Annotated in this window: 49 protein-coding genes, 1 tRNA gene and 2 pseudogenes (2 of these 52 cut by a window edge); 25 read left to right on the top strand and 27 right to left on the bottom strand. The window is 71.3% G+C overall.

All coding sequences use genetic code 11. The features are described from left to right. Together ACWGJM_RS18575 and nth are read right to left on the bottom strand one after the other, a co-directional pair. Window positions 1–105 carry the 5' portion of an NUDIX hydrolase gene (locus ACWGJM_RS18575; RefSeq protein WP_453412740.1) on the bottom strand. The gene continues 627 nt to the left of window position 1, outside the view, so 105 of the gene's 732 nt are visible here — the first part of the coding sequence; its start codon is at window positions 103–105; the stop codon falls past the left edge of the window. A gap of 52 nt (window positions 106–157) precedes the next feature. Beyond that, the gene (nth, locus tag ACWGJM_RS18570; protein ID WP_453412739.1) at window positions 158–994 is read right to left on the bottom strand and encodes an endonuclease III; all 837 of its coding nucleotides are present in this window, start codon (window positions 992–994) and stop codon (window positions 158–160) included. A gap of 276 nt (window positions 995–1,270) precedes the next feature. Between nth and ACWGJM_RS18565 the strand changes: the two genes are divergently transcribed. Together ACWGJM_RS18565 and ACWGJM_RS18560 are read left to right on the top strand one after the other, a co-directional pair. After that, on the top strand, window positions 1,271–1,945 hold the full coding sequence (locus tag ACWGJM_RS18565) for a Crp/Fnr family transcriptional regulator (RefSeq protein WP_030734182.1): 675 nt from the start codon (window positions 1,271–1,273) through the stop codon (window positions 1,943–1,945). Window positions 1,946–2,114: 169 nt separating this feature from the next. Then, a complete protein-coding gene (locus ACWGJM_RS18560) occupies window positions 2,115–2,942 on the top strand; it encodes a nucleotidyltransferase (protein WP_453412738.1) in 828 nt (275 codons plus the stop codon). A gap of 6 nt (window positions 2,943–2,948) precedes the next feature. On the opposite strand, the gene ACWGJM_RS18555 is transcribed toward ACWGJM_RS18560, so the two are convergent. From ACWGJM_RS18555 to ACWGJM_RS18540, 4 genes are all read right to left on the bottom strand, one after another. Continuing rightward, complete coding sequence (locus ACWGJM_RS18555) at window positions 2,949–3,779, bottom strand: MBL fold metallo-hydrolase (protein ID WP_453412737.1); 831 nt, start codon at window positions 3,777–3,779, stop codon at window positions 2,949–2,951. Next, entirely contained in the window at window positions 3,776–4,657 is an 882-nt protein-coding gene (locus tag ACWGJM_RS18550; protein WP_453412736.1) for an NUDIX hydrolase, read from the bottom strand. The genes ACWGJM_RS18555 and ACWGJM_RS18550 overlap by 4 nt, the downstream gene beginning before the upstream one ends. 68 nt (window positions 4,658–4,725) lie before the next feature. Further along, the gene (locus ACWGJM_RS18545) at window positions 4,726–5,190 is read right to left on the bottom strand and encodes a RidA family protein (RefSeq protein WP_453412735.1); all 465 of its coding nucleotides are present in this window, start codon (window positions 5,188–5,190) and stop codon (window positions 4,726–4,728) included. Beyond that, a complete protein-coding gene (locus ACWGJM_RS18540) occupies window positions 5,190–5,348 on the bottom strand; it encodes a DUF4177 domain-containing protein (protein ID WP_003991873.1) in 159 nt (52 codons plus the stop codon). The genes ACWGJM_RS18545 and ACWGJM_RS18540 overlap by 1 nt, the downstream gene beginning before the upstream one ends. 72 nt (window positions 5,349–5,420) lie before the next feature. Here ACWGJM_RS18540 and ACWGJM_RS18535 point away from each other — a divergent pair, with 72 nt between their 5' ends. Together ACWGJM_RS18535 and ACWGJM_RS18530 are read left to right on the top strand one after the other, a co-directional pair. Beyond that, the gene (locus ACWGJM_RS18535) at window positions 5,421–6,398 is read left to right on the top strand and encodes an ArsA family ATPase (RefSeq protein ID WP_453412734.1); all 978 of its coding nucleotides are present in this window, start codon (window positions 5,421–5,423) and stop codon (window positions 6,396–6,398) included. Continuing rightward, a complete protein-coding gene (locus ACWGJM_RS18530) occupies window positions 6,395–7,744 on the top strand; it encodes an ArsA family ATPase (RefSeq protein WP_453412733.1) in 1,350 nt (449 codons plus the stop codon). The genes ACWGJM_RS18535 and ACWGJM_RS18530 overlap by 4 nt, the downstream gene beginning before the upstream one ends. Window positions 7,745–7,787: 43 nt before the next feature. Here the strand turns inward: ACWGJM_RS18530 and wblA are convergent, their stop codons facing one another. Then, on the bottom strand, window positions 7,788–8,126 hold the full coding sequence (gene wblA / locus ACWGJM_RS18525) for a transcriptional regulator WblA (RefSeq protein ID WP_389143597.1): 339 nt from the start codon (window positions 8,124–8,126) through the stop codon (window positions 7,788–7,790). A gap of 407 nt (window positions 8,127–8,533) precedes the next feature. On the opposite strand from wblA, the gene ACWGJM_RS18520 reads away from it, so the two are divergent. After that, window positions 8,534–10,834 carry a transglycosylase domain-containing protein gene (locus ACWGJM_RS18520; protein WP_453412732.1) on the top strand — a complete coding sequence of 767 codons (2,301 nt, stop codon included), beginning with the start codon at window positions 8,534–8,536 and terminating at the stop codon, window positions 10,832–10,834. Between the two features lie 72 nt (window positions 10,835–10,906). Here the strand turns inward: ACWGJM_RS18520 and ACWGJM_RS18515 are convergent, their stop codons facing one another. Continuing rightward, a complete protein-coding gene (locus ACWGJM_RS18515) occupies window positions 10,907–11,374 on the bottom strand; it encodes a GatB/YqeY domain-containing protein (protein ID WP_453412731.1) in 468 nt (155 codons plus the stop codon). A 138-nt stretch (window positions 11,375–11,512) separates the two neighbouring features. Between ACWGJM_RS18515 and ACWGJM_RS18510 the strand changes: the two genes are divergently transcribed. From ACWGJM_RS18510 to ACWGJM_RS18500, 3 genes are all read left to right on the top strand, one after another. After that, the gene (locus ACWGJM_RS18510) at window positions 11,513–12,439 is read left to right on the top strand and encodes a metallophosphoesterase (RefSeq protein ID WP_453412730.1); all 927 of its coding nucleotides are present in this window, start codon (window positions 11,513–11,515) and stop codon (window positions 12,437–12,439) included. A 92-nt stretch (window positions 12,440–12,531) separates the two neighbouring features. Next, the gene (locus ACWGJM_RS18505; RefSeq protein ID WP_453412729.1) at window positions 12,532–13,368 is read left to right on the top strand and encodes a Pr6Pr family membrane protein; all 837 of its coding nucleotides are present in this window, start codon (window positions 12,532–12,534) and stop codon (window positions 13,366–13,368) included. 33 nt (window positions 13,369–13,401) lie between these two features. Then, window positions 13,402–13,475: transfer RNA gene (locus tag ACWGJM_RS18500), tRNA-Pro, on the top strand. Between the two features lie 77 nt (window positions 13,476–13,552). Here ACWGJM_RS18500 and ACWGJM_RS18495 read toward each other — a convergent pair. Continuing rightward, window positions 13,553–13,699: pseudogene (locus ACWGJM_RS18495) on the bottom strand (site-specific integrase); the annotation flags it as partial. A gap of 142 nt (window positions 13,700–13,841) precedes the next feature. On the opposite strand from ACWGJM_RS18495, the gene ACWGJM_RS18490 reads away from it, so the two are divergent. Further along, complete coding sequence (locus ACWGJM_RS18490; protein ID WP_453412728.1) at window positions 13,842–14,324, top strand: hypothetical protein; 483 nt, start codon at window positions 13,842–13,844, stop codon at window positions 14,322–14,324. A gap of 155 nt (window positions 14,325–14,479) precedes the next feature. On the opposite strand, the gene ACWGJM_RS18485 is transcribed toward ACWGJM_RS18490, so the two are convergent. Beyond that, window positions 14,480–14,608 (bottom strand): hypothetical protein, encoded by a 129-nt coding sequence (locus ACWGJM_RS18485; RefSeq protein WP_453412833.1) that lies wholly within the window; start codon window positions 14,606–14,608, stop codon window positions 14,480–14,482. Between the two features lie 559 nt (window positions 14,609–15,167). Here ACWGJM_RS18485 and ACWGJM_RS18480 point away from each other — a divergent pair. The 7 genes and pseudogenes from ACWGJM_RS18480 to ACWGJM_RS18450 all read left to right on the top strand — a co-directional run bounded on the left by ACWGJM_RS18480 (window position 15,168) and on the right by ACWGJM_RS18450 (window position 22,948). After that, window positions 15,168–16,061, top strand: coding sequence for a phosphorothioated DNA-binding restriction endonuclease (locus tag ACWGJM_RS18480; RefSeq protein ID WP_453412727.1), 894 nt, complete (start codon window positions 15,168–15,170; stop codon window positions 16,059–16,061). Between the two features lie 220 nt (window positions 16,062–16,281). Further along, entirely contained in the window at window positions 16,282–17,550 is a 1,269-nt protein-coding gene (locus tag ACWGJM_RS18475; protein ID WP_453412828.1) for a phosphatase PAP2 family protein, read from the top strand. Between the two features lie 171 nt (window positions 17,551–17,721). Further along, window positions 17,722–19,086: an alkaline phosphatase gene (locus ACWGJM_RS18470; protein ID WP_453412726.1), complete on the top strand. Its 1,365-nt coding sequence runs from the start codon at window positions 17,722–17,724 to the stop codon at window positions 19,084–19,086. A 67-nt stretch (window positions 19,087–19,153) separates the two neighbouring features. Then, a pseudogene (locus ACWGJM_RS18465) lies at window positions 19,154–19,438 on the top strand (PIN-like domain-containing protein); the annotation flags it as partial. A 324-nt stretch (window positions 19,439–19,762) separates the two neighbouring features. Next, on the top strand, window positions 19,763–20,866 hold the full coding sequence (locus tag ACWGJM_RS18460; protein ID WP_453412827.1) for a sugar ABC transporter substrate-binding protein: 1,104 nt from the start codon (window positions 19,763–19,765) through the stop codon (window positions 20,864–20,866). A gap of 34 nt (window positions 20,867–20,900) precedes the next feature. Then, entirely contained in the window at window positions 20,901–21,680 is a 780-nt protein-coding gene (locus tag ACWGJM_RS18455; protein ID WP_453412725.1) for an ATP-binding cassette domain-containing protein, read from the top strand. Beyond that, complete coding sequence (locus ACWGJM_RS18450) at window positions 21,671–22,948, top strand: sugar ABC transporter permease (RefSeq protein ID WP_453412724.1); 1,278 nt, start codon at window positions 21,671–21,673, stop codon at window positions 22,946–22,948. Before ACWGJM_RS18455 ends, ACWGJM_RS18450 begins: the two co-directional genes overlap by 10 nt. A 157-nt stretch (window positions 22,949–23,105) precedes the next feature. Here the strand turns inward: ACWGJM_RS18450 and ACWGJM_RS18445 are convergent, their stop codons facing one another. The 5 genes from ACWGJM_RS18445 to ACWGJM_RS18425 form a co-directional block, all read right to left on the bottom strand. Further along, complete coding sequence (locus ACWGJM_RS18445; protein WP_453412723.1) at window positions 23,106–23,459, bottom strand: hypothetical protein; 354 nt, start codon at window positions 23,457–23,459, stop codon at window positions 23,106–23,108. 70 nt (window positions 23,460–23,529) lie between these two features. Next, a complete protein-coding gene (locus tag ACWGJM_RS18440) occupies window positions 23,530–24,552 on the bottom strand; it encodes an alcohol dehydrogenase catalytic domain-containing protein (RefSeq protein WP_453412722.1) in 1,023 nt (340 codons plus the stop codon). Between the two features lie 374 nt (window positions 24,553–24,926). Then, window positions 24,927–29,756 (bottom strand): DNA repair ATPase, encoded by a 4,830-nt coding sequence (locus ACWGJM_RS18435; RefSeq protein ID WP_453412721.1) that lies wholly within the window; start codon window positions 29,754–29,756, stop codon window positions 24,927–24,929. A 78-nt stretch (window positions 29,757–29,834) separates the two neighbouring features. Then, complete coding sequence (locus ACWGJM_RS18430; protein WP_453412720.1) at window positions 29,835–31,913, bottom strand: flotillin family protein; 2,079 nt, start codon at window positions 31,911–31,913, stop codon at window positions 29,835–29,837. 231 nt (window positions 31,914–32,144) lie between these two features. Further along, window positions 32,145–32,969, bottom strand: a complete 825-nt coding sequence (locus tag ACWGJM_RS18425) for a hypothetical protein (protein ID WP_453412719.1) — start codon at window positions 32,967–32,969, stop codon at window positions 32,145–32,147. A 262-nt stretch (window positions 32,970–33,231) separates the two neighbouring features. Between ACWGJM_RS18425 and ACWGJM_RS18420 the strand changes: the two genes are divergently transcribed. After that, complete coding sequence (locus ACWGJM_RS18420) at window positions 33,232–34,290, top strand: PucR family transcriptional regulator (protein WP_453412718.1); 1,059 nt, start codon at window positions 33,232–33,234, stop codon at window positions 34,288–34,290. 39 nt (window positions 34,291–34,329) lie between these two features. Further along, the gene (locus tag ACWGJM_RS18415; RefSeq protein ID WP_453412717.1) at window positions 34,330–34,599 is read left to right on the top strand and encodes a hypothetical protein; all 270 of its coding nucleotides are present in this window, start codon (window positions 34,330–34,332) and stop codon (window positions 34,597–34,599) included. Window positions 34,600–34,642: 43 nt separating this feature from the next. Here the strand turns inward: ACWGJM_RS18415 and ACWGJM_RS18410 are convergent, their stop codons facing one another. Together ACWGJM_RS18410 and ACWGJM_RS18405 are read right to left on the bottom strand one after the other, a co-directional pair. Next, window positions 34,643–35,407 (bottom strand): TIGR03943 family putative permease subunit, encoded by a 765-nt coding sequence (locus ACWGJM_RS18410; protein WP_453412716.1) that lies wholly within the window; start codon window positions 35,405–35,407, stop codon window positions 34,643–34,645. Continuing rightward, the gene (locus ACWGJM_RS18405; protein WP_453412715.1) at window positions 35,404–36,441 is read right to left on the bottom strand and encodes a permease; all 1,038 of its coding nucleotides are present in this window, start codon (window positions 36,439–36,441) and stop codon (window positions 35,404–35,406) included. The genes ACWGJM_RS18410 and ACWGJM_RS18405 overlap by 4 nt, the downstream gene beginning before the upstream one ends. A gap of 186 nt (window positions 36,442–36,627) precedes the next feature. Between ACWGJM_RS18405 and ACWGJM_RS18400 the strand changes: the two genes are divergently transcribed. Continuing rightward, window positions 36,628–38,490: an NAD-binding protein gene (locus tag ACWGJM_RS18400; protein WP_453412714.1), complete on the top strand. Its 1,863-nt coding sequence runs from the start codon at window positions 36,628–36,630 to the stop codon at window positions 38,488–38,490. 222 nt (window positions 38,491–38,712) lie between these two features. On the opposite strand, the gene ACWGJM_RS18395 is transcribed toward ACWGJM_RS18400, so the two are convergent. Together ACWGJM_RS18395 and ACWGJM_RS18390 are read right to left on the bottom strand one after the other, a co-directional pair. Further along, window positions 38,713–39,480, bottom strand: a complete 768-nt coding sequence (locus tag ACWGJM_RS18395) for a hypothetical protein (protein WP_453412713.1) — start codon at window positions 39,478–39,480, stop codon at window positions 38,713–38,715. 428 nt (window positions 39,481–39,908) lie between these two features. Continuing rightward, complete coding sequence (locus ACWGJM_RS18390) at window positions 39,909–41,702, bottom strand: prolyl oligopeptidase family serine peptidase (protein WP_453412712.1); 1,794 nt, start codon at window positions 41,700–41,702, stop codon at window positions 39,909–39,911. A 145-nt stretch (window positions 41,703–41,847) separates the two neighbouring features. Between ACWGJM_RS18390 and ACWGJM_RS18385 the strand changes: the two genes are divergently transcribed. Next, on the top strand, window positions 41,848–42,627 hold the full coding sequence (locus ACWGJM_RS18385) for an SURF1 family protein (RefSeq protein ID WP_453412711.1): 780 nt from the start codon (window positions 41,848–41,850) through the stop codon (window positions 42,625–42,627). 61 nt (window positions 42,628–42,688) lie between these two features. Here the strand turns inward: ACWGJM_RS18385 and ACWGJM_RS18380 are convergent, their stop codons facing one another. The 7 genes from ACWGJM_RS18380 to ACWGJM_RS18350 all read right to left on the bottom strand — a co-directional run bounded on the left by ACWGJM_RS18380 (window position 42,689) and on the right by ACWGJM_RS18350 (window position 49,157). Continuing rightward, window positions 42,689–43,861, bottom strand: coding sequence for a hypothetical protein (locus ACWGJM_RS18380; RefSeq protein WP_453412710.1), 1,173 nt, complete (start codon window positions 43,859–43,861; stop codon window positions 42,689–42,691). Next, window positions 43,858–44,487: a SigE family RNA polymerase sigma factor gene (locus ACWGJM_RS18375; RefSeq protein WP_453412709.1), complete on the bottom strand. Its 630-nt coding sequence runs from the start codon at window positions 44,485–44,487 to the stop codon at window positions 43,858–43,860. Before ACWGJM_RS18375 ends, ACWGJM_RS18380 begins: the two co-directional genes overlap by 4 nt. A gap of 496 nt (window positions 44,488–44,983) precedes the next feature. After that, window positions 44,984–46,036: an aspartate-semialdehyde dehydrogenase gene (locus ACWGJM_RS18370; protein WP_453412708.1), complete on the bottom strand. Its 1,053-nt coding sequence runs from the start codon at window positions 46,034–46,036 to the stop codon at window positions 44,984–44,986. Beyond that, entirely contained in the window at window positions 46,033–47,310 is a 1,278-nt protein-coding gene (locus ACWGJM_RS18365; protein ID WP_453412707.1) for an aspartate kinase, read from the bottom strand. The genes ACWGJM_RS18370 and ACWGJM_RS18365 overlap by 4 nt, the downstream gene beginning before the upstream one ends. A 192-nt stretch (window positions 47,311–47,502) precedes the next feature. Beyond that, window positions 47,503–48,165, bottom strand: a complete 663-nt coding sequence (locus ACWGJM_RS18360; RefSeq protein WP_453412706.1) for a DUF5063 domain-containing protein — start codon at window positions 48,163–48,165, stop codon at window positions 47,503–47,505. Continuing rightward, complete coding sequence (recR, locus tag ACWGJM_RS18355; RefSeq protein ID WP_132856910.1) at window positions 48,158–48,757, bottom strand: recombination mediator RecR; 600 nt, start codon at window positions 48,755–48,757, stop codon at window positions 48,158–48,160. Before recR ends, ACWGJM_RS18360 begins: the two co-directional genes overlap by 8 nt. A gap of 55 nt (window positions 48,758–48,812) precedes the next feature. Continuing rightward, window positions 48,813–49,157 carry a YbaB/EbfC family nucleoid-associated protein gene (locus tag ACWGJM_RS18350; protein ID WP_453412705.1) on the bottom strand — a complete coding sequence of 115 codons (345 nt, stop codon included), beginning with the start codon at window positions 49,155–49,157 and terminating at the stop codon, window positions 48,813–48,815. A 256-nt stretch (window positions 49,158–49,413) separates the two neighbouring features. On the opposite strand from ACWGJM_RS18350, the gene ACWGJM_RS18345 reads away from it, so the two are divergent. Continuing rightward, window positions 49,414–50,163 carry an SLATT domain-containing protein gene (locus ACWGJM_RS18345; RefSeq protein WP_453412704.1) on the top strand — a complete coding sequence of 250 codons (750 nt, stop codon included), beginning with the start codon at window positions 49,414–49,416 and terminating at the stop codon, window positions 50,161–50,163. A gap of 33 nt (window positions 50,164–50,196) precedes the next feature. On the opposite strand, the gene ACWGJM_RS18340 is transcribed toward ACWGJM_RS18345, so the two are convergent. Then, a complete protein-coding gene (locus ACWGJM_RS18340) occupies window positions 50,197–52,269 on the bottom strand; it encodes a protein kinase domain-containing protein (RefSeq protein WP_453412826.1) in 2,073 nt (690 codons plus the stop codon). A gap of 196 nt (window positions 52,270–52,465) precedes the next feature. Here ACWGJM_RS18340 and ACWGJM_RS18335 point away from each other — a divergent pair, with 196 nt between their 5' ends. From ACWGJM_RS18335 to ACWGJM_RS18320, 4 genes are all read left to right on the top strand, one after another. Continuing rightward, window positions 52,466–53,821, top strand: a complete 1,356-nt coding sequence (locus tag ACWGJM_RS18335; protein ID WP_453412703.1) for an aminotransferase class III-fold pyridoxal phosphate-dependent enzyme — start codon at window positions 52,466–52,468, stop codon at window positions 53,819–53,821. 112 nt (window positions 53,822–53,933) lie between these two features. Next, on the top strand, window positions 53,934–54,638 hold the full coding sequence (locus tag ACWGJM_RS18330; protein ID WP_453412702.1) for a GntR family transcriptional regulator: 705 nt from the start codon (window positions 53,934–53,936) through the stop codon (window positions 54,636–54,638). A gap of 114 nt (window positions 54,639–54,752) precedes the next feature. Further along, window positions 54,753–55,403, top strand: a complete 651-nt coding sequence (locus ACWGJM_RS18325; protein WP_453412701.1) for a hypothetical protein — start codon at window positions 54,753–54,755, stop codon at window positions 55,401–55,403. A gap of 255 nt (window positions 55,404–55,658) precedes the next feature. After that, window positions 55,659–56,522: the 5' portion of a sugar ABC transporter substrate-binding protein gene (locus tag ACWGJM_RS18320; RefSeq protein WP_453412700.1), read on the top strand. The gene runs 267 nt beyond the window's last position; 864 of the gene's 1,131 nt are visible here — the first part of the coding sequence; the start codon lies at window positions 55,659–55,661; its stop codon lies beyond the right edge, outside the window.

Below are 56,522 nucleotides of genomic sequence, written 5' to 3'. Positions count from 1 at the left end.
CGGCTTGACCGTCTCCGCGGCCCGCACCACCGGGTCGAGCCAGGCCGGCAGGTCCACCTTGCTGAGCGTCACCGCACCGCCCTGGGTATTGCTCGCCTGCGTCATCGCCACCCCCGTTCTGCCGTCTTCAACGCCCGGGTGCCTCGAGATCGTTCCGTCATACGGCCCCCAGCGGCGGCGCCGGGCGGCCGCCCGCGTCGAGGTAGGCCTGCGGGGGCTTCAGGCGCTGGCCGGGGAAGCCGCCCTTCTCGTACTTCAGGAGCTTCTTGGCCTTCTCCGGGTCGGTCTCCCCCTCGCCGTACGCCGGGCAGAGCGGGGCGATGGGGCAGGCGCCGCAGGCGGGCTTGCGGGCGTGGCAGATGCGGCGGCCGTGCCAGATCACGTGGTGCGAGAGGTCCGTCCAGTCGCTCTTGGGGAAGAGCGCGCCGACCTCGGCCTCGATCTTGTCCGGGTCGCTCGCCTCGGTCCACTTCCAGCGCCGCACCAGCCGCTGGAAGTGCGTGTCCACGGTGATGCCGGGCCGCCCGAAGGCGTTGCCGAGGACGACGAAGGCGGTCTTGCGGCCGACGCCGGGCAGCTTGACCAGATCCTCCAGCTTCCCGGGGACCTCGCCGCCGAACTGCTCGGTCAGGGCCTTGGACAGCCCTATGACCGACTTGGTCTTGGCCCGGAAGAAACCGCACGGGCGGAGGATCTCCTCGACCACCTCCGGGTTCGCGCCGGCCAGGTCCTCGGGAGTGGGGTACTTGGCGAACAGCGCGGGCGTGGTCTGGTTGACCCGCAGGTCGGTGGTCTGGGCGGACAGGACCGTGGCGACCAGGAGCTGGAAGGGGTTCTCGAAGTCGAGCTCCGGATGGGCGTACGGGTAGACCTCGGCAAGTTCGCGATTGATGCGCCGGGCCCTGCGGACGAGAGCGGTGCGCGTCTCGGTCGCGGGTACCTTTTTAGCTGTTTTGACTGTTTTATTACCGCGGCTGGGATTCTGTTCGCCCACAGCGGAATCACGACGTACAACCACCCGCCCAGCCCCCTTGGCCTGTGCTCTCACCGGCGATTTGGACACCCGGCCAGCCTAAAGCCCGGCACCGACATCCGCCCCGGACCCGGAAGATCGGCCCCCGATTGGACCCCGCCCGCTTACCTCGGGACACCTGTGCGGCATCCTTGTGACAGATCACACTGTTTGGATCGTCCGGCAAAATGGGGAACACGGTCCCCTGGCACATGGGGGAGCAAGATCCCCTGAGCAGGTCGACAAGGGAGATAACTCGTGGACGACGTTCTGCGGCGCAACCCGCTCTTCGCGGCGCTCGACGACGAGCAGGCCGCGGAGCTCCGCGCCTCCATGAGTGAGGTGACCCTCGCGCGCGGTGACTCACTGTTCCACGAGGGCGACCCCGGTGACCGGCTGTACGTCGTCACCGAGGGCAAGGTCAAGCTCCACCGGACCTCCCCCGACGGCCGCGAGAACATGCTGGCGGTCGTCGGTCCCGGCGAGCTCATCGGCGAGCTGTCGCTGTTCGACCCGGGCCCGCGCACGGCGACCGCGACCGCGCTGACCGAGGTCAAGCTGCTGGGTCTCGGCCACGGCGACCTCCAGCCCTGGCTGAACGTGCGTCCCGAGGTGGCCGGCGCCCTGCTGCGCGCCGTCGCGCGCCGCCTGCGCAAGACCAACGACGCTATGTCCGACCTGGTCTTCTCCGACGTCCCCGGGCGCGTCGCCCGCGCCCTGCTGGACCTCTCCCGCCGCTTCGGCGTGCAGTCGGAGGAAGGCATCCACGTCGTCCACGACCTCACGCAGGAGGAGCTGGCCCAGCTCGTCGGCGCCTCGCGCGAGACCGTGAACAAGGCGCTGGCGGACTTCGCCCAGCGGGGATGGCTGCGCCTGGAGGCGCGTGCGGTGATCCTTCTCGACGTGGAGCGGCTCGCGAAGCGCTCGCGTTAGCCGCAGGGCGCTTGCGTTAGCCGCAGGGCTCTCGCCGTAGCCGCAGGGCTCTCGCCGTAGCCGCAGGGCTCTCGCCGTAGCCGCAGGGCTCTCGCCGTAGCCGCAGGGCGCTTCCGGCCCGCGCGGAAAATGGGCTGCCCGGCGCGCGTTCGCCGGGCACAGTGAGCGCATGGCCGAAACGGTTCCCCCGAAGGGTCTCGACGACCGGGGCCACATCGCGCGCGAGGGCTCCCTCGCCCGAGTCCCGCACGCCTTCCGCCCCGTCGTGGCAGCCGCCCGCGAGCGGCTCCCGGACGCCTTCGGTGCCCGCCTGCACAGCGCGTACCTCTACGGGTCGATTCCGCGCGGCACCGCGCGCGTGGGGCGCAGCGATCTCGATCTGCTGCTCGCCCTGCGTGAGGAGCCGACCGACGCGGACCGGCAGGCGGCACGCGCACTCGGTGAGGCGCTCGACAAGGAGTTCCCGCAGATCGACGGCGCGGGGACGCTGCTGTACGGCCGGGCCCGGCTGCTCAGCGGCCTGGAGAGGTACGACCTGGGGTGGTTCGTCGCCTGCCTGTGCACCCCGCTGCTCGGTGACGACCTCGCCGAGCACCTGCCCCGCTACCGGCCCGACGCGCTGCTGGCCCGCGAGACCAACGGCGACCTGGCCCGGTTGCTGCCGCGCTGGCGCGAGCGGATCGCGGGCGCGGCCGACAGCGAGGCCCGGCGGCCCCTGGTCCGCTTCATGTCCCGGCATCTCGTGCGCACCGGCTTCACCCTGGTGATGCCCCGCTGGAACGGCTGGACCAGCGATCTGCGCGAGATGGCCGAGGTGTTCGGCGCCTACTACCCGCCGCGCGCCGGACAGCTGCGCACGGCCGCGGAGTACGGCTACGAGCCGGTCGGCGGTCCGGACGTCCTGCGGTCGTACGTCGACGACCTGGGGCCCTGGCTGGCCGAGGAGTACGCGCGCGTGCACGGGGTGAAGGCCCCGCGCCCCGAGGACGGGCCCTAACGGGCCCTAGATGAGGCCGTGCTCGCTCAGGTAGTCCAGCTGGGCCCGCACCGACAGCTCCGCCGCCGGCCACAGGGTGCGGTCCACGTCGGCGTAGACGTGGGCGACGACCTGGCCGGGGGTGCGGTAGCCGTCCTCGACGGCCGTCTCCACCTGGGCGAGGCGGTGGGCGCGGTGGGCGAGGTAGAACTCCACGGCGCCCTGGGCGTCCTCCAGCACCGGGCCGTGACCGGGGAGGACCGTGTGGACGCCGTCGTCGACCGTCAGGGACCTCAGGCGCCGCAGCGAGTCCAGATAGTCGCCCAGACGGCCGTCGGGATGCGCCACGACGGTCGTGCCGCGTCCGAGGATCGTGTCGCCGGTGAGGACGGCACGGTCGGCCGGGAGGTGGAAGCACAGGGAGTCCGCGGTGTGCCCCGGGGTCGGTACGACCCTCAGCTCCAGGTCGCCGACCGTGATCACGTCACCGGCGGCCAGGCCCTCGTCGCCGAGCCGCAGCGCCGGGTCCAGGGCACGCACGCGCGTGCCGGTGAGTTCGGCGAAGCGCCCCGCGCCCTCGGCGTGGTCGGGGTGGCCGTGGGTGAGCAGGGTGAGGGCGACGCGTTTGCCGGCCTTCTCGGCCGCGTCGACGACCGCGCGCAGATGGCCGTCGTCCAGGGGGCCCGGGTCGACGACCGCGGCGAGCTCGGAGCCGGGCTCGGAGACGATCCAGGTGTTCGTGCCGTCCAGGGTCATAGCGGAGGCGTTGGGCGCGAGGACGTTGACGGCCCGCTCCGTGGCGGGCCCGGCCAGAGCTCCGCCGCGGGGCTGGCCGGGCAGGGCTGCTGCGTCCGTCATGCGGGGCCTCCACCGGGCGTCGGGAGTGTCGGGATGTGCTTGGTGAACTCGTCGTGGCCGGGCCAGGACAGGACGATCTCGCCGTCCACCAGGCGGGCCCGGGCCAGAACCGGGGTCAGGTCGCGCGCGGGCGCGGCGGCGAGGGCCGCGGCGGCGGTGCCGTACGGGGACAGCTCGCGCAGGGTGGCGATGGTGGGCGGCATCATCAGCAGCTCACCCTTGTCATACCGGGCCGCCGCGTCCCGCGGCCGGATCCACACCGTGCGGTCGGCCTCCGTGGAGGCGTTGCGGGTGCGCTGGCCCTCGGGCAGGGCGGCCACGAAGAACCAGGTGTCGTAGCGGCGGCTCTCGAACTCGGGGGTGATCCACCGGGCCCAGGCGCCCAGCAGGTCGGAGCGCAGCACCAGGCCGCGGCGGTCCAGGAACTCCGCGAAGGACAGCTCCCGGGCGACCAGGGCGGCGCGGTCCGTCTCCCAGTCGGCGCCGGTGGTGTCGCCGACGACCGACCCGGGCGTGGGACCGGCGAGCAGAACGCCCGCCTCCTCGTACGTCTCCCGCACGGCCGCGCAGACGATCGCCTGGGCACCGGCCCCGTCGACGCCGAGCCGGTCGGCCCACCACGCGCGCGTGGGACCCGCCCAGCGGATGTCGCGGTCGTCGTCGCGCGGGTCGACCCCGCCGCCGGGATACGCGTACGCGCCTCCGGCGAAGGCCATGGAGGCGCGTCTGCGCAGCATGTGGACGATAGGGCCGGTGCCGGCGTCCTTGAGGAGCATCACCGTGGCCGCTCGCCGGGGAAGCACCGGCGTGAGCGTGCCCTCCGCATGCGCACGGATGCGTTCGGGCCACTCCGGGGGATACCACTGCCCATTCGCCATGGCCGGAGGCTATCCCGTGGTGCGCGAATGTTCGAGAGGCGCCCGGGACCAGGGCATATCCCGGAGTGTTACGGGACGAGCTCCACCTGGACCTCGACCTCCACCGGCGCGTCCAGCGGCAGCACGGCGACGCCGACCGCGCTGCGCGCGTGCACGCCCCTGTCGCCGAGGACCTCGCCGAGCAGCTCGCTGGCGCCGTTGACGACACCCGGCTGGCCGGTGAAGTCGGCTGCCGAGGCGACGAAGCCCACGACCTTCACCACGCGCGCGATGCGGTCCAGGTCGCCGGCGACGGACTTCACGGCGGCCAGCGCGTTCAGCGCGCAGGTGCGGGCCAGCTCCTTGGCCTCCTCCGCGGTGACCTCAAGGCCCACCTTGCCGGTGACCGGAAGCTTGCCCTCCACCATCGGCAGCTGGCCGGAGGTGTAGACGTAGGGGCCGGACTGCACGGCGGGCTGGTAGGCGGCCAGCGGCGGCACGACCTCCGGCAGGGTCAGACCGAGTTCGGCCAGCCGCTCCTCGACGGCGCCCATTACTGCTTCTCCCGCTTCAGGTAGGCCACGAGCTGTTCGGGGTTGTTCGGCCCGGGCACGACCTGGACGAGCTCCCAGCCGTCCTCGCCCCAGGTGTCCAGAATCTGCTTCGTGGCATGGACGAGCAGAGGCACGGTTGCGTATTCCCACTTGGTCATGTGGCCGACTGTAGCCCCTGTTATCCACAGCCTCCCGCGTAGCCCGCGGGCGGACTGGTTAGGCTCGAAGACGTGAGCAGGCTCCAGGTCGTCAGCGGCAAGGGCGGGACCGGAAAGACGACGGTCGCCGCCGCACTCGCGCTGGCCCTGGCCACGGAGGGGAAGCGGACGCTTCTCGTCGAGGTCGAGGGTCGGCAGGGCATCGCACAGCTCTTCGAGACGGAGGCGCTGCCCTACGAGGAACGGAAGATCGCGGTCGCGCCCGGGGGCGGGGAGGTGTTCGCCCTCGCCATAGACCCCGAACTGGCCCTTCTGGAGTACCTCCAGATGTTCTACAAGCTCGGCAGCGCGGGCAGGGCCCTCAAGAAACTCGGCGCCATCGACTTCGCCACCACCGTCGCGCCGGGCGTGCGGGACGTCCTGCTCACCGGCAAGGCGTGCGAGGCGGTCCGGCGCAAGGACAGAAGCGGACGGTTCGCGTACGACTACGTGGTCATGGACGCGCCGCCGACCGGGCGCATCACCCGCTTCCTCAACGTCAACGACGAGGTCGCCGGGCTCGCCAAGATCGGCCCGATACACAATCAGGCCCAGGCCGTGATGCGTGTGCTGAAGTCGCCCGAGACGGCCGTTCACCTGGTGACGCTCCTCGAGGAGATGCCCGTGCAGGAGACCGCGGACGGGATCGCGGAACTGCGCGCGGCCCGGCTGCCGGTGGGCCGGGTCGTGGTGAACATGGTCCGGCCCGAGGTGCTGGACGCGGACGACGTGGAACTCGTACGGACCGTGGAGCACACCGCCGTCGCCCGGTCGCTGTCCGCCGCCGGGCTGGGCGGGGCGCGCCGGGGCGGGAACGCCGAGCGGCTGGTGGATCCGCTGCTGGAGCAGGCCGAGGAGTACGCCGAGCGGTACGCGCTGGAGCAGGAGCAGCGCGCGGTCCTCGGCGAGCTGGGCCTGCCGCTGCACGAGCTGCCGCTGCTCGCCGAGGGCATGGACCTGGCGGGCCTGTACCAACTCGCCCACGAGCTGCGGAATCAGGGGATGTCATGACTCCGGACCCGACCCAGGCGCAGGACACCGCACGCCACCGGCTCTCTCCCACGCGCGTGCTCGACGTCGATCCGCTGCTCGACGACCCCGAGACCCGGATCGTGGTGTGCTGCGGCTCGGGCGGGGTGGGCAAGACCACGACCGCGGCGGCGCTCGGGCTCAGGGCCGCCGAGCGGGGCCGCAAGGTGGTCGTCCTCACCATCGACCCGGCGCGCAGGCTGGCCCAGTCCATGGGCATCGACTCGCTGGACAACGTGCCGCGCCGGGTGAAGGGCACCGAGAACGACGGCGAACTGCACGCCATGATGCTCGACATGAAGCGCACTTTCGACGAGGTCGTCGAGGCGCACGCCGACCCCCAGCGGGCGGCCGCGATCCTGTCCAACCCCTTCTACCAGTCGCTCTCGGCGGGCTTCGCGGGCACGCAGGAGTACATGGCGATGGAGAAGCTGGGGCAACTGCGGGCGAAGGACGAGTGGGACCTCATCATCGTCGACACGCCGCCGTCGCGCTCCGCCCTGGACTTCCTGGACGCCCCGAAGCGGCTGGGCTCCTTCCTGGACGGCCGGCTGATCCGGCTGCTGACGGCCCCCGCGAAGCTGGGCGGGCGCGCGGGGATGGCCTTCCTCAACGTCGGCATGTCGATGATGACCGGCACGCTGGGCAAGCTGCTGGGCGGTCAGCTGCTGAAGGACGTCCAGACGTTCGTGGCGGCGATGGACACCACCTTCGGTGGCTTCCGTACGCGCGCGGACGCCACGTACAAGCTGCTTCAGGCGCCCGGCACGGCGTTCCTGGTGGTGGCGGCCCCGGAGCGGGACGCGCTGCGCGAGGCCGCGTACTTCGTCGAGCGGCTGGCCGCGGAGGACATGCCGCTGGTCGGGCTGGTGCTCAACCGGGTCCACGGCAGCGGCGCCGACCGGTTGTCGGCCGAGCGTGCGCTCGCCGCCGCGGAAAATCTTGAAGAGCCCCGCATTGTGGATCAGGGGGACGGGAAAGCTGGACTTCGTAACTCTCCCGACATGTACGGCAGTTCAGAATCTTCCGCGTCGGAGCCGACCGCGCCCGAATCTCCCACGGCAGACACCTCCACGGCGGGCACCTCCACGGCGGAATCCCCCACGGCGGAGCCCTCCGTCGACCGGCTCGCCGCGGGCCTGCTGAGGCTGCACGCCGAGCGCATGCGGCTGCTCTCCCGCGAGCAGCGCACACGTGACCGCTTCACCGCGCTCCACCCCGAGGTGGCGGTGGTGGAAGTGGCCGCGCTGCCCGGCGATGTGCACGACCTCACGGGTCTGCGGAACATCGGCGACCGGCTCGCTGCCGGCCGGCCCGAGCTTTCCTAGGCCCTGCGGTCAGCTCGCCTCGGCGGTCAGCTCACCTCCGCGGTCAGCTGACGGCCGCGTAGTTCTCGTACACCTCGTCGTCGTCAAGGGGCACGATTCCGGTTCCCCGCTCGTACTCCGAGCGCGCGGTCTCCAGGAGCCTGCGCCAGGAGGTCACGGTGGGTCGCCTGCGCAGCAGTGCGCGGCGCTCGCGCTCCGTCATGCCTCCCCACACGCCGAACTCGACGCGGTTGTCCAGCGCGTCGGCCAGGCATTCGGTGCGTACCGGGCATCCGGTGCACACCGCCTTGGCCCTGTTCTGCGCTGCTCCCTGAACGAACAGTTCATCCGGATCGGTAGTGCGGCAGGCAGCCTGCGCACTCCAGTCGATTACCCAGCCCATACCGGCGCCGTCCTCTCCCGAATCGAGGCTCCCCCACGGCGGCAGCGGCATATTCACCGCCGCCAGTTGAGGACGTTACGGAAGGTGGGCACAGCGCAACACCCCCTTCGGGCCCAATCTTGAATGGCCCGAACGGACTATGGGTAAGCGGCAGATCACCCGCGGGAGTGAGCTGGCGACATGCGTGACCATCCCGGCAAACCGGTACAGCTGTGGTGTGTCACAACGGGCGCCAGGTGACACACGAGGCGGATTCGGACACGCCGCCCACAAAAAAGTCGGCTACATCCGGAACGATTCGGGGTCGCAGGACGTATTGATACGTGGCCGCACTGCTGTGACAGTTGATAGCAGCTTAGGCCAAGGCCTTAACGCGTGTCCGGCGAATGAGAACGTAGGCTGCCCTCATGCCAAAGAAGCGCTCGGGCGGTGGTCTGTCGGCCACACAGCAGGCCGCCAAGTTCCTCGGTGTCAGTGTGCTCGCGGGAGCGGTGATGGCCGGCATCGCGCTGCCCGCGGCCGGCGCGCTCGGTCTCGCGGCCAAGGGTACGGTGCAGGGCTTCGACGAGATCCCCACCAACCTCAAGAGCCCACAGCTCAGTCAGCGCACCGCGATCCTGGACAGCGCGGGCCACAAGATCGCCTCCGTGTACTCGCGGGACCGTACGGTGGTGGACCTCAAGGACATCTCGCCGTACATGCAGAAGGCGATCGTCGCGATCGAGGACTCCCGCTTCTACCAGCACGGCGCGATCGACCTGAAGGGCGTCCTGCGCGCCCTGAACAAGAACGCGCAGAGCGGCGGGGTCGCCCAGGGCGCCTCCACGCTCACTCAGCAGCTGGTGAAGAACTACTTCATCGAGGAGGCCGGCGACGACCCGACGAAGGTCGCGCAGGCCACCCAGCAGACGCTGGGCCGCAAGATCCGCGAGCTGAAGTACGCGATCCAGCTCGAGGACAAGCTGGGCAAGAAGAAGATCCTCGAGAACTACCTGAACATCACCTTCTTCGGCGAGCAGGCCTACGGCATCGAGGCGGCCGCGCAGCGTTACTTCTCCAAGCACGCCAAGGACCTGAATCTCCAGGAGTCGGCGCTGCTGGCCGGCATCGTGCAGTCCCCGAGCCGGTACGACCCGGTCAACGACGAGGCCGAGGCCACCAAGCGGCGCAACACCGTACTCACCCGTATGGCTCAGGTCGGCGACATCTCCGGCGCGGAGGCGGACAAGGCCAAGAAGGCCCCGCTCGGACTGCACGTCAGGCGGCCGAAGAACGGCTGCATCACCGCCTCCAAGGGGGCGGCGTTCTTCTGCAAGTACGTCGAGAACGTCTTCCTCACCGACCCGGCCTTCGGCAAGACCCGCGAGGCGCGCGCCAAGCTGTGGAACAAGGGCGGCCTGACGATCCGTACGACGCTCGAGCCGCAGGCCCAGGAGTCGGTGCAGGCCTCCCTCAAGGAGCACGTCTACAAGTCCGACCGGGTCGCCGCGGCCTCCACCCTGGTGGAGCCCGGCACCGGCAAGATCCTGGCGATGGGCCAGTCGAAGCCGTACGGCTACGGCAAGAACGAGACCGAGTACAACTACTCCGTCAACCATGACATGGGCGGCTCGAACTTCGGCTTCCCGACCGGTTCGACCTTCAAGCCGTTCGTGGCCGCGGCCGCCGTCGAGGGCGGCAAGCCCGCGACGCAGGCGTACTCGTCGCCGTACAAGATGAACTACCCGAGCCCGGTGCAGACCTGTAGCAGCAAGCCGTGGGTCAACGACCGCTCGTACACGGTGGAGAACGAGAGCGAGTCCGAGAAGGGCCCGTACCGCATGAAGGAGGCGATGGCCAAGTCCGTCAACACCTACTTCGTGCAGCTCATCTCCGACATCGGCCTGTGCCCGGTGGTGAAGATGACCGACGCCCTGCACGTGGTGCAGGGCAACGGCGACAAGCTCCCCGAGAACCCCTCCATCGCACTCGGCGCGATCGGTCTCTCCCCGCTGACGATGGCCGACGCGTACGCCACCTTCGCCGCCCGGGGCATGTACTGCACGCCGGTCGCCATCGAGTCGATCACCCAGAAGATCGGTGACGAGCAGAAGTCGCTCGAGGTGCCGAAGTCGACGTGCTCGCGCGCGATGAGCGAGAAGACCGCCGACACGGTCAACACCCTGCTGCGCGGCGTGATCGACTCCGGTACGGGTCAGCAGGCCGGACTCAGCGACCGCGAGAGCGCGGGCAAGACGGGTACGACGGACGAGCGGAAGAACGCCTGGTTCGTCGGCTACACGCCCAACCTGTCCGGTGCGGTCTGGGTCGGCAGCGCCAAGCAGAACGTGAAGATGGTCAACATCACCATCGGCGGCCACTACAACGACCTCGTCTACGGTGGCCAGGTCCCCGGCCCGATCTGGCGCGACGCCATGGCCGGTGCTCTGGTCGGCAAGGAAGCCCCCGACTTCAACCTCGTCGACATCCCGGACGACAACAAGGACAAGGGCGACGGCAAGGGCAAGGGGCACGGGAACGGGAACGGCGACGGTAACGGCGACAACACCGGTGGTGTCATCGGCGGGCTCATCGGCGGCCTGACGGACGGCGGTACGACCGGCGACAACAACGGCTCCCCGACACCCACCTTCTCCTTCCCGGAGGGCTTCATCCAGGGGCAGGGCAACGGGGGGAGCAGGGGGAACGGGAGCGGCGGGCAGCGCTGATCCCACCGGGCGACGCGGCGGGGCCGCACCCTCCGACCGAGGGTGCGGCCCCGCCGTCGTACGCGGTGGCGGTCAGCCCGCCAGCAGCTTCTTGACCGCGGCGGCGACCCGGCCGCCCTCGGCCTGGCCGGCCACCTTCGGGTTCACGATCTTCATCACGGCGCCCATGGCCCGCGGCCCCTCGGCACCGGCGGCCCTGGCCTCCCCGACGGCCTGCGCCACGATCGCGTCCAGCTCCTCGTCGGACAGCTGCTTGGGCAGGTACGCGGCGAGCACCTCGCCCTCCGCCTTCTCCCGCTCGGCCTGCTCGGCGCGACCACCCTGCGCGAAGGCCTCGGCCGCCTCGCGGCGCTTCTTGGCCTCCTTGGTGATCACCTTCTGGACCTCGTCGTCGGAGAGCTCGCGCTTCGTCTTGCCCGCGACCTCCTCCTTGGTGATCGCGGCGAGCGTCAGCCGGAGCGTCGAGGAGCGGAGCTCGTCACGCTCCTTGATCGCGGCGTTGAGGTCGTCGTGAAGCTTCGACTTGAGCGTGGTGGTCATGGCTCGATTGTCGCAGGTGCGGTGACGCGAACGCCCGCTGATTTACGGGACTCCGCCGGGGGCCGTGGGGCGGCCCCACGGGGCGGCCCGTCTCGACGCCTGTCTCGACGCCCCGTCAGGGTCTGAGACGATGGAGGCATGCGCGCGCGATACGGAGTACCCCTGGGAGTCGTGGCGGCCGGCGCCGCCGGTCTGGTGTATGCGGCGGGCTTCGAGGCCCGTTCCTTCCGCCTCCGCCGGGTGACGGTGCCCGTCCTGCCCCCGGGCATGCGCCCGCTGCGGGTGCTCCAGGTCTCCGACATCCACATGGTCCGCGACCAGCGCAAGAAGCAGCGCTGGCTGCGCTCGCTGGCGGGCCTGCGCCCCGACTTCGTGATCAACACGGGCGACAACCTCTCCGACCCGGAGGGCGTGCCGGAGGTGCTGGACGCGCTCGGCCCGCTGATGGAGTTCCCGGGCGCGTACGTCTTCGGCTCCAACGACTACTACGGCCCCAAGCTCCGCAACCCCGCCCGCTACCTGCTGGAGAAGGCCAGCGGTCGGCACGGCCTGAACGGCAACCCGCCGGCCGTGGGCGCCATCCACAACCCGTGGGAGGACCTCCGGGACGGCTTCGACGGGGCGGGCTGGCTGAATCTGACCAACACCCGGGGCGAGCTCAAGATCGAGGGCATCTCGGTGGAGCTCACCGGCCTGGACGACCCGCACATCAAGCGCGACCGCTACGCCCGGGTCGCCGGCGGCCCCTCCGCCTCGGCCGACTTCTCGATGGGCGTGGTGCACGCCCCGTACCTGCGCGTACTGGACGCGTACACGGCCGACGGCTACCCCCTGCTCCTGGCCGGCCACACCCACGGCGGCCAGCTCTGCATCCCCTTCTACGGCGCCCTGGTCACCAACTGCGACATCGACACGGACCGCGTGAAGGGCCTGTCCACGCACACGGCGGAGGGCCGTACGGCCTACCTCCACGTCTCGGCGGGCTGCGGCACGAACCGCTACACGCCGGTACGGTTCGCGTGCCCGCCGGAGGCGTCGCTGCTGACGCTGGTGGCGAAGGAGTAGGAGACAGACGCGACCCGGATGCAAAAGGGTGGGGGTAACCCACCCGGGTCCACCGGATCGCCCCTTTTGCCCGCTCTGCCTAGCGTGAGGGGATGACCGCCCCGACGCCCCCGACACCGCCGTCACCTCGGGTACCCCGGACACCTCCCATACCCAGGGACATCCCCGACCTCCCCCCGGTGCCCGGCTCCCCCGCCCTGCCGCTCTCCCCGGTCCCGGCCGCGGCGGTGGTGCCGCCCGTACAGCGCCCCCTGACCGCGGTCTTCCGCCTGCTGATCGCCGTACTCGCGACGGCAGGCGTCGCGCTCGAGCTACTGCTGGGCAGCCCGGCCCGGACCCTGAGCTACTTCAGCGTCCAGAGCAACGCCCTGCTGGCCCTGACCTTCGCCGCCTCGGCCCACCGCGCCGGAACGGCCCGCCGCCCCCTGCCGTCGGCCCTGACCGGCGCGGTGCTGCTGTACGCCCTGATCGCGGCGGCGGTGTACCACCTGCTCCTCCCCCACACGACGCCCCCGTTCTCGATGACGGACGCGACCACACCCCCAGCACGCTGGCACGGCCAGTGGACCGCCCTTCAGCTCCTCCACACGGCCATCCCCCTAGGAGCCCTCCTGGACTGGCTCCTGCTCACCGCCCCCGGCCGCCTGAACCTGCGCCAGGCCACCACCTGGATGCTCTACCCCCTGGCCTACCTGGCCTTCTCCCTCACCCGAGCCGAACTGCTCCTCCCCGGCACCCCGGCCCGCTACCTCTACCCCTTCCTCGACGCCGACCAGGACGGCTACAAGCACACCCTCGCCAACGCCCTCCTCCTCGGCCTCTCCTCCTACACCCTCGCCGTCCTCCTGGTCGCCCTCGACCACACCCGCCCGAACCCCGTCCGCCGCCCCCGCAAAACCGGATTTCGTCTCCGGCCACCAGTGGGCTAAAGTAAACGACGTCGCCGCGACAAGCAGCGACACCGGGGTGTAGCGCAGCTTGGCAGCGCGCTTCGTTCGGGACGAAGAGGCCGTGGGTTCAAATCCCGCCACCCCGACAGTGCAGTAGCAGGTGAGGCACCTACCAGTCGTGGTAGGTGCCTCACCTGTTTCGTCTGCGTGTCTATCTGCGTGGCTACGGCTCCGGAATCCGGCTGAAGATGCCGTCCATGACCACGGCTCCAGTTTGGATCACGGGGCGGATCTGCTTCCGGTAGACATCCTCGGTCACGGCCGTACCGGAGTGGCCGACAAGGCGGGAGATCTCCTCCAGTGGGACGCCGAAACCAGCGGGTTCGCAGGATCTGAAGGTCGCCTGGTCGGGAACGCGCTGGCGGGCGTGGGTCATGGCGTGATGAGGCACGCGGGTTCGTCCGGGGTGGCTGGGGCATGATGAGGTCTCCAATCGGTGGGGGAGGGCCTCGGTGGGTTACGAGTTGCAGGCGGTGATCGCGGGTGACGAGTTGCTGCGTGCCGCGTCACGTGGCGTTGCTGGCGCCCGGGTGGCGCCGCTACGTCAGGGCCTGTCGCTGATGCCGATGACGGATGAGGTCTTCGACGCCGTCACGGGCGGCAGCACCGCGGGGGCTCTGGGGTTTTGGCGGTTGCCAGGAGGCTTCGAGAGGTTGCTTGCCCAGTGGTCCGCCGCAGGGCCCGTCGCCTATGTCGAGGCCGAGTACTTCGGTGGCGCCGGTGAGCAACGGGCCGCCGTCTGGGCTGATGGGGCGCTGGCAGTGGGGCCACTGGATACGCCGGCGAAGAAGTGGTTCTCGCGAGCAGTCAGCCCGATCTCGCAGGCTCTTCGGCCGCTCGGCGTGCGGAGCAGCCTGGGCGAGGACGAATTCGAGGCCGTGGGACTGGACCGCCATCGAAACAACGACGACTGGATCTCTTCCAGTACCTCTTGAGTCTCGGCGGCGACTTCCGGAATCCCGCACAGCCTGGCAAGTTGCTGGCCGAACTCGCAGAATCTGCCAGCAACTCGGAGAATTGACACGCACGAGCGGCAGGCAGAACGAGGGCCCTTACCTGCTCACTTGCACTCGCTACTGCCCTAAAGCCCTCATGGAACCCGCGTGAACTCCAATTGCTTGCCGCTTGGATCGAAGCCGAGATTCGCCGTGGCGATCCAGCGCTGTCTCTCCTCGTCCCAGTGCAGGCCGCCGTCACCACGGCTACGACGCTTGGTCATCAGGCGGCCTCCGCCAGCTGGCTTTCGACGAAGTCGTTTACGGCTTGGGCGGGTATGCGCGACCGACTTCGGCGGCGGCATGATGCGCAACGAGCAGGTGCGCGCGTACCTCACCTCGCAGGTCGCGCTGGCCGTGTGGGCGAGCCCGACGACATCGGCGCCGCCCTCGCTGCACTGCTCTCGGACGCCAACCGATGGGTCACGGCGCAGCGCGTCGAGATCTCCGGCGGGACAGAGCCTCTGAGGCCGGCATCGGCATCCGGGCACTTCGATTCTTGTGGACGGCTCGCCGCCTGACCGGCGACGCGTCGCCGAGAACCTGGAAGACCTCGGCCTGGCCGTCAGAACGGTGGCCTCCGTCATCACCATCCGGCAAGGGCTCACAACCACGGTCGCCGCACTGCGCGGTTGAAGGTCGGCAACGGGCAGCAATGCTGGGAGCCGTCTGGGAGCCGGCCCACTCCCCAGGCCCCTTCGAGACCCCGAGACGGTATTTCTTGCGCCGGACAAGATCTGATCGACCATGACGTGCGGCACAGTGTCGCTACGATCACCGGTCATGGATTGGCTGGACCGCGCCGCGAAGCTGAGGCAGTGGAGTCGGGACGGGGTGCGGGCGCCGCACAAGCCACTGCTGCTGCTCTACGCACTGGGCCGCTTTCAGGCGGATGCCGATGGCGCAATGCGGTACAGCGCCGTGGAGGCCGATCTGAAGCAGCTGCTGGCGGAGTACGGTCCGGCTCGCGAGACCACGCCCGCCTACCCCTTCCACCATCTGGTCAGCGACGGGGTGTGGGAGGTACGAACCGATCACGGCGCCGGTAGCCCCGGCACCGGGGTACGGGAACTGCGGGCCAGTGGCGCCACCGGGCGGCTGACCCCGGAGCTGCGGACGGCGCTCCGGCGCGAACCGTCGCTGCTGGGCCGCATGGCAAGGGTGCTCCTGGACCTGCACTTCCCTCCCTCGCTGCATCAGGACCTGTGCGACGCGGTGGGCCTGGAACCGGAGTTGGCGGAGACAGGCGCTGTGGCGGCGCCCGGGAGGCGGCAGCGGGACCGGCGCATGCGGGAGATGGTGCTGACCGCCTACGAGTACCAGTGCGCCTTCTGCGGCTACGACGGCATGATCGGCACGGCTCCCGTCGGACTGGAGGCGGCCCATGTGCGCTGGTGGGCGTTCGACGGCCCGGACGACGTCGACAACGGGCTGTGCCTGTGCTCGCTGCATCACAAGCTGTTCGACAAAGGCGTCCTCGGCATAGGCGACGGCCACCGTGTTCTGGTCTCGCAGGGCTTCGTCGGCCGCAGCACCAGCGCCCGCGAACACGTCACAGCACTCGCGGGCCGTCCGCTCATCGGACCGCAACCCGGCGTCCGGCCCATCGCGGAGGCCCACCGCTCCTGGCACACCAGCCAGGTCTTCCGAGGCTCTCCGCGCCCCAGCGCCGTTTAGAAGACCGGTCTTCGCATCCCTTGGCACCACCCGTAAAGAGCGAAGCCTGCTCACAGCTATCCGATAGCATCTTCAAATTCATGTTGATCACCCTCCAAAATCTACCAAATCGGCCAAACAATTGAGATTTATAACATCTGGGGCGCTTTCGCGAATAAAGCGCAGAAATGAGTTCGCCGCGTGGCGTCAGCCACGGGCGTTGCTGTGGGCCACGGCGGGTGTGGTGACCCTCGGATTCCTCATTGCGCTGGAGATCGCCGCACGTCACTACGGGCTGCCGGGGCCGATCACCAATCAGGTGGAAGAGGTCGTACTGCCGCCCAAATCGGGGCCGCTGCTGTACGCCAGCCTGGCGTTGATGATGGTGGTGCTCACCTGGCGGGAGCGGTTCATCGCGGCCGGTGTCGCGGTCGGCATCGACGTCGTCTTTTTCGCGGTGCGGTGGCCGGCCGGGTTCAAGATGGCCGAGGGACACGGGCACCCGTTCGGAAACGGCGCGTTGTGGGTGATTCTGGGCTATGCGGTCATCGCCGTCACGCGCCGCACCGGCCCGGAGAGGGTCCTGCTGCTGAAGGGTGTCGGGCTGGCCCTGCTGCTGGTGGCCGGCCGCAAGACCGGTGACACCTGGCTGCTCATCACGTCGAAGACCCGCCCGGCGGTGCTCGACCAGTACGTGGCGACCGCCGATCACGCGCTGGGCAACCCGTCGTGGGTGGTGGGCCGGATCGTCAGGACCACCGGTCCGGTCGGCGCCCATGTTCTCGACTACGTCTACATCCAGCTCGCGGTGATGGCGGTGGTCGTCACGCTGTACCAGTTGCGGGACGTGGCGGTCGAGCGCCGGTTCCCGCGCCATCATCTGGTGCGCACCTTTTTGGTGATCGGCCTCCTCGGGCCGGGCATCTACATGATTTTCCCGGTGGTCGGGCCGATTTTCGCCTACGGCTCCGACGGCGGGCACTTCGCGATGGCCGACCTGTGGCCGAACACGCCGCCGCCGTTCAACGCGCCGCACCCGATGTCATTCAACGCGATCACCCCGCGCAACTGCATGCCCAGCCTGCACACGGCGTGGGCCACCGCGATTTTCATCCACTCCCGCAAGGGCCCGAGGGTTCTGCGCTTCGCGGGCGCGTTCTGGCTTGTCGCCACGCTCGGCGCGACGCTGGGCTTCGGCTACCACTACGGCGCGGATCTCGTCGCCGGTGTGGTGTTCACGCTCACGATCGAGGCGGCTCTGCGCACGCAGGCACGTGGCTGGGACCGGTCGGGAATCCAGCTGGTCGCTTACGGCGCCACGGTGTTCGTCACGCTCTTGGTGTCCTACCGCTGTCTGCCGGTGGAGATGGCCGGACATCCGTGGGTGTTCGGACCGCTTCTCATTCTGGCGATGGCCTCGGTGATCCAGGGGTATGTGCGGACCACCAGACTGTGGGAGCCGAAGGCCGCGCCGGCGCCGCGACCGGAGCCGCAACCCGAACCGGTTTGAGCGTGTCGCACCAGGATGTGGGCCGATCACGGCGAGCACGCGTGTCATGATCCGGAAACGCGTGCATGACCAGTCGTTTACCTCGCCTTTGTCAATGCCTGGTGGTCTGTCCCTCGTCACCGCATGCCCGCGCGGGACGCCGGACGCCGGACGCATCGAGGAGTCGTATCCATGCCCAGACCCACCCGCCGTCACCTCACGGTCGCCACCGCACTGGTCGCCGCGGCCACGGCCGCCGTGGCCGTCACCAACGCCGCCGGTGCTTTCGACAGCGCGCAGCAGGCGAAGGACGCGATCAAGGGCGGGAAGGCGAAGAACGTCATCCTGCTCATCGGTGACGGCATGGGCGACTCGGAGATCACCCTCGCCCGCGACTACACCGTCGGCGCCAGCGGCCGCCTGAACATGGACAAGCTGCCGCTGACCGGCGCCTACACCACCTACGCGGTGCACGCCGACGGCACCCCGGACTACGTCACCGACTCCGCCGCCAGCGGCACCGGCTGGGCGACCGGCGTGAAGACGGTCAACGGCCGTATCTCCAAGACGCCCGGCACCGACAAGGCCGTCAAGACCGTCCTGGAGCTGGCCCAGAAGAACGGCTACGCCACCGGCAGCGTGACGACGGCCGAGCTCACCGACGCCACCCCGGCCGTCCTCGCCTCCCACGTCACCGACCGCTCCTGCCAGGGCCCGGCCGACATGGCCAAGTGCCCGACGGACACGATCGCCGCCGGCGGGCCCGGTTCCATCGCCGAGCAGTCCGTCAACCACAAGGTCGACGTCCTCATCGGCGGCGGCAAGCAGCGCTTCGACCAGCAGGTCACCGACGGCAGGTACAAGGGCCTCACCGTCACCCAGCAGGCACAGAAGCTCGGCTACCAGGTGGTCACCGACAAGGCGGGCCTGAAGACCGCGAAGCCCGGCAAGCCGGTGCTGGGGCTGTTCGCCTCCGGCAACGTGCCGGTCGAGTGGACCGGCAAGGCGGCCGCGGTCGGCGGCACCGACCCGCAGCGGTGCGTGACCTCCAACCCGAACCGCCCGGCCACGACTCCGAGCCTCGCCGACTCCGCCACCAAGGCGATCCAGCTGCTGGAGGCCAAGCAGCAGGCCAAGCACTCCAAGCAGGGCTTCTTCCTTCAGATCGAGGGCGCCTCGATCGACAAGCAGGACCACGCGGCCGACCCCTGCGGCCAGATCGGCGAGACCGCGGCCTTCGACCGTGCGGTGAAGGTCGCCCGCGCGTACGCGGCCAAGCACCCGGACACCCTGGTCGTCACCACCGCCGACCACGGCCACACCAGCCAGATCGTCCCGCTGGAGGCCACCCCGCCCGGCCTGTCCTCCACCCTGGTCACCAACGAGGGCCAGCAGCTGAAGGTCAACTACTCCACCAACACCCCGGGCCAGTCCCAGGAGCACACCGGCACCCAGGTCCGTATCGCCGCCCAGGGCCCGCAGGCGTACCGCGTCCTCGGCGTCACCAACCAGACCGACCTGTTCACCACGATCCGCGAGGCGCTCCGCCTGCGCTGAACACCGTGAACACGGGGTTCTGGTTCTGATCAGGGGCCCGGTCCGCACGTGCGGGCCGGGCCCCTGAGTGGTTCCCGGGGAGAACTCAGGACGCGCTCGGGTCGGCGGCGGTCGGGCCCATGCGGAACTGCGACGGCTGCGACCGCGCATTCCGCGCACCGGACCCCGGCCGCTGCCGGGACTGCCGGGCCGGAGGCCTTCTCCGTGCGGTCGGCTGAGCCGGTGGCACTGCGGTTGGATCGTTCACCGCATCGGCGACCTGTTCCCGGACGACGGGCAGGACGTTCCCGACGAGGAGTGGATCGCTTACGGCCTCGACCGGTCCTGGGTCCCGCTCTCGAAGGACGGACGGATCAAGACCCGGGACGTGGAGATCCGGCCCGTCCTGGAGCGCGAGGCGGTGCTGTTCCATCCGGACAACCAGCAGCTTCGCGGCGTCGAGATGGTCGAACGGCTCGTCGCATGCTCTGACGCGATCCACCGGGCTGTCGAGAAGGGCGGTCCCGCGGCCCTACGCCGTGCGGCTGGACCGCGTCGAGCGCACCTGGCCCTGAGCGACGTGCGGTCCCGGTGCCGGCCTGCCTCGGGACGTCGACGGCTGGGCTGTGCTTTGCTTGAAGTGCTCATTTCTGGGCATTACGAGACAGATAGTCACGGAATCTTTGGGGAATCGAAGATGGGTCTCGGTGCCAGCCTTCCGGCCGTGAGGCGTAGGGCGGTCTCGCGTGCGTCCATGGCCATGGCGGTTGCCGCCGGTCTGGTGCTGGCCGGGGCCTGTAGTGGCGAGGGCGAGAGCGGCAGCCTCACTGTCGGTGTGCTGCTGCCGGGCGGGGGAGCCTCCCGGTTCGGGAAGTTCGACGCGCCGCTGATCGAGAAGAGGCTGAAGGAGCTGTGCCCGCACTGCCCGGCCACGGCCTTCGGTGCCACGCCCGACGCCGCGGTCCAGCAGGAGCAGCTACAGGCCATGATCACCAGGGGTGTGGACGTGCTGATCGTCTCCGCCATCGACCCCCAGCTGCTCCGCCCGTCGATCGAGGCCGCGCACCGGGCCGGTATCCGGGTCATCGCCTACGACCGGCTCGCGCAGGGCCCGATCGCCGGCTACGTCACCTTCGACGGGGCGGAGGTCGGCAGGCAGCAGGGGCAGGCGCTGCTGAAGGCCATGGGCGCGAAGGCGCACGGCGGCCGGATCGTCATGATGAACGGCGCCACGAGCGATCCCAATGCCGGCTGGTTCGAACGGGGAGCGCTCTCCGTCCTCAAGGGCAAGGTGAAGATCGCCAGGTCGTACGACACCGTCGGATGGCAGCCGGAGAACGCCTTCGACAACATGACCGGCGCCATCGCCGCCCTGGGCGGCGGCAACATCGACGGCGTGCTGGCCGCCAACGACACCCTCGCCGGCGCCGTGATCTCCGCCCTCAACACCCGCGAGGTCAGGCCGCTGCCCCCGGTCACCGGCCAGGACGCCGACCTCGCGGGCGTGCGGCGCATCGTCAGGGGCGACCAGTCCATGACCGTCTACAAGCCCTACAAGGACTCGGCCGACGCCGCCGCCGAGATGGCCGTCGCCCTGGGGCGCGGCAGGAAGATCGGGTCCATCGCCACCGACACCGTCGACAGCGAGACCACCAAGGAGATCCCAGCGGTCCTGCTCCCGTCGGTCTCGGTGACCGTCGGCAACATCAAGACAACCCTGGTGAAGGACGGTACGTACACCATCGGCCAGATATGCACTCCGGAGCTCCGGTCCGCCTGCGCCAAGGCCGGACTCACCTGACGGGCGCTCCGCGAAGGCGGAAGGAGGTGGCTCCGTGCCGGTTCAGCCCCTGCTGGCGATGCGCGGCGTCTCCAAGAGATTCGCCGCCGTCCAGGCTCTGGTCGACGTCGAGCTGGAGATCAGGGCCGGGGAGGTGGTCGCCCTGGTGGGCGACAACGCCGCCGGCAAGTCCACCCTGGTCAAGGTGATCTCGGGAGTCGGTCCCGCAGACAAGGGGGTCATCGAGTGGCAGGGCAGCGCGATCCAGATCAAGCGTCCCCAGGACGCCCAGGTCCTGGGGATCGCGACCGTCTACCAGGACCTCGCGATGTGCGACAACCTCGATGTCGTCGGCAACCTCTTCCTCGGCCGGGAGATCCACCGGCGCGGCGTCCTCGACGAGGTGGAGATGGAGCGCCGCACCCGCGAGCTGGTGCACACCCTGTCCATCCGCATCCCCGACGTGCGCGCGCCGCTCGCCTCGCTGTCCGGCGGCCAGCGGCAGGCCGTCGCGATCACCCGCTCGCTCCTCGGCACGCCCAGGCTGCTCCTGCTCGACGAGCCCACCGCCTCCCTTGGCATCGAGCAGACCAATCAGCTCCTCGACCTCATCGAGACGCTGCGCGACCGGGGCCTCGGGGTACTCCTCATCAGCCACAACATGGGCGACATCAAGGCCGTCGCCGACCGGATCGCCGTGCTGCGCCTCGGCCGCAACAACGGTGTCTTCGACGTGAACACCACCTCCCAGGAACAGATCATCTCCTCCATCACCGGCGCGGCGGACAATGCCGTCGCCCACCGCCGGACCCTCCCGGAGGAGACATGGCCGTGAGGGGCAGGGGGACCCGCGCGGGCGACGCCACCGACGCCGCGACGGACACCGGGCGGCGACGCGCCGGGCACCGGTGGTACGCCGGACGTCTCGGAACGTACGCCGGCGAGGTGCGCCGCAGGCTGCACGACCGGGACCTCGGGCCCGCCCCGGTCCTGCTCACTCTCGCCGTGATCTGGACGGTCTTCCAGGGCCTCAACGACAACTTCCTCTCCCCGCGCAACCTGTCCGTCCTCAGCGTGGACATGGTCGGGACCGGCATGATCGCCGTCGGCGTCGTCTTCGTGCTGCTGATCGGCGAGATCGACCTGTCGGTGGGCTCGCTCGCCGGCCTGGCGGGCGCCGTGTTCGCGACGCTGAACGTGAACCTCGGAATGCCGGAATGGATCGCCGTGATCATCGCGGTGAGCAGCGGTGCGGCCGCCGGGGCCGTCCAGGGGTTCTCCTTCGCCAGGATCGGCGTACCCGCGTTCGTCGTCACCCTCGCCGGCCTGCTGGCCTGGAACGGTCTGATGATCTACCTGCTGGGGCCGGACGTCAGCATCAATTTCAGCGAGGACGGGCTGGTCGCCCAGCTGACCAGTCGCTACTTCGACGCCGCCGTGGTCGCCTACGGACTGGCGGCGCTCGGCACCGCCACGTACCTCCTCGCCGCCTACCGCGACCGCAGCCGCCGCAGCGCCGCCGGGATGCCGCATCGGCCGCTCGGGGAGATCTGGGCGCGTACGGCGCTCCTCGCGGTGGTCGCGTTCGCCACCGTCTATGTGCTGGGCCGGTTCGCGGGCCTGCCGCTGGCTCTCCTGCTCTTCCTCGGCGCCATCATCGCCTCGGACCTCTTCCTGCGCCGCACGCCCTACGGCCGGAAAATCCTCGCACTGGGCGGCGGTGTGGAGGCGGCCCGGCGGGCGGGCGTCGATGTGGCGCGCGTGCGGATCTCGGTGTTCATGGTGTCGGGCGCCCTCGCCGCGGTCGGCGGGCTGTTCATCGCCTCCCGGCTGACCTCGGCCAGCCAGGTCCAGGGCTCGGGCATGCTGCTGGTCAACGCCATCGCCGCCGCCACCATCGGCGGCACCAGCCTGTTCGGCGGGCGCGGCTCGACCTGGTCCGCGCTGCTGGGGGTGCTCATCATCCAGTCGATCGCGTCGGGCATGGCACTGCTGGGGGTCGAGTCCTCGGTCCAGTTCATGATCACCGGCGGGGTGCTGTTCGCCGCGGTGGTCTTCGACTCGCTGGCGAGGCGTGCCGCGGAGTCGCAGGGGCGGGCCTGAGGCCGGAAGAGTGCGTATGCCCACGGTGGCGGCGGGGTTCGGCCATGCCCCTGTGCGGCGACACCGCGGCGGCGATACGGCGCCCGGCGACGTTGCCGCCGCCGGGCGCCGCTCCGTGTCGCTCCGTGCCGGTCCTTCCGCGCCTCGGTGTCGCGCCTCAGTGCTGTTCTTCCTTGCGCCTGCCGCGCAGCAGCCAGGTGGCTCCGCCGATGGCCAGGGCGACCGGCCATTCAAGGGCCCCGGCCACGGTGAGTACTCCGAGGCCGCCGTAGAAGGCCAGGTCCCGGACGGGCAGTTCCTCCCTGCTGAGGTACGGGATCGGAACCGGAGGGCGGAACGTGCGGGTACGCAGGTGGAGACCCGCGCCGTCAGGATGCGTCCCTTCGGTGCGCTCCTGCCAGGCCTGCGGACGCCCTGTGGTCATGCGCGGAGTGTTCCCGGCCTGCTGCTGCCCTTTCTGGGCCCGTACCCGCGCGGCGGGCTCGAGCACGGTCTGAGCTGCGGTGGTCATCCCGTCTCCTCCTCTCCTTCGAGTCGGTATGGATGTGCCTCTTCCATCTTCCCGCGTCTCGGTCACGCCCTCACGGCATGGTGAGCACCATCCGGAAACGGGCCGCGCCGGACATCATCCGCCGGTAGGCCGCGTCGGCCTGGTCCAGGGGGACGGGCTCGATCATCGGGCAGATGCCGTGCAGAGCGCTGAAGGCCATCGTGTCCTGGATGTCCTGGGCGGTGCCGGACGCATGGCCGCGGACGACTCTGCCGCCCGTGATGAGCTGGGTGGGGCCGATCCGCAGGGGCTCGGCGTCCACGCCGAGCACCGCCAGTTCGCCCCGGTGGCCGAGCCCCTCCAGGGTCGCCGTGATCGCCTCGGAGTTGGCGGCGGTGGCCAGGACCACCCGGGCGCCGCCGAGGGACCGCAGGGCGTCCGCGACGGGGGTGTCCGCGGTGCTGTCGATGTAGTGGTGGGCGCCGAGCCGCTTGGCGAAGTCGGCCTTGTCGGCGCCGCGGGCGATGGCCACGGTTTCGAAGCCCATGGCCGCCGCGTACCGCACTCCGAGGTGGCCCAGGCCGCCGATGCCCAGTACGGCGACCAGGTCGCCGGGGAGTGCCGTGCTGCGCCGCAGCCCGTTGAACACGGTGACGCCGGCGCAGGCCAGGGGGGCCGCGTCGGGCGCCGCCAGGGCGTCGGGGATGCGGGCCAGGGCGTCCTGCGGGGCGATGACGTTCTCCGCGTAGCCCCCGTCGTACGCCCAGCCGGGGACCTTCAGGTTCTCGCACATGATGAAGTCGCCCTGCCGGCAGGGGGTGCAGTGGCCGCAGCTGCCGCCGAACCAGCCCACCGCCACCCGGTCGCCCACCTGCCAGATGTCGTCCGTTCCCTCGCCGATCTTGTCGATGCGCCCGGCGATCTCGTGGCCGGCGACCACCGGGAAGCTGATCCCCGGCACGACCGCGTTCACGAACAAGGCATCGCTGTGGCAGACCCCGCAGGCCTCCACGGTGATCCGTACATGGCGCGGGCCGGGCTCCGGCACCTCACGCTCGACGATCTCGAAACGGCCACCGGCCTCGGTCACCTGCGCGAGTCGATGCGTACTCATCGGGGTCTCCCGGGGTGCGGGTGCGAAAGGACACCCCCTGAACCATCAGACCAGCTACGACCGGTTCACGCGCGCCGGACCATCGGGGGTGATCGCCGGCGGCGAGGTCGATCCCGGACGGCACGCCGGTTGCGCATGCCGTACGCCGTCGCCGTGAGCGGCCGGGCGGTGGCTGACGGTCGCGGAAGGACGTGCAGTCGCCGACCCACGAGCCTGCGTACTCGCAGACCTTGAGGGAGATGTGGCTGTAGCCGCTGAGGTTCTTGGCGGCGTGTGCGCAGACGTCGCCCGACTCAGGGTCACCGGCCTTGAGGAGGACGGTGCCCTGGGTCTCGTCGCTCACGGAGGGGATGTACACCTACGCGCGGACGCCGTCACGCGAACATGTCCCTGATCGCCGACTCCACGGCCGCCACCCGGTCCGCGAGCAGACCGAGCGTCCCGACGGCTCGGGTGAGCGGGTCGCCGTCCGGGGCGCCGACGGCCTCCGCCCGGGCGTACGCCGCCTTCAACTCCGCCCAGCGCGCCGCCTGTTCCGCACTCATCCGCCCCCGGATCTCCGCCAGCCGGAGCAGACTGGCCTCGGCCCCGGACGCGAGCGCCTGCGCCTCCGCCCGGTAGTGGTCGTCGACCACGGCGGCCAGTTCCGCCTCGTTCATCACCGGCCGAACCCGCTGCGCGATCTTGTTCATGTTGCGGTACGACCCCTGGAGCCGGAACGGCGGTTCACCGCGGCCCGTGTCGGTCCGGGTGGCGGACGCGATGTACGCCGCGTTCACGGCCAGCACCGTCTCGCGGGCCGTCAGCAAGTGGCGCAGCACCGCCAGGATCTGCTCCAGCTCGGCGGGGAGGTACGGATGGGCCAGCCGGTCGGCGCGGGCCGTGGCGTCGCCCTCCGCGAGGCGGATGAGGAGATCGAGGTCGGCCCGGTCACGGCCCGCGAGGGGGGTCAGGACCGGGTTGGCCGTCAGGGCGTTCTCGACGAAGCTCAGCGCGAAGTGGTCCTCCTTGCCGGTGAGGACGTCGCCCAGGTTCCACACGTCGGCTCGGTTGGCCAGCATGTCGGGGACGTGGAAGCGGGTCCCGGACTCGGTGTACGGGTTGCCGGCCATGCAGACGGCGAAGCGTTTGCCGCGCAGGTCGTAGGTGTGCGGCAGGCCGTCCCGTACGCCTTCCACGCGGCGGGTGGAGTCGCACAGCGGGACGAACCTCTGGAGGAGTTCAGGGGACGTGTGCTGGATGTCGTCGAGGTACAGCAGCGTGTTGCCGCCCGCCGCGAGCGCGAAGTTGATCTTCTCCACTTCCTGGCGGGCCGTGGCGTCGGGGGCCTCGGCCGGGTCCAGGGACGTGACGGCGTGGCCGAGGGCCGGGCCGTCGACCTTGACCAGGACCAGCCCCAGACGGTCGGCGACGTACTCCATGAGGGTCGTCTTGCCGTAGCCGGGCGGCGAGAGGAGCAGCAGCAGACCGCCGGTGCCCGGCTGCCCGCCCTCCCCCGTGGTGCCGAGCTGCTTGGCGAGGCTGTCGCCGATGAGCGGCAGGTAGACCTCGTCGATGAGGCGGTTGCGGACGAACGCCGGCATCACGCGCGGGCGGTGGTCGTCCAGGCGGAGCCGGGACCGCCGCGCCTCCACCAGAGCTGTCCGCCGCCGCTGGTAGGCGCGGTGGCCGGGCACGGAGCGGGCGCGGAACTCGCCTGTGCGGGCCAGGAATTCGTCGATGCGCAGGGTGAGCCGGCCGCCGGTGACCCGTGGGTGGCTGCCCAGCAGCCCTTCGGCCGTCGCCGTCAGCGGTGCGTCCGACTCGTACCGCGTGAGGCCGGGGCAGAGTTCGGCGGCCACCGCCTCGGCCAGGTCGTCCGGGGTGAGCTCGGAACCCGTGGTGGAGGCGTAGGCCGACAGCCAGGTCTCGACCAGCTGGCGGCGGGCGGGCAGGTCCTCGGGGGTTGCGAGGGCGGCGAGGTCGTCCTCGTACGCGGATGTGCCCACCGCGCGGCGGAACTTGTCCAGGAAGGTGCGGGTGGCCGCGGCGACGACGAAGCCCTCCGGGCCGGTCGTCAGCTCGTCGAAGAGGTACGCCGCCGCGGGCGCGCCCACCTCGGCGGCGAGCTCGGAGCACAGGTCGGCGATGGCGGGGGCGAGCCCGAAGGTCTCCCGGGCCCGGGCCAGCGACACCGCTCGCCGTGTCCAGTTCCGCCGGGCCTCGTCGGTGGTGCCGTGCGCCCAGAACAGCTGGGCGGCGGCGCGGGCGGCGGGCCGGTGACGGAGCGGGCCGGCGGCCTCGTGCAGCGGGAGCAGCACGGTGAGCAGGGCGGTGGCGTCGTGGTCGTGGACGCCGCGTTCGTAGCCCTCGTCGTACGACTCCTGCGCCGCCCGGCGGACCAGCGCGGCCAGGTCGTCCGTCGAGGTGAGGGCGGCGGGGCCGGGTTCGTCGAGCAGACGGGACGCGAGGTGCTCGGCGCGGTAGACCTCGGGGGACTCCGAGGGGAGGGGGCGGTTCCAGTAGGGGCGGGTGTCCGCGAAGTCCGGGTCGGTCACCGGGGAGCGGTAGTCGGTGCCGGTGAGGGCGAAGACCAGGCCGTCCTCGCCGTGCGGGACCAGGGTGAGTTCGAAGGGCTCGGTGTTGACGGCGAAGCGGTGGCGGCCCAGGCGCAGGGTGCGGCCGGCGTCGGCGTACAGGTCGGTGCGGTCGCGCAGGGCGCGGGCGGCCTCCTGGCGGGCGGCCGTGAGCAGGCCGGTCAGCTCCTCGGCCCGTACCGGGTCACCGAGGTCCCTGAGCTCGTCGGCCGTGCGGCGGATCCTCGCGACCATCGGGTCGGAGGCGAAGTACGCGCTGACCGCGTCGGCGTCGGCGAGCGCGGTGGCCCGGCGGGTCACGGTGTCGAGGACGCGGTGGGCGGAGGCGGCGAGCCGTTCGGTACGGCGGGCACGCTCGTCGGCGAGGCTCTGTTTGCGGGCGGCGAAGGTGTCGTGGATCTCGGCACGCCTGTCCGCGAGTTCGGTGAGGAAGTCGTCGAAGTCGGCGAAGCGGGCCTCCAGCCGCTCCAACCCCACCAGCAGCAGGGTGAGTTGGTCGTCGCAGGCCCCCGGATCCACCGCGGCCGCGAGCGCGCCCGTGACCGACTGGGCGAGCAGGGCGAGTTCGGCGGCGAACTCGGCGCGGCCCTCGTGGTCGAGGAGGGCGCGGCGGCGGGCGTCGAGTCCGGCGCGGGTGCGGTTGACGCCGCCCAGTACCTCGGCGACGCGTTCCAGGACGGACGTGCGGACCGTGGCGTCGCCGATGTCGAGTCCGGCGACGACCTCGGTGACCGTGCGCAGCTGCTCGGTCAGGCCGTCGAGGCGGGCGGCGAGGGGCGCGGTACCGGCGGCAGCGGTCAGCGCGCCGGCCTCGGCGGCGAGGGCCTCGACGTCCCGGTGGTAGCCGGTGAAGGCGTCCTCGCGGGCCAGCGCGGCGACGGCCCGCTGCCCGAAGGAGGCGAGGCCCGCGTCGGTGTCGGCGGCCAGCGCGTCGATGCGGGCGGTGTCCGCGTACCGCAGGTCCTTCAGAGTGAGCAGGTGGCCCTGTGCGCGGCGCAGTTCGGTCAGTCCGCCGACCCAGGCGGCGGCGTCGCGGGGTGCCTCGCCGCGCAGTCGCCGGACGAGCGCCGCGATGTGCTCGGCGGTCTCGTCGAGGGCGTCGGCGGCCTGCCGGGTGAGTGCCTGGACCGTCTCGAACTCGGTCAGCACCTGCTCGGCGGTGGCCCGGACCGCGTCCAGCGGGGTGCACAGATCCCCGAGTGCGGGGTCGCCGAGCCAGTGGTGGGTGTCGGCGGCGCGGACGCAGGCGGCGACGAGAGCCTCGTACACCTCGGCGGTCGGCGTCGTCCCGGCGACCGCGTCCCGCAGGGACAGGCAGTCGGAGATGCCCCGCACGAGGTCGGCGTTGCCGACGCGGGCCAGCGGGCCGCTGCCGGCGGGCCGGCCGGCGGCGTGGGTGTCGGAGACGTACGGGGAGCTCCACAGCTGCACCGGGTGCACGCGGGCCGGCTCGGCACCGGCTCCGGCGGGATCCGCGCGCAGCACGATCAGCGCGCCGTCGTCGAACAGCGCCCAGCCCTGGCAGGTCAGCGGGGCCGCGACCTCCTTGCGGACCAGGTTGTACGGCAGCAGGAGGCTGTGCCCCGCCACCCGCGCCCGGTACGCGAACAGCACGTCCTCGCCGTTGGGCGAGCGCACCACCCGCTCGAACTCCAGCCCGTCGGTGTCCGTGTCGAAGATCTTGTACGCGCCCGTGGCGAGGCAGTAACCGCCGGGGAAGACGATCCCCTGCTCCTCGGGCAGCCGGCGGCACGACTGCCCGATGCCGTCCAGGCGTACGACGGTCCGGGTGAGGGTGTTGAAGACCAGATGGCGGTCGGTCCCCTCCTTGTACGGCCGGATCCGCAACAGGATGAGGGCGCCCACGCGCGCGTACGCGATGTCCGCGTCGGCCAGGGACTGGAGCGGCTCGTCGACCGGCTCGGAGTGGATGCCCTCCCCCGACTCGGTGTCGTCCTCGGTCTTGACGGTGAGGCGGCCGCCGACCGTGGAGACGAACACCTCGCCCTGGACGCGGACATGCGGGTGACGGCCGAGGACATGGTCGTCGCGGGTCGCCTCGGTCCACGCGAAGTCGTGCGCCGGCGGGAAGACGTCGTCGCGCTCGCCGTGCGCGTCGAGGAACGCCGCGTGTCCGCCGTCGGACAGGGACCAGCGCAGGACCCGGATGTCGCCGGCCTGCTCACCGATCCGGAAGACGGCGAGCAGATGGCCGTCCACGTGGCGCAGGCGCAGCAGCCGGGCGTCGCGGTAGTAGCGGTGCAGGGCGGCCAGTTCCCGTACGAAGTCCGGGTCGTCGAGCAGGCCCGGCACCGCGTCCTCGGGCAACCGGTTCAGGTCGCGGTCGTACAGGGCGAGGACGTCGGCCTCCGGGCGGGAGCCCGGCGGGACGTCGCAGCCGAGGAGCAGGACGTCGCCGACGGAGACGAGGTCGCGGGCCGTGCGGCCGCGCTCGGTGCGCAGGTACCCGGTGCGGGTGAGCTCCAGCCGCAGCGAGCCGAACTCCTCGACGCGGCGGGTGTTGAGCGCCTCGGCGCGGTGGGCGAGTTCGGCGGCCTGTGCGGCGAGCCGGTCGCGCAGCACCTCGTACGTACCGGCGTCCAGGCCGGTGGTCGGGCCCGTGGTCATGGTTCCTCGCAGGAAGTCGTCAGAGGTGGGGTCCGGAGCCGCCGTCCCCTGTGCGGCGGCTCCGGACCCGTCGGCAGGTCAGTGCCGGGCGCTGCCGTTCAGCGCGGCGAGCGGCGTGTCGGCGAGGCCCAGCTCGCCTGCCTTGTCGAGGAGTTGGCGCATCGCGTCGGAGTCGCCACCACCCGTGTTCATGAGCTTCAGCAGCAGCGCGGAGACGGTCAGGTTCTGCACGTCGGCCGTGGAGACCGAGCCGAGGACGCGGCTCAGGTCGTCGGTGAAGCTGGAGGTGCCGTCCAGCCAGGGCCTGGCGAGCGCCTGCGCCGTCTCGGAGTGCCGGACGAAGCCGTCGACGCCCTTGCCGAGGGTGACCGAGGAGACGAGGCGGTCGAAGAAGACGGAGTCGCCGCCGACGATGTCGATGTCGGCGTTCTCCAGGCCGGTCGCGAGGACCGTGGCCTGTGCCTCGGCGACGTGCCGCTGCACGTCGAGGCCCGCCAGCCGGATCTCCTTCTCCGCCTGGAGCCGCAGCCGGTACTCCTCGTGCCCGCGGGAGGCGTCGTCCAGGGCCGCCATCGCGACCGCCTTCTGGCTCAGGCCCTCCGCCTCCGCCTTCAGCTTCTCGCCGATACCGGTGGCCTCCGCGAGCACCTTGGCCCGCGCGCCCTCCGCCTCCGCGCGCATCCGCGCCTCGGTGCCCTCCGCCTCGGCCCGCATCCGGGCCTCGGTGGCCACCGCCTCCGCGCGGCCGGCCTTCTCGGTGACCTCGGCCTCCTTGTCGCGGACCCGCACCGCCGCGAGGCCTTCGGCGGCGGCCTCGGCCTGCACGCCCTCGGCGAGCCGCAGCTTGGCCCGGGCGTCGAGGTCGGCTGACTTCAACCGGGCCTCCGCCAGGGTCAGTTGCTCGGCCGCGCGGTGCTTGGCCGCGGCCTCCGCGGCTTCGGCCGCCTTGATGTCCTTGACCAGCTTCTCCTGCGCCTCGGCCTCGGCGGCGATGACCACGGACTGCCGGCCGCGCTCGGCCTCCTCCACCACCCGCAGCTTCTTGATGGCCTCCTCCTGCTCGGCGACCGTACGGTCCACGGCGATCCGCTCCCGGACGACGTCCGCGACCTCGCGGCGCTCGGCCTCGACCTCCTTGTCCCGGGCGATCCCCGAGAGGGCGGTCTCCCGCTCCCGGGCGATGACTTCGAGCAGACGGTCCTTCTCGATCCGCTCGTTCTCCACCGCGATGACCCGCTCGCGGTTCTTCTGCGCGACGGCGATCTCGCGGGCCTGGTTCTCGCGCTGGACGCCGAGCTGTTCCTCGGTACGGATGAACGCGGTCTGCGCGCCGAGGCGTTCCTCCTCCTGCACCCGGGCGGTGACCGCCTCCTCGCGGGCCCGCAGCGTCTCCACCTCGCGGCGCTGCTTGATCTCCGCCTCGGCCTGGCGGCGTTCGAGCTCCAGGATGGTCTCCCTGGCCTCCACGTTCTGGCGGGTGATCTCCTTCTGCTCGGTGCGCTGGTACTCGTTCGTGCGGACGTGCTCGACCGTCGTCAGCTCGGTGATCTTGCGGATGCCCTGGGCGTCGAGGATGTTCGCCGCGTCCAGCTGGGACATCGGGGTCTGCTCGAGGAAGTCGATGGCCGCGTCGTCGAGGTGGTAGCCGTTGAGGTCGGTGCCGATGACCTGGATGATCCGGTCCCGGAACTCCTCGCGCTTGGTGTAGAGGTCGACGAAGTCCAGCTGCTTGCCGACGGTCTTGAGGGCCTCGGAGAACTTCGCCGCGAAGAAGTCCTGGATCGCGGCCGGGTCGCTCGCGGTGTGGGTGCCGATCGCCTGGGCGACCTTGATGACGTCCTCGACGGTCTTGTTGACCCGTACGAAGAAGCTGATGTGGATGTCGGCGCGGATGTTGTCCCGGCAGATCAGGCCCTCGCGGCCGGTGCGGCGGATCTCGATGGTCTTCACCGAGATGTCCATGTACTCGGCCTTGTGCAGCACCGGCAGGACGACCGCGCCGGTGAAGGTGACGTCGACCTTCTTCGTCTTGGAGATGATCAGCGCCCGGCCCTGCTCCACCTTGCGGAACAGCCGGCTGACCACCAGCAGCAGGGTGAGCGCGATGAGCAGTACGACGGCGACGAGCACGCCGATGCCCATGGTGATGGCGTTCATGACATACGTCCTCGAAGGATGAGAGGGGTGGGCGTTGAGGAAGGGGGGAGGGCAGGGGCGGGCATGCCTGCCGGGCGGCCGGGCGGCATTCCGCTACACGCCCCGGTGGGGAGTCGCCGGCAGCCTGGCGGGACAGCCTGAGCCGGACCCTGCGGGGCTCAGCCGGGCGGGGTCTGCGGGCTCTACCCGGGCGGGGCCTGCGGGGTTCAGCCGGGCGGGGGCCTGAGAGCTCTACCCGGGCGGAGCCTGAGAACCCGAGCCGGGCGGAGCCTGCGAGGCCGAGCCGGGCGGGGCCAGAGCCTGCGAGGCCGAGCCGGGCGGGGCCAGAGCCTGCGAGGCCGAGCCAGGTAGCGCCGGCGTGGCCGAGCCGGGCATCACCGGCGTCGCCGAGCCGAGCGGAGCCTGCGGAGCGGGTGGGGCCGGGGTTGCCGGGTCCGGCACGAGGAGCGTGTCCAGGGATGGGGAGGCCGCGACCCAGAAGAACTCGCCGGGCTCGTCGTAGGCGTAGAGCAGACCGGTGCTGCCCTTGGAGAGGGATTCCTCGCCGGTCTGGCGGACCTGGACCAGCGCGCTCGAGCCGTCCGCCGCCCTGACCTCGGCCTGCCCGAAACGGCCGTCCACCCAGCCGGTGCGGATGGTGCAGGTCAGGCCGATGAAGTCCTGCCGGGACGGCCCGCGCTCCTCGGGGAAGAGCCGGTGGAGGGGCCGTACGAGCAGCCGGGTCAGCCGCCAGGCGACCAGCACGGACCCGGCCAGCACCGCCACGCTCACCGGCGCCTTGACGAGCGCCGAGCGGGTGAGCGGGGCCAGCAGCACGGTCGTACTGAGGCTCAGGAACCAGCCGATGGCGGTCAGCAGCGAGAAGGACACCGTGACCGGCACCCCGCCCATCCCCCAGGCGTCCCCGTGCCCGTGCCCGTGGAAGCCGTGCGCGTGGAAGCCGTGCGCGTCGGCCGCGCCGACGGCGGCCAACAGCCAGAAGACGACGACCACGACGAGGGCGGAGGTGAACAGGATGGTCGGAAAACCCGCGGCGGCAGCGAGAAACGCCCCCATGATCCCCGACCCCCGCTCTCTCCCGTCGTACGCCCTGTACGACGGCCCCGCACGTTCGGGGGCGGCGGACCGAGGTCCCGGTGCCGGGCGCCCGCCATCTGCCGGGCTCCGGCATCGGGACCATCCGCAGTGCTCCCCGCGGGTCATGGTGCACGCCCCGCGCACACCGGCGCATTGCCGGTTTCCGGCAGTGTTCATTAGGGTCAGCGTGCCGGGACCGCTAAGAAAGCGTCACCGGCGCGTCAAGATCCGGGGGGACGACGTGACGGAGTACGAGATACCCGACCAGTATCTGCGGGGGTATGCCGAGCTCCTGGCGGACGTCTCCGCCACCGGCCGGCGCCTGACCCGGGACGAGATCGAGGCACGGCGCGTCCTGGGCGAACAGGCCGCCGAAGCCGGCCACGGACTGCGCGCCCTGGTCCGGGCCCATCTGGCCGCCACCCGCGCCGCCTGGCCCGGCGGCCCCGACTCGACCGACAGCGCCCTGGCAGCCGTGCAGCAGGCCGTCGACGCCTTCGCCGAGGGATACGAACGCGCCCAGCGGCACGCTGTACGCCAGGAGGAGGCCGCCCGCCGGGAGTTCATCGACGACCTCCTCTACGGCCGCAGCGACCTGGGCCGCCTCGCCGAACGCGCCGGACGCTTCGGGCTGCGCCTGTCCCAGACCCACGCGGTCGCCGTCGCGCAGGGGCCGACGGCGTACGACGAGAGCGGCCCGCTCCCCCGGCAGGTGGAACGCTCGCTCATCGCCCGGTTCGGCGACCGGAGCATCCTGCTCACCACCAAGGGCGGCCGGATGCTGTGCGTCGCACCCGGCGACCAGGACGAGATCCTCACCCACTTCGCCAAGCAGGTGTACGCGGCCACGGACGGCGGCCGGGTCGCCATCGGCCGCCCGCAGCCCGGCGCCGGCGGGGTCGTCCAGTCGTACGAGGAGGCCCTCAACACGCTGGAGCTGGCCGAGCGGCTCCAGCTGGAGGACCCGGTCCTGCGCGCCGCCGACTTACTCGTCTACCCCGTCCTCACCCGCGACCGGCAGGCCATGGCCGACCTCGTGCGCACCGCCCTGGGCCCGCTCACCACCGCCCGGGGCGGCGCCCAGCCGCTCCTGGACACCCTGACGGCCTATTTCGACTGCGGTTGTGTGGCCGCGGAGGCCGCCCGCCGGCTCTCACTGAGCGTGCGCGCCCTGACCTACCGGCTGGAACGCATCCACCGCCTCACCGGCGCCGATCCGTCCGACCCCGCCCACCGCTACATGCTTCAGACGGCGGTGATCGGCGCCCGGCTGCTGGACTGGCCGGCCAGGCAACTGTGACGTGCTGCGTTTTGCGCGCGCCGGGCGCATGGTGGTGGCATGAGTACGGGTCCTCCAGTGGTGGTGCTGCCGCCGGCCGCGGACGGTGGCCGGCAGGTGACGGTGCGCGGTGAGCGCGTGGGGACGGCGTACGACCTGTTCGACGTGCTGGACCTCGTACACCGTGCGGGGCTCCCCGCCGAGGACCAGGCCGTCGACGATCCCGAACTGATCGAGTGGCGCGGTGGCGGGCCGTACGACTTCAACGGCGGCGCCGAGGGCGGTGGCGCCGAGGGCGGTGCCGGCCGAGGCGGAACAACGGACCGGTGAGCGTCGGGCCCGGCCCAGCCGGTGATCTCTCGCCCCACCGGTATCAGGTGTTCCACGTCTCGTCGTACGGATCGCGCGGGGTGGGCGCCGGGCGGGCGGCGGTGACCTTCAGGAACGGGATGGGCCCGTTGTTGACCGGGTCCTTGACCTGCTTCGCCGTGTAGGTGCCGGTCACCTCCAGCCAGCTGTCCGGTTGCAGGACCGGCGGGATCTTCCCGGTCAGGCCGATCTTCACCGGCTGGGCGTCGGCGGCGCAGCAGTTCAGGGCCATCCGGACCAGGTACGGGGTGCCGGTGCGGTCCAGGGCGACGAATCCGGTGATGCGGACCTGGCGGCCGCCGAGGGAGCGGCCGTGGTCGTAGACCGCGCGGCCCGCGTAGTCGACCAGGCCGATCGGCACCGGGTTCTTCGCGGGCAGGGACGTGTAGCCGTACGGCTGTTGCAGGGCGGTACCGGTGCGCATCGCGCTGTAGGAGCCCAGGGCGGGTGGGGCGACCAGGATGAGGGCCAGGAGGGGCAGGATCAGCAGCCAGGAGATGCGGGGCTCGGGGTGCGCGTGGCCATGGTCGTCCGCGTGGCCGTGGTCGTCCGCCTCGGGTGCGGCCTCGCCCGTGGGCGGCTTGCCGCGGGTGCGTTTCCACTCGTACCAGGCCGTCGCCAGCGCCGTCACCACGAGCAGCGCGCCGGCCAGCAGCAGCAGCGGTTGCAGGCCCGCCTTCACATAGCGCAGGTAGAGGCCGGTGAGGCCCGCGTGCAGCAGGGCCGCGCCGGTCAGGAACAGGACCGCCGCCTGGGCCTGCCGGTTCACAGCAGCACCGCCCCGGTCAGCACCGCGCCCACGATGGCCAGGGCGAAGGTGGCGGGGGCGAAGCGCAGGGCGAAGCCCCGGCCGAAGGTGCCCGCCTGCATCGCGAACAGCTTCAGGTCGATCATCGGGCCGACGACCAGGAACGCCAGCTTGGCCGTGAGCGAGAACTGGGTGAGCGAGGCCGCCACGAACGCGTCCGCCTCCGAGCAGATCGACAGCAGCACGGCGAGGACCGCGAGGGCCAGGACCGAGACCGCCGGGTTGCCGGCCGCGGTACGCAGCCAGCTCGCCGGGGCCACCGCCTTCAGCGTCGCCGCGGCCATCGCGCCGAGCACCAGGAAGCCGCCGGCGTGCATCAGGTCGTGCCGGACCGAGCCCCAGAACGCCTCGCCCTTGCTCTGTCCCTCGTGCGCGGCGTGCGCGGGCGGCCGGATCCAGTCGGTACGGCCGACGCGCTGCCACAGCCAGCCCATCGCGCACGCCACCAGCAGGCTCGCGGCGAACCTGCCCAGCACCATCTCGGGATTCCGCGGGAAGGCGACGGCGGTGGCGGTCAGGACGATCGGGTTGATCGCCGGGGCGGAGAGCAGGAACGCGATCGCCGCGGCGGGGGTGACCCCGCGCCGGACCAGCGCCCCGGCCACGGGCACCGACGCGCACTCGCAGCCCGGCAGCACCGCGCCCGCGAGCCCGGCGACCGGCACGGCGAGAGCGGGCCGGCTGGGCAGCGCGCGGGCGAAGAACGACGGCGGCACGAACACCGCGATCCCCGCCGACAGCAGGACACCGAGGGCGAGGAACGGCAGGGCCTGCACGACCACCGCCACGAACACCGTCATCCAGCTCTGCATCACCGGGGCCGACAGCGCCCCGCGGATCGGGCCCTGGAGGACCACCACCAGGACCAGCAGAAGGGTCAGGGCCAGCGGGGAGTTGAGGTGCCAGCCGTCCTGCTCCGGCCGCTTCCCGGCGCCGGGCGGCGCGCCGGGGTCGTGGGGGGCCCGCCCGGGCGGGGCTTCTTCGGTGATGGCCACGGGTGGGGTACCTCCGCGTGCGGGCGCTGGTCCGCGATCTGGGTGCGTCTTCTCCCTCCCCTTCAGTACGGCACGCGGGCGCCCGGCGTTCACATGATTGCTGGAACCACCCGTCCCGTTGGGGCAGTCTTTTCCCTCGTGGCGAGCGTTCCGTATCAAGGTGGGCACAGTGGTGCGCCCGCGCACATGGTGGTGTGCGGGGACGATGGACTCGCGCACCGGCTGGCCGCCGAGTTGCGCGGGGTGTACGGGGAGCAGGTGACGCTCGTCGTACCGCCGAACGAACGCACGGCGCACCCACCGGTCGTCGGGCGGGCACGGGCCGCGTCGGCGGCCCTGCTGGACCGGGTGGTGAACGCCGCGGTGGGCCGCGGCCCCACGGCTCCGGGCGGCAACGGCGGCAGTACCGGCGCGGGTGAACCACCCCGGGGCGAGCGGCTGTTGGAGGCCGCCGAACCCAGCGAGGCGGTGCTCGCCGAGGCGGGCGTCGAGCAGGCGGTCGCGCTGGCGCTCGTGTACGAGGACGACGAGACCAACATCCGTGCCGCGCTCACCGCCCGGCGCCTCAATCCCCGGCTGCGGCTCGTCCTGCGGCTCTACAACCGGCGGTTGGGCCAGCACATCGAGGAACTCCTCGACCAGGCCGCCACGTTGGCCGGGAACGACGCCGCCGCCGGGGAGGCGTCCACGGTCGTGCTGTCCGACGCCGACACCGCCGCGCCCGCGCTGGCCGCCACCGCGGTCGCCGGCACCAGCAAGGTCGTACAGACCGACGGGCTGCTGCTGCGCGCGGTGGAGCGTCCGCCGCCGCGACCGGGGCAGGTCGCCGACCCCGGGCTGTGCACACTCGCGCTGCTGTCCAGCAGCGATCCGGCCGGGGCGGACGGGTCCGAGGGCAGCGGGGAGCACGGACCCCGGCTGCTGCCCGACGCGGCTCAGGTGCGGGACGCCGGCGGGCGCGGGACGGTGGTGCTGGAGCAGGTGTCGTACTCCGCCGGGGCGCCGCTGGCGGCAGGGCGCGGCGTCGGCGTCGTACCGCCGTTCGCCTCGCTGTTCTCACGGCGGCTGCGGTGGTCGCTGGCCGGGATGGTGGGGTGTGTGGTGGCGCTGGCGGTCGCCCTGTCGGTGGTGACCGGGATCCATCCGCTCGGCGCCTTCTACCTGACGCTGCTGGACATGTTCGCGATCGACGATCCGGCGATCGGCGAGTCCCTCGGGCGGCAGATCCTCCAGCTGCTGTCCGGGCTGGTGGGGCTGCTGCTGCTGCCCGTGCTGCTGGCCGCGGTCCTCGAGGCGCTGGGCACCTTCCGGACCGCGTCCGCGCTGCGCAAACCGCCGCGCGGGCTGGGCGGGCACGTGGTGCTGCTGGGCCTGGGCAAGATCGGCACACGGGTGCTGACCCGGCTGCGGGAGCTGCACATCCCGGTGGTGTGCGTGGAGTCCGATCCCGAGGCGCGCGGGCTGGCCACGGCCCGGCGGCTGCGGGTGCCGGTGGTGCTGGGCGACGTGACGCAGGAAGGGGTCCTGGAGGCCGCCAAGATCCACCGCGCGCACGCCCTGCTGGCGGTGACCAGCGCGGACACGACCAACCTGGAGGCGGTGCTGTACGCGCGGTCCGTGCGACCGGATCTGCGGGTGGTGCTGCGGCTGTACGACGACGACTTCGCGACCGCCGTGTACCGCACCCTGCGGGCCGCGCACCCCCAGGCGCAGACGCGGAGCCGGAGCGTGACCCATCTGGCCGCGCCCGCCTTCGCCGGGGCGATGCTCGGGCGTCAGATCCTCGGGGCGATTCCCGTGGAGCGGCGGGTGCTGCTGTTCGCGGTGGTGGACGTGGGCGGCCATCCGCAGCTGGAGGGCCGGACGGTCCGGGCGGCGTTCCGGGCCGGGGCCTGGCGGGTCCTGGCGCTGGAGGGACGACCGGAAGCGGACGAGGGGTACGTGCTGCGGGCGGAGGACCGGGTGCTGCTCGCGGCCACCCGCCGGGGACTGGCGGAGCTGCTGGGACGACGCGGAGCACCCGCCCAGCCACCGGGACCGGTGAGCTGAACGGGCGCCCGTCAGAGCCTGCCGGACGGATCCTCGCTCACGACGATTCCCGGCCCCCCGGAGCGAACGGCGACGCGAAGTGCAGCGGGCAGACCGGGGGCTGCTCACGGCCCCCGCGCCCGGCACTGCCAGAACTGCTGGGACGACGCGGAGCGCCCGCCCAGCCACCGGGACCGGTGAGCTGAACGGGCGCCGGTCAGAGCCTGCCGGACGGATCCTCGGTCACGACGATTCCCCGCCCCCGGGAGCGGGCGGCGACGCGAAGTGCTCCTGGGAGGCTCGCGACCGGTGCCGCGGGGTGGCCCGCCGGGGCGGCCGGGTCAGGGTGATCTGCCGGACGAGCTGCTGGAAGCAGGCCAGTGCCGCGACTCCCGGTAAGGCCGCCGACGCCGTGTCCTCGATGGTCCGGGGTGCCTGGACCACGCAGAGCAGTACCGCGACGGAGGAGAAGAGCAGCACGACGAACCACGAGTGCACCGCGCGCCGCTGGTGCAGCGCCGCCCGCAGGATGGACAGCGATCCCGCCATCCAGGGCCCGTAGACCAGCATGGGCCACCAGGCGTCGCTGCCACCCTGTTCGTGCGAGGTGACGACGAGCAACGGCTCATAGGTGGCCAGGCCGCTGAAGACGCTCACCATCGACACGATGATCGCGGCCAGCGCGGCGATGAGGCAGCTGGCGATGCGCACACCGCCGACGCGCCGGTGCGCCGGAAGTCTGCGATGCCCCCGGCGGGGCCCACGCACCGGCTGTAGCTCGGCCGTGATGTCCTGGAGGTGCCTCATGGGACTGCCGGCCGGAGGAGCGGTGACCGACGCCTCGTCACGAGGGTTCGGCACGGACCTCGCGGCTTCCTCCTGGCTGGCCTTCTGAAGCAGGTAGGCGAGTTCCTCGGCCGGGTCCCAGGCCGGATCCGGCGACGATTCGTCGAAATCGTCCAGGTAGTCGGTGGTGCCGTGCCACATACGGCCGTAGCGCTCGTCACTCATGAGAATGACAGTGCGCAGGCCCAACGACCGGCGAGGTCGGATTCCAGCTTCCGGACAGCGGTGAGGAAATTCTGCAGCAACGGGTCGGTGACCTGGAGTACGACAGGCACACCATCCTTACTGAGGATTCCCGGAGTATAGACGTACGGTCCCACCGTCACCCCGTACAGGCCGACCGACTCGCCAGGATCGCTTGCATTAGCCATGCCCGACTAACGTCGGCACTTTTCACTTGGATGCGCGGCGATCGGGTGAACAACCATACGGAAAAGCGCTTTAACCAACCCTCCTTTATTCCGGATCGAAAGTAGCGCGGATAACCCGACTGGAAAAGAAACGTAAGTCGCATTGCACACAGTCCACCGGACCGGTTGCACACAGTCCACCGGGCTGGGGCCGTGCCGCGCGGACACGCACGGCCCCGCACCTCACGCCGTCGGCTTCAGGTGCCTCGCCGCGAAGTCCAGCTCCAGCCGCACCTGCTTGATCCGCTCGTCCACCACCAGCGATCCGTGCCCCGCGTCGTAGCGGTACACCTCGTGGACGGCCCCACGGGACTCCAGACGCTTGACGTAGTTGTCGATCTGGCGGATCGGGCAGCGGGGGTCGTTGACGCCGGCGGAGATGTAGACGGGCGCCTTGACCTGGTCGACGTAGGTGAGGGGGGAGGAGGCCTCGAAGCGGCCGGGGACCTCCTCCGGGGTGCCGCCCAGGAGGGTGCGGTCCATGGCCTTCAGGGCTTCCATCTCGTCGTGGTACGCGGTGACGTAGTCGGCGACCGGGACGACGGCGATGCCCAGGGCCCAGACGTCCGGCTGGGTGCCGATGCCGAGCAGGGTGAGGTAGCCGCCCCAGGAGGCGCCGGTCAGGATCAGACGCTCGGGGTCGGCGAGCCCGGAGGAGACCGCCCACTCGCGGACCGCGGCCACGTCCTCCAGCTCGATCAGACCGACCCGGTGCTTCAACGCGTCCGTCCAGGCCCGGCCGTAGCCCGTGGAACCCCGGTAGTTGATCCTGACCACCGCGTAGCCGTGGTCCACCCAGGCCGCCGGGCCCGCGGCGAAGGCGTCGCTGTCGTGCCAGGTCGGACCGCCGTGCAGATCGAAGACGGTGGGCAGGGGGCCCGTCGCGCCGGCCGGCTTCTGGATCAGGGCGTGGATGCGGCCACCGGGGCCCTCGACCCACACGTCCTCCACCGGGACCGAGCCCGGGCACTTCAGGCCGGGCGGGTCCAGGACCACCCGGCCCGTCGTCGAGCGGACCGACGACGGCTCGGCGGCCGAGGACCAGAGGTACTCCACGCTGCCGTCCGGGCGGGCCGTCGCACCGGAGACCGTGCCCGGCGGGGTGGGGATCCTCGTCAGCTCGCGGCTGCCCAGGTCGTACCGGAACACCTCGCTGCGGGCCTTGAAACTGTGGGCGACGAGCAGCGCCGTCCCGTCCGGACACCACTCCGCGCTCACGTCGCCCGGCAGGTCCAGCACCAGGTCCGTCTCCTCACCCGAGGCGACGTCCCAGACCAGCGGCTCCCACCGGCCGCGCCGCTGGTGACCGATGAGCAGACGCGTGTCGCCGTCGAGCGGGGCGAAGCCCAGCACCTCCAGGCCCAGCTCCTCGGTGCCGCCCTTGGTGTCGTCCAGCTCGGCGACCGCCGTGCCGTCCGGGCGCAGCACGCGCAGCGCCGAGTGCATCGCGTCGCCGTGCTCCGTGTGCTCGATGGCGATCAGGGAGCCGTCGTGGGAGAGGTCCCCGACGCCCGCCGACTCCCGGTGGCGGTACAGCTCGAAGGGCGCCTCGCCCTCCCTCGCCACGTGGATGGTCGAACCCTCGTCGTCCGTCGAGCGCCCGACGACCGCCGTACGCCCGTCCCGGGACAGGGCCAGGCCCGCCGGGTAGGAGGGCTCCAGGCCCGGGGTGGCCAGTTCGTCCTCGCCGCCCGTGAACCGCTGGCGGCGCCACACCCCGAACTCGTCGCCGTCCTTGTCGTCGAACCACCAGATCCAGGCGCCGTCCGGGGAGAGCACGCCGTCCGTCGTGCCGTTCGGCCGGGACGTCACCTGGCGCTGCTCTCCACTCGTACGGTCCCAGGCGTACAGCTCGTACGTCCCCGTCGCGTTCGACACGAACAGGGAGCGGTGCGGCGCGTCCTCCGCCCAGTCGGGCAGCGACACCCGCGGCGCCCGAAAGCGCTTCTCCCAGTCCGGCATGTTGCTCTCACTCATGGCCCCAGTCATGCGCCCATACTGCCCGTCCGCGACGACAAATAGCTGGTGGGTGTGCGCAGCCTGTGGATAACTTTTGCGATCATGCGCCTCCGAAGGCCTCCCGGGTCCGGGGACTCCGGCGGGCCCCCGTACCGTTGACGGCGTGTACCGCTTTCTGCTGACACCCCGCTGGTGGGGCATCAACGTCTTCGTGCTGCTCGCCATCCCGTTCTGCGTCTTCATGGGGTCCTGGCAGCTGAGCCGGTTCGAGGCGCGGGTGCAGGACCACCACGACGCGAGCGAGCGGGCCGTGTCCGACCGGCACGAGGCGGCCCGGCCGCTGGCCGAGCTGCTGCCCGTGGACCAGAGCACCTCGGGCAGGCAGGTCACCGCGACCGGGCGGTACGGCAAGCAGCTCCTCGTGCCCGACCGGGAGCTGGACGGAAAGAACGGCTTCTACGTGCTGGCGCTGCTGCGGACCGACTCCGGGCAGGCCCTGCCGGTCGTGCGCGGCTGGCTGCCCGGCACCGCGAATCCGGCCGAGGCGCCCGCCCCTCCGGCCGGTCAGGTCACCGTCACCGGGGCGCTCCAGGCCTCCGAGACGCCCGGGGACAACGGCGTCAGCTCGGCGGGCGGGCTGCCGGCCGGGCAGACGGCGGCGATCAGCTCCGCGTCGCTGGTGAACCTGGTGCCGTACCGGGTGTACGACGCCTGGGTCACCCTCGACAAGGGGGACTCGGGAATGAAGGCCGTCCCGGCGAGCGCGCCCGCCGGCTCGGGTCTCGACCTCAAGGCCTTCCAGAACCTCGGCTACACCGGAGAGTGGTTCGTCTTCGCCGGCTTCGTCGTCTTCATGTGGTTCCGGCTGCTGCGCCGCGAGGTCGAGTTCGCACGGGACGCTGCGCTGGGCTTGGTGCCGGAGGGGGAGACCGCGGGGGTGTGACCCCCGTTCCGGAGTATTCAGCCATGGGGTCCAGGGGGCGGAGCCCCCTGGCGGCCCAGGGTCATGACCCCGAGAGCACTCCGGTCCAGTAGACCGTTCCGGCGCAGGCGTTGGCGACCGTCACTGACGCCGTCGGGGATCCGGCCTCCGGGGTGTGGGACACCACAACGCTGCCGTCCGCCGTGCCGTCCGCGGCGAAGAGCTGGGTGGTGGCTCCGGAGGAGGTCGTACCGGAGGTGTCCGTGCTGCCGGTCGCACCGGTGTCCTGCGTGGGCGACGGGTCGGGCGTGGCGCCCCCGGTGTCCGTGCCGCCGCCGGGGTCCGTGCCGCCGCCGGTCGTGGGGCAGGTCTCGGACGGGACGAAGGCGAACTTCTCCTCGTAGGCCGCGCCGGGCAGCAGCACCAGTCCGGAGGCCTCCAGCGACGGGTCGGGCAGGCCCGCCGCCGCGTCGCCGGACACGTGCCGGGCCGTGCCGATCTTGGTCGGGTCCGCAGCGCCCTGCGCGGCAGCGCCCACGCTGCCCGGGCCGCCGACGGTACAGCTGGTGGAGGAGACGTTGACGACGCGGAAGGTGCCGTAGACCACACCGGTCGAGTCGGGCGCGTTGGCGGTCCCCGTGGCCGAACCCAGCTGGGCCGCCGTGCACACCGAGGTGGCGGTGCCCACGGTGGCGGAGGGGTTCGCACCGCCGGTGGAGCCGGTGCCGCTGCCCGTGCCCCTGTCCTTGCTGGAGGGCTTCGTGCCGCCCTTGTCCTTGCCGCCCGGCTTGCCGCTGGATCCGCCCGCGGTGCTGGCCCCGCCGTCCGGGTTCTTGCCCGAGCCGCCGCTCTGGGCCTGGGAGGCCTGGCCGGCCATGGAGGTGTTGGGGTCGGAGCCCGTGGCGTTGGAGACGTGCACCAGGGCCGGGATGGCGGTACCGATGAACAGCGCCGCGGCGGCCATGCCGACGACGGCCTGCCGCTTGCGCGCCCGCCGGGCGGGCACCGCGCGCCGCAGGTGGTCGAGCGTGCCGTCACTCGGCTCGATGTCGTCGACGGCCGAGTGCAGCAGCCGACGCAGGTCCAGCTCGTCCGAGTCGAGCCCGTCGGGGCTCTGGTCGTCGGGGCCGTGGTTCACAGTTCCGTTCCCAGCGTGCGTTGGCGTGTGCTCTTGCTCGTCCTGGTTGGTCGGTTCGTGCCAGGCATAGGGTTCGTGGCGGTCATGGGAGCCGCCCTCTTCGACGCGGTCGCTCATGATTGCGCCGCCTCCATGGAGACCCGGAGGGCGGCGATGCCGCGCGAGCCGTACGCCTTCACGGAGCCCAGCGATATCCCGAGCGTCTCGGCGACCTGGGCCTCGGTCATGTCGGCGAAGTAGCGCAGGACGAGGACCTCGCGCTGGCGGCGCTGAAGGCCCTTCATCGCCTTGATGAGGTCCCGGCGCTCCAGCGAGTCGTACGCGCCCTCCTCCGCGCTCGCCATGTCCGGCATCGGCTTCGACAGCAGCTTCAGGCCGAGTATGCGGCGGCGCAGCGCGGAGCGGGAGAGGTTGACGACGGTCTGGCGGAGGTAGGCGAGGGTCTTCTCCGGGTCCCGGACGCGCTTGCGGGCCGAGTGGACGCGTATGAAGGCCTCCTGGACGACGTCCTCGCAGGAGGCGGTGTCGTCGAGGAGGAGCGCGGCCAGGCCGAGCAGCGAGCGGTAGTGGGCCCGGTAGGTCTCGGTGAGGTGGTCGACGGTGGTGCCGGCCGCGACGGTGTCCTCGGCGTTCTCGGCGCTCTCACGCGGAGTCGGTACGCCGTCACGCTGGTTCGGGAGGCGGGTGGGCCGCGCTGCGGGCATGGGCGCGATCACCGGCATGCCGCCGGGCGTGCCGGGCATGCGGGGTCGGAGCGTCGCACGGGGCCGGAAAGCCGTGCCGTGGGGCGCCGCAGTGAAGTCGAGTACCTCTGCCACGCCTGTTGGACACGCTTCCCCCCCTCGGGGTTGTACGTGCCGGGCATCACTTTCGCGCCGAGTGTCGTCGGCGTGATCAGCGCACCTGCGGCCGATGGCGTCTCCGTGACCGGCAGCACATTCGACGAGGCCTCAAATGCCGTCATCCGTCCCGCTCTTCCTTTATGTCCCATATGAACGGGCGTCCCCACGCCCCGATCACGGCGTCCCCACGCCAGGATCATGCGTCCTCACACCCCGTAAGGGCGACCGCAAAGACGCTCCCCGCCCTCCGCGTGGTTGCGGAGGGCGGGGAGAAAAATCTTCGGACGCCGAGGGGCTCGATTCAAGTGGTCCGGACCATGCTCCTGACCACACTTTTTACGCAGAACCTATGAATGGGCGCGCTCCCACCGCCGGTCTTCCGGCAGACCCGGGGGCCTCACGAGAACTCCGCCGCCAGCAGTTCGGCGATCTGCGCGGTGTTCAGCGCGGCACCTTTGCGCAGATTGTCCCCGCATACGAAGAGTTCGAGCGCGGTGGGATCGTCGAGCGCCCGCCGCACCCGCCCGACCCAGGTCGGATCGGTGCCCACCACGTCGGCGGGCGTGGGGAACTCCCCGGCGGCGGGGTCGTCGCACAGCACGACACCGGGCGCCGTGGCGAGGATCTCCCGGGCTCCGTCGACGCTGACCTCGCCCTGGAAGCGGGCGTGGACAGTGAGGGAGTGGGTGGTGACGACCGGCACGCGCACACAGGTCACGGCGACGGGCAGCTTCGGCAGTCCGAGGATCTTGCGGGACTCGTCCCGCACCTTCATCTCCTCCGACGACCAGCCGTCCTCCCGCAGCGACCCGGCCCACGGCACGACGTTCAGCGCGACCGGCTCCGGGAACGGCCCCGTGGCGTCCCCCACGGCCCGCCGCACGTCACCGGGGCTGGTCCCGAGCTCCGTACCGGCGACCAGGGACAGCTGGGCGCGCAGCGTGTCCACGCCGGCCCGCCCGGCCCCGCTCACCGCCTGGTACGAGGACACCACCAGCTCACGCAGCCCGAACTCGGCGTGCAGCGCGCCCAGGGCGACGATCATCGACAGGGTCGTGCAGTTGGGGTTGGCGATGATGCCGCGCGGGCGGACCCGGACCGTGTGCGGATTGACCTCGGGGACGACCAGGGGCACGTCCGGGTCCATCCGGAAGGCGCCCGAGTTGTCCACGACGACGGCACCGCGCGCGGCGGCGATCGGCGCCCACCGCGCGGAGACCTCGTCGGGAACGTCGAACATGGCGACGTCGACCCCGTCGAAGGCCTCCTCGGTGAGGGCGACCACCTCGACCTCCTCGCCGCGCACGGCCAGCTTGCGGCCGGCCGAGCGCGGGGAGGCGATCAGGCGGATCTCGCCCCAGACATCGGCGCGCTCGGACAGGATCCGGAGCATGACCGTGCCGACGGCTCCGGTCGCTCCCACGACCGCGAGCGTCGGTCTGCGGGTCATCGCCCGGTGCCTCCGTAGACGACGGCCTCGTCGGTGTCGGAGTCGAGTCCGAAGGCGCTGTGCACGGCCCGCACGGCCTCCGGCACGTCGTCGGCGCGGGTGACTACCGAGATACGGATCTCGGAGGTCGAGATCAACTCGATGTTCACGCCCGCGTCGGACAGCGCCTCGAAGAAGGAGGCGGTGACGCCCGGGTTCGTCTTCATGCCCGCGCCGACCAGGGAGATCTTGCCGATCTGGTCGTCGTAGCGCAGCGAGTCGAAGCCGATGCCGGACTTGTTCTTCTCCAGCGCGTCGATGGCCTTGCGGCCCTCGGTCTTGGGCAGCGTGAAGGAGATGTCCGTCAGGCCGGTGGACGCGGCGGACACGTTCTGCACGACCATGTCGATGTTGACCGCGGCGTCCGCGATCGCGCGGAAGATCGAGGCGGCCTCGCCCGGCTTGTCCGGCACGCCGACGACCGTGATCTTGGCCTCGGAGGTGTCGTGCGCGACACCGGAGATGATGGCCTGCTCCACCTTCTTGTCCCCTTGCTCGATCGGCTCGCTGCTGACCCACGTGCCCTGGAGCCCGCTGAAGCTGGACCGGACATGGATCGGGATGTTGTAACGGCGGGCGTACTCCACACAGCGGTGGAGCAGCACCTTGGAGCCGGAGGCCGCGAGCTCCAGCATGTCCTCGAAGGAGATCCAGTCGATCTTCTTCGCCTTCTTCACCACGCGCGGGTCGGCGGTGAACACGCCGTCGACGTCGGTGTAGATCTCACAGACCTCGGCGTCGAGCGCGGCCGCGAGGGCCACGGCCGTGGTGTCGGAGCCACCCCGGCCCAGCGTCGTGATGTCCTTCTTGTCCTGGCTGACACCCTGGAACCCGGCGACGATGGCGATGTTGCCCTCGTCCAGCGCGGTGCGGATGCGGCCCGGCGTGACGTCGATGATCCGGGCTTTGTTGTGGACCGAGTCGGTGATGACACCTGCCTGGCTGCCGGTGAACGACTGGGCCTCGTGACCCAGGTTTTTGATCGCCATGGCCAGCAGGGCCATGGAGATCCGCTCTCCGGCGGTCAGCAGCATGTCGAACTCACGCCCGGCAGGCATCGGGGACACCTGCTCGGCGAGATCGATCAGCTCGTCCGTCGTGTCGCCCATCGCGGAAACCACGACAACCACCTGGTTGCCGTTCTTCTTGGCTTCCACGATCCGCTTGGCGACGCGCTTGATGCCCTCGGCATCGGCTACGGAGGAGCCTCCGTACTTCTGCACGACAAGGCCCACGTGCGCTCCTCGCTCCGGTATGTATCGGTCGGCTCAGTCTAACGAGCGCCCGGATTTCCCCTCCGCGATATCGCATCGTGAGATCCCGGCCGCCCGTCCGGAACAGCACATGCCCAGCCGGCGGGAGCCCACTCGGAAAGTGCCCCGGGTCACAGAGGCCGCTGCGCAGGGGCCGGCCGCGGGAACCGGCGACTACTTGGCGTCGCGCACTCCCAGCGGGTCCCCGATCTCCTGGGCCATGACGCGGCCCGCCTCGAACTCCAGGGTCTCGTCGCCCATGGCGGGCTGGTCGATGTCGAGGCCGTCGAGTTCTTCCAGGGGCTGGTTCAGACGGACGTGGATGAGTACCGACTGGAGGGCGCGCAGCATGGCCGAGGCCGTGGGGCCCCAGTTGGAGAAGTAGGAGAACTGCCACCACCACAGGGCCTCCGTGGTGCGGCCGGCCCGGTAGTGGACCATGCCGTGGCGCAGGTCGGTGATGACGTCGGCCAGGTCGTCGGAGATCCTGGCCGGAACCGGCGCCTTGCGGGGCTCGTAGGGGTCGAAGACCTCCGAGTAGACGTCGATCGGTTCCAGGAGGCGTACGAGGTTCTCGCGGAGCCCGTCGACGTCGGGTTCCGGGCCCGGGTCCGGCTCGTAGCGCTCGTCGGGGACGATGTCCTCGTGGGCGCCGAGCCGGCCGCCGGCCAGCAGGAGCTGCGAGACCTCCAGAAGGAGGAAGGGCACCGCCGATTCCGGCTCGTCGCCCTTCGCCACCTCCGTGACGGCGACCAGGAAACTCTCCACCTGGTCCGCGATCTGGACCGCGAAGTCGTCCGGGTCCTGCGATGTGGCGTGCAGCGTGGCGTCAGACATCTAGGAGTCGTCTCCCCTCGAAGGCGCGGCCGAGCGTGACCTCGTCCGCGTATTCCAGGTCGCCACCCACCGGGAGGCCGCTGGCCAGGCGGGTGACCTTCAGGCCCATGGGTTTGATCATTCGGGCGAGGTACGTGGCCGTGGCCTCGCCCTCCAGGTTCGGATCCGTGGCAAGGATCAGCTCCGTGACCGTCCCGTCGGCCAACCGCGCGAGAAGTTCCCGTATACGCAGGTCGTCGGGACCGACGCCCTCGATCGGGCTGATCGCGCCGCCGAGCACGTGGTAGCGGCCGCGGAACTCGCGGGTGCGCTCGATCGCCACGACGTCCTTCGGCTCCTCCACCACGCAGATGACGGCCGGGTCGCGGCGCGCGTCACGGCAGATGCCGCACAGCTCCTCCTGCGCGACATTGCCGCAGGTCGCGCAGAAGCGGACCTTCGCCTTCACCTCGAGGAGGGCCTGTGCGAGCCGCCGTACGTCCGTCGGCTCCGCCTGGAGGATGTGGAAGGCGATCCGCTGCGCGCTCTTGGGACCGACGCCGGGCAGACGACCCAGCTCGTCGATGAGGTCCTGGACCACGCCTTCGTACAACGGACTGCCCTTCCTGGAGTCTTACGGTACGTACCGTAGTTGGCGATGGCCGGTCTTAGAAAGGCAGGCCCGGAATGCCGCTGCCGCCACCCAGACCCTGGGCCAGCGGACCCAGCTTCTGCTGCTGCAACGCCTGCGCGTTCTCGTTGGCCGCGTGGACGGCCGCGACGATCAGATCGGCGAGGGTGTCGGTGTCGTCCGGGTCCACGGCCTTGGGGTCGATCCGCAGCGCGCGCAGCTCGCCGGCGCCGGTCACCGTGGCCCGCACCAGGCCGCCGCCCGCCTGCCCGTCGACCTCCGTGGCCGCGAGTTCCTCCTGCGCCCGCGCCAGATCCTGCTGCATCTTCTGGGCCTGCTGGAGCAGCTGCTGCATGTTGGGCTGGCCACCACCGGGAATCACGATCAGCTCCTGGTCTCGTCGTTTCCTCCGTTGTGCACGAGCCTACGTGGTCCACTCGGCCGTCGCCCCAGCACTCTTTCGAGTGACATATGCGGCAGCCCTATACCTGACCAAGGCCCTCTTACGGGCGGAAAACCGACGGAAGCGACACCCTCGCCACCCGTTGGGCGGTAGGAAGGGTCCACACATCGACATGCGCTATCACGCGGAGTGACGGGCCGGAATCAGTAGGGTCGCAATCAGTAGGGAGTGCCGGGTGGGTCAGCCGGAGATGCAGCCCGAGGGTCCGCCTCAGGACGGGCGGGGCGAGGGGGCGGCCGGGCTGCGGCCGGGCGATCTGACCGGGCGGCCGTTTCCGCTCGGGGACTGGGGCGAGCCGGCGGAGCGGCTCGACGAGCTGTACCGGTGGGTGGAACGAAGAGCACTGGACACCGCGGCCTGGTACCTCGCGGACCGGGTGTGGAAACGTCGCAGCGCGCGGGCGCTGCGCGGCGGAGCGGCGGCCGGGGCGGTGTGCGGGGCCGCGCTGCCCCTGCTGGACCTCACCGGAGTGGCCGGCGGGGCCGCCGCCTGGGGGTATCTGGCGTTCGTGCTGGCGGTGGCGTGCGTGGCCGTGGACCGGTTCTTCGGGATCACGTCCGGGTGGATAAGGGACGTGGCCACCGCGCAGGCCGTGCAGCGGCGGCTACAGGTGCTCCAGTTCGACTGGGCGTCGGAAAGCGTGCGGGAGGTGCTCGGGCCGACGGAGGGGACGGCCGGGGAGGCCGCGGAGCGGTGTCTCGGGGTGCTGCGGAGGTTCTCCGAGGACGTGACGGAGCTGGTGCGGGTGGAGACGGCGGACTGGATGGTGGAGTTCCGCACCGGGGCGGCGCCGCTGGGGATCCAGACGGCGGTGGCTTCCGGCGTGCGGCCGGAGAACACGTCCACCGGACCGGGCCGGTTTTCCCTCCCGCCGGGACCGGCCCGCCCGAACATGCCTCGGCAGCGGCCGCCGGAGCCGCGCTGATCCCTGCGGGGCTCACAGCGTGCGCTGGGCTTCTCATTCCTTGCTGTAGGTCAGGCTCTCCACGCTGCCCTGCATATCGCGTCGCAGCCGGCCGTCCGACAGCAGATCGACCTCGCTGGCGACGCCCGGCTTGCACTCCGAACTCGGGCCGTCGGTGACGGTGGACGGCGTGATCTCCAACGGGCCGTCGGCGCCCGGCTGTTGGGCGAGCTTCGCCTCGAAGACGCAGTGGTACGTCCCGCCTTCCTTGGTGGGCCCGTCGGCGACCACCGTGAGGACCGTGTCCCCCACCTCGCCCTGCTGGAGGGTCAGTTCGCGGGTGTGGTGGCCGAGGGAGTTGTCGATCGTTCCCGACCACGTGCCCAGGTATGCCGCCGGGATCGCGCCCTCCGACGCCGACGGGGTCGGGGACTCCGGCTCCGTGGTGGTCGGGGTGGGCCCCGGCGTGGTGGGCGCGCCGGTGGCGGTCGGGGACGGGCTGACCGTGCCCCCGCCGGTGTCCTCGCCGCCGTCCCGCATCAGCGCGTACACCGAGCCGCCCGCGGCGAGCGCGACGACCAGCGCGATCACGACGAGCAGCGCGCTGGACCGCCGGTTTCCCTGCGCGGGCTGGGGCCCGAGGCCGATGGGCGGCGGGCCGTACGGCGGGGTCGAGCCGTAGCCGCCCGCGTACGGGTTGTACGGCCCCTGGGGGCCGGGCTGTTGCGGGTAGCCGTAGGCGACGGGCTGCGGGTGCTGCTGGGGATAGCCGTACGCGGGGTGCGCCGGGGGCATGCCGGGCGGGGGCGTCTGACCGTGACCGGCGACCATCGTCGGGAGGTGGTTCAGGGGCGTGCCGCCGCCCTGCTGCCCCTGCGGGCGCGGATCCCCGGGCGGGGGCGGTGCGGAGGCGTCGTCGGAGGCGGGGGCGTGCTCGGGGGAGGCGGCGGGCGCGGGGGCCGGCGGGCGGTCCGGCATACGGTCCTGACCGGGCGCGCGATCGGGCATGCGGTCCTGACCGGGCCCGGGCTCCTGCTTCCGGTCCTTGTCCTCCAGCCACGCGGGGACGGGGTCGGGCATCCGGTCTCCCCCGGGGGCAGCCGGCGGGTCGGCCACCGGACCGGGTACGGGGGCGGACGCCGCCGCCACCTCGCCTGCCCCGCCGGATCCACCGGTCCCGTCGACCCCTCCAGTCCCCGAGGTCCCCTCCGGATCCTCGGTGTCCAGCAGCCGCACCGCGTGCCGCCCCAGCTGGGCGACGAGCGCCCCCGGCAGCCACGGGTCCCGGGAGCGGCCCCCGGCGACGGTGTCCTCCGCGCCCGTACGCTCCAGGATCGAGTCCAGCGTCGGGCGTGCGGCCGGATCCTTCTTCAGGCAGTCGCGGACGAGGTCGGCGATGCCCTCGGGCACGCCGTCGAGGTCGGGTTCCTCCTGGGCGATGCGGAACATCATCGCGTGCACACCGCTGTTGGAGGTCCCGAAGGGCAGCGCGCCGGTCGCCGCGTAGGCGAGGACCGAGCCGAGGCAGAAGACGTCGCAGGCGGGCGTGATCCGGTCGCCGCGCACCTGCTCGGGGGCCATGAACCCGGGCGAGCCGACCAGCGAGCCGGTGCGGGTGAGCCCGTCCCCGGCCAGGGTCTCCAGCGCCCGCGCGATGCCGAAGTCGATGACCCGCGGCCCGTCGATGGTGACCAGCACGTTGGACGGTTTGAGGTCGCGGTGGACGATCCCGGCGGCGTGGATGTCCTGGAGCGCGTGCGCGAGCCCGGCCGCGAGGATCCGCACCGACCGCTCGGGCAGCGCCCCGTGGTCGTGCCCGACGACCTGTTGGAGGCTGGGCCCGGCGACGTACCCGGTGGCCACCCAGGGCACGGCGGCCTCGGTGTCCGCGTCCAGCACGGGCGCCGTCCAGTGGCCGCCGACCCGGCGCGCGGCCTGCACCTCCTGCCGGAACCGCGCCCGGAACTCCTCCTGTGCGGCGAGCTCCTCGCGCACCAGCTTCACGGCGACGGTACGGCCCCGGTCCGACCGGGCGAGATACACCTGCCCCATGCCGCCCGCGCCCAGCCGCGCCAGCAGCCGATACACCCCGATGCGTTGCGGATCCCCCGGCCCCAGCTTCTCCATCGCCACGCCGCCTCCCCCGATAGGCCCGAAATCTGCGCGTGTGCAACAAAACAGAATAGTGCGGCACTGATCCGCTTCGCAGCGAGCAGGGTCTACGGTTCCGTAACAGCTCTCGACACCCTGTCGCGGATAGCCCCCGCCCAGGGAACAGGACGCCGATACCGGTTCCGCATCGCGGACATCTACGCTCACCGCCATGACCCCTCAGCCCAACCCTCAGGCCGGCGCCGCCGTGAAGGCCGCGGACCGTGCGCACGTGTTCCACTCCTGGTCCGCGCAGGAGCTCATCGACCCGCTCGCCGTCGCCGGCGCCGAAGGGTCGTACTTCTGGGACTACGACGGCAGGCGGTACCTGGACTTCAGCAGCGGGCTCGTCTTCACCAACATCGGCTATCAGCACCCGAAGGTCGTCGCCGCGATCCAGGAGCAGGCCGCGACGATGACGACCTTCGCGCCCGCGTTCGCCGTCGAGGCGCGCTCGGAGGCGGCCCGGCTGATCGCCGAGCGGACGCCCGGCGACCTGGACAAGATCTTCTTCACCAACGGCGGCGCCGACGCCGTCGAGCACGCGGTGCGCATGGCCCGGCTGCACACGGGCCGCCCGAAGGTGCTGTCCGCGTACCGCTCGTACCACGGTGGCACCCAGCAGGCGGTGAACATCACCGGCGACCCGCGCCGCTGGGCCTCCGACAGCGCCGCGGCCGGGGTCGTGCACTTCTGGGCGCCCTTCCTCTACCGCTCCCGGTTCTACGCCGAGACCGAGGAGCAGGAGTGCGCGCGGGCGCTGGAGCACCTGGAGACGACCATCGCCTTCGAGGGGCCCGGGACGATCGCCGCGATCATTCTGGAGACGATCCCGGGAACGGCCGGGATCATGGTCCCGCCGCCGGGTTATCTCGCCGGGGTGCGTGAGCTGTGCGACAAGTACGGGATCGTGTTCGTCCTGGACGAGGTCATGGCCGGGTTCGGGCGGACCGGCGAGTGGTTCGCGGCCGGCCTGTTGGACGTGGTTCCCGACCTGATGACCTTCGCCAAGGGCGTGAACTCCGGGTACGTGCCGCTCGGCGGCGTCGCGATCTCCGGGAAGATCGCGGAGACCTTCGCCAGGCGGCCCTACCCCGGCGGCCTGACGTACTCGGGGCACCCGCTGGCCTGCGCGGCGGCCGTCGCCACGATCAACGTGATGGCCGAGGAGGGCATCGTCGCCAACGCGGCGGCGCTGGGCGCGTCGGTGCTCGAACCGGGGCTGCGGACGCTGGCCGAGCGGCACCCGAGCGTGGGCGAGGTGCGGGGCGTCGGCATGTTCTGGGCGCTCGAGCTGGTGAAGAACCGCGAGACCCGGGAGCCGCTCGTGCCGTACAACGCGGCCGGGGAGGCCAACGCGCCCATGGCGGCGTTCGCCGCGGCGGCGAAGAAGCAGGGCCTGTGGCCCTTCGTGAACATGAACCGGACGCACGTGGTGCCGCCGTGCAACGCGAGCGAGGCGGAGCTGAAGGAGGGGCTGGCGGCACTCGACACCGCGCTGAGCGTGGCGGACGAGTACACGGAGTGACCGAAGTAGCGGTCGTCACAGCTACGTACGTGAATGCTCCGAACGCGTAAGGTGGCGTGCTCGTATACATAAGCGAGTACCCACCCGCACGTGTGAGGAGAGCCCCCCGACCATGCCCGGCAACGGCGCCGTGACCCGCAGCACCCTGCGACAGCAGATAGCGGACGCGCTACGTGACGAGGTGCTTGCCGGGCGGCTGCTGCCGGGGCGGGAATTCACCGTGAAGGAGATAGCGGAGCAGTACGGGGTCTCCGCGACGCCGGTACGCGAGGCGCTGGTCGACCTGTCCGCCCAGGGGGTCCTGGAGGCCGACCAGCACCGCGGCTTCCGGGTCCCGGAGTACACGGCGGCCGACCACCGGAACATGATCGAGGCTCGCAGTCTGGTCACCGACGGCATGTTCCAGGCCCTCGCCGACGGCCATGCCGGCTTCCGGAACCCGGAGGACCCCCGTACGGCGGCCGCCTTCGCCGTGGTGCTGCGCCGCGGCGAGGAGGCGCGACGCGCCGCCGCCGCCGGTGACCTCTCCGTGCTGATCGGCTACGACCTGCGCTTCTGGCGCGAGCTCAGCGCCATGTTCGGCAACCCCTACCTGGCGGACTTCCTGCACCGGCTGCGTGTGCAGTCCTGGGTGTGCACGGTGCAGCACCTGCGCCGCCTCACCGACCTGCGCGGCCACCTGTGGTCCCGGCACACCGAACTGGTCGACGCCCTGGCCCACCGGGACGCCGCGACCGCCCGGTCGATCGTCGCCGCGTACAACGCGCACTCCCTGGCCCTGATCGAGCGGCCGATCGAGCGGCCGGCCGGCGAATGAGGCCCGGGGCATGGGTATGGGACGTGCACGAGGGGAGTCGACCGGGTACCGCACCGACTACGCTTCCCTGTCCACACTGCCATGCTGTACGCGTGCTGATGCGAGGAGCCCTCTTTGGCTTGTGACCTGTGGTTGGTCCCGCTCGTCGATGTGTTGTGCCACACCCCGGACAACCCGTTCGCCGAGGAACTCGCGCAATACAACAAGGTGCTCACCGAGGCCGGGCTCCCACCGGTGCCCGTGTACCAGTACATGCCGGGCCTGTCCGGCGAGGTCGCCCCGGTGGCCGGCTTCGACTACGACGCGCTGCACTTCCTGCGCCGCGTCTACCTGCTCCAGATGTGCGGGCTGCCGGTGACCCCGGTCGACGAACTGGGCGGGGACTACGAGCAGTTGCTGGAGATGTTCGAGTCGACGGCCCAGCAGTCCCACCTGGTCTGGCACTACGACCACGCGGGCGCCTACGTCCCGGTGGACTTCGCGAACCCGCTCTCCAACGACGAACTGCTGGCCGGCGGCGGCCCGCTGGGCTCCTCCCAGACCCTGCTCAGGGAGCTGGAGTTCGTGGCCCCGTCGATCGGCATCGACCCGGCGAATCCGCCGGCACCCCCGGAGCCGCCCCGGGCGCCGACGGAGCTGGAGGAACCGGCCGTCGCCGCCCCCTACGACCCCAGCCCGTTCGCGCGCGAACGGCACGTCTGGCTGGGGCTGCACGCGGCGGCGACGCGGAGCCTGGCGCAGGGTTCGATGATCGTGTTCAGCTGAACCAATCTCCGCTTACCCACCGGTAGTTGACGGACTCGTGTCACGATCGTGACACGAGTCCTTCGAGCGCCTCGATTTCCCGCGTTCTACGCTGACCTGCGGCGATCGGCACCCGGCGACGGAATTGAGTGACGGCGCGCACGGGACATCCTCGCCTTATTGTCCTTACGTCTTGACGTCGCCTGGTCCCTCTGCGTTTCCTTCCTTGCACATCATCGGTTCACGCATGATGCTCCCCCCGGGAAGGCACCTGTTGTGTCCAGCACCTGTAGGGCCCCTGTACGCCGTATCGCCACAGCCCTGACCGCCTCCGCCTCGGCCCTCACGCTCGCCGCGTGCGGTGCCGTCGACAGCATCGGCGGGAGCGACAGCACCGCAACGCCCAAGAAGGGCGACGACATCACGGTGGGGCTGCTCCTGCCCGACAAGGACACGGCCCGTTTCGAGGCCTTCGACCACCCCATCTTCAAGAAGGAAGTCGCCTCCCTCACACACGGCAAGGGCAAGGTCGACTATGCCAACGCCGAGGCGAGCCAGGACAAACAGAGTCGGCAGTTCCAGGAGATGGTGTCCAGGAAGGTCGACATCATCGTGGTGGACGCGCTGGACTCCAAGGCCATCGCGCCGGACATCCAGAAGGCGAAGGACGCCGGCATCCCCGTCATCGCCTACGACCGGCTCGCACAGGGCCCGATCGACGCGTACGTCTCGCACGACAACGAACTCGTCGGCGAGGTCCAGGGCCGCGCCATCGTCGAAGCCCTCGGCACCAAGGCGGCGACCAGCAAGGTCGTCATGATGAACGGCGACCCCGCGGACCCGAACACCGGGAAGTTCAAGGAAGGCGCCCTCAGCGAGCTCAAGGACAAGGTCCGGATCGCCAAGGTGTACGACACGGACAAGTGGTCGCCGGACGTCGCCAAGGCAAACATGGAGAAGGCGATCCAGGCCATCGGCCTCAGCGACATCGCCGCCGTCTACTCGGCCAACGACGGTATGGCGGGCGCCGTGATCGAGGCGCTGAAGGAGGCGGGCGCCACCAAGCTCCCGCCGGTGACCGGGCAGGACGCGAACCTGGACGCGGTGCAGCGGGTCATCTCCGGCGAGCAGTACATGACG

Source organism: Streptomyces sp. NPDC054834 (assembly GCF_053611185.1).
This window is presented reverse-complemented; position numbering and strand designations above follow the sequence as displayed.

What these genes read in the sequence shown, in the direction of transcription:
- ACWGJM_RS18560 (WP_453412738.1), top strand. Translation starts at nt 2,115, where the DNA reads ATGGCCGAAACGGTTCCCCCGAAGGGTCTCGACGACCGGGGCCACATC.
- ACWGJM_RS18555 (WP_453412737.1), bottom strand. Translation starts at nt 3,779, where the DNA reads ATGACGGACGCAGCAGCCCTGCCCGGCCAGCCCCGCGGCGGAGCTCTG.
- ACWGJM_RS18550 (WP_453412736.1), bottom strand. Translation starts at nt 4,657, where the DNA reads ATGGCGAATGGGCAGTGGTATCCCCCGGAGTGGCCCGAACGCATCCGT.
- ACWGJM_RS18545 (WP_453412735.1), bottom strand. Translation starts at nt 5,190, where the DNA reads ATGGGCGCCGTCGAGGAGCGGCTGGCCGAACTCGGTCTGACCCTGCCG.
- ACWGJM_RS18540 (WP_003991873.1), bottom strand. Translation starts at nt 5,348, where the DNA reads ATGACCAAGTGGGAATACGCAACCGTGCCTCTGCTCGTCCATGCCACG.
- ACWGJM_RS18530 (WP_453412733.1), top strand. Translation starts at nt 6,395, where the DNA reads ATGACTCCGGACCCGACCCAGGCGCAGGACACCGCACGCCACCGGCTC.
- wblA (WP_389143597.1), bottom strand. Translation starts at nt 8,126, where the DNA reads ATGGGCTGGGTAATCGACTGGAGTGCGCAGGCTGCCTGCCGCACTACC.
- ACWGJM_RS18520 (WP_453412732.1), top strand. Translation starts at nt 8,534, where the DNA reads ATGCCAAAGAAGCGCTCGGGCGGTGGTCTGTCGGCCACACAGCAGGCC.
- ACWGJM_RS18515 (WP_453412731.1), bottom strand. Translation starts at nt 11,374, where the DNA reads ATGACCACCACGCTCAAGTCGAAGCTTCACGACGACCTCAACGCCGCG.
- ACWGJM_RS18510 (WP_453412730.1), top strand. Translation starts at nt 11,513, where the DNA reads ATGCGCGCGCGATACGGAGTACCCCTGGGAGTCGTGGCGGCCGGCGCC.
- ACWGJM_RS18505 (WP_453412729.1), top strand. Translation starts at nt 12,532, where the DNA reads ATGACCGCCCCGACGCCCCCGACACCGCCGTCACCTCGGGTACCCCGG.
- ACWGJM_RS18485 (WP_453412833.1), bottom strand. Translation starts at nt 14,608, where the DNA reads ATGACCAAGCGTCGTAGCCGTGGTGACGGCGGCCTGCACTGGGACGAG.
- ACWGJM_RS18480 (WP_453412727.1), top strand. Translation starts at nt 15,168, where the DNA reads ATGGATTGGCTGGACCGCGCCGCGAAGCTGAGGCAGTGGAGTCGGGAC.
- ACWGJM_RS18470 (WP_453412726.1), top strand. Translation starts at nt 17,722, where the DNA reads ATGCCCAGACCCACCCGCCGTCACCTCACGGTCGCCACCGCACTGGTC.
- ACWGJM_RS18460 (WP_453412827.1), top strand. Translation starts at nt 19,763, where the DNA reads ATGGGTCTCGGTGCCAGCCTTCCGGCCGTGAGGCGTAGGGCGGTCTCG.
- ACWGJM_RS18450 (WP_453412724.1), top strand. Translation starts at nt 21,671, where the DNA reads ATGGCCGTGAGGGGCAGGGGGACCCGCGCGGGCGACGCCACCGACGCC.
- ACWGJM_RS18445 (WP_453412723.1), bottom strand. Translation starts at nt 23,459, where the DNA reads ATGACCACCGCAGCTCAGACCGTGCTCGAGCCCGCCGCGCGGGTACGG.
- ACWGJM_RS18440 (WP_453412722.1), bottom strand. Translation starts at nt 24,552, where the DNA reads ATGAGTACGCATCGACTCGCGCAGGTGACCGAGGCCGGTGGCCGTTTC.
- ACWGJM_RS18435 (WP_453412721.1), bottom strand. Translation starts at nt 29,756, where the DNA reads ATGACCACGGGCCCGACCACCGGCCTGGACGCCGGTACGTACGAGGTG.
- ACWGJM_RS18430 (WP_453412720.1), bottom strand. Translation starts at nt 31,913, where the DNA reads ATGAACGCCATCACCATGGGCATCGGCGTGCTCGTCGCCGTCGTACTG.
- ACWGJM_RS18425 (WP_453412719.1), bottom strand. Translation starts at nt 32,969, where the DNA reads ATGGGGGCGTTTCTCGCTGCCGCCGCGGGTTTTCCGACCATCCTGTTC.
- ACWGJM_RS18415 (WP_453412717.1), top strand. Translation starts at nt 34,330, where the DNA reads ATGAGTACGGGTCCTCCAGTGGTGGTGCTGCCGCCGGCCGCGGACGGT.
- ACWGJM_RS18400 (WP_453412714.1), top strand. Translation starts at nt 36,628, where the DNA reads ATGGTGGTGTGCGGGGACGATGGACTCGCGCACCGGCTGGCCGCCGAG.
- ACWGJM_RS18395 (WP_453412713.1), bottom strand. Translation starts at nt 39,480, where the DNA reads ATGAGTGACGAGCGCTACGGCCGTATGTGGCACGGCACCACCGACTAC.
- ACWGJM_RS18390 (WP_453412712.1), bottom strand. Translation starts at nt 41,702, where the DNA reads ATGAGTGAGAGCAACATGCCGGACTGGGAGAAGCGCTTTCGGGCGCCG.
- ACWGJM_RS18380 (WP_453412710.1), bottom strand. Translation starts at nt 43,861, where the DNA reads ATGAGCGACCGCGTCGAAGAGGGCGGCTCCCATGACCGCCACGAACCC.
- ACWGJM_RS18375 (WP_453412709.1), bottom strand. Translation starts at nt 44,487, where the DNA reads ATGCCCGGCACGCCCGGCGGCATGCCGGTGATCGCGCCCATGCCCGCA.
- ACWGJM_RS18370 (WP_453412708.1), bottom strand. Translation starts at nt 46,036, where the DNA reads ATGACCCGCAGACCGACGCTCGCGGTCGTGGGAGCGACCGGAGCCGTC.
- ACWGJM_RS18360 (WP_453412706.1), bottom strand. Translation starts at nt 48,165, where the DNA reads ATGTCTGACGCCACGCTGCACGCCACATCGCAGGACCCGGACGACTTC.
- ACWGJM_RS18340 (WP_453412826.1), bottom strand. Translation starts at nt 52,269, where the DNA reads ATGGAGAAGCTGGGGCCGGGGGATCCGCAACGCATCGGGGTGTATCGG.
- ACWGJM_RS18335 (WP_453412703.1), top strand. Translation starts at nt 52,466, where the DNA reads ATGACCCCTCAGCCCAACCCTCAGGCCGGCGCCGCCGTGAAGGCCGCG.
- ACWGJM_RS18330 (WP_453412702.1), top strand. Translation starts at nt 53,934, where the DNA reads ATGCCCGGCAACGGCGCCGTGACCCGCAGCACCCTGCGACAGCAGATA.